This window comes from Kitasatospora sp. NPDC058046, assembly GCF_042885595.1.
Classification (GTDB): domain Bacteria; phylum Actinomycetota; class Actinomycetes; order Streptomycetales; family Streptomycetaceae; genus Kitasatospora.
Genome location: NZ_JBHVRS010000013.1, coordinates 1 through 57671, shown reverse-complemented (window position 1 = coordinate 57671; position 57671 = coordinate 1). Strand labels below are relative to the sequence as shown.

Sequence of the window (57671 nt, the reverse complement as noted above, 5' to 3'; positions counted from 1 at the left end):
GGAGGCAGGACCACGGTGGCTGATGGCACCAAGGCGGTCGTCGACACGTCAGCAGCTGACGCGGCGACGGACGAGGCCGCGCTGGCCGCGGCGATCGACGAGCTCGCGGGCTCGGACGACGCCGGCGAGAGCACCTCCGCGGACGCCCGCGAGGGAGCCCCCGCCGCCCCCACCGCTGCCGCCGCCCCCGGGCGCCCCGACGCGGACGAGAACACCGACCAGGACGGGGAGAAGGGCCGGGGCAAGAAGCGGGACCGCGACGACACGTCGGCCGCGGGCCCGGAGCCCGCCGCCGGCGAGGAGACCTCGGAGATCACCGCCCCGCTCTCGGTCCAGGAGCTGCGCGCCGAACTGGCCGCCGGGTCCCCCCGGAAGAAGCCCGCCCCCGAGCCCACCCGCCCCGCGCGCCGCCCCACCGACCCGCAGCCCACGGTCGACCCGCGCGACACCGCCACCCTCCCGCGCACCCTCCCCGCCCCGCAGCGCCGCAGCGGGGACATGATCGGCCACCGGTACCGGCTGGAGGAGTGCATCTCCCAGACCGAGACCTTCAGCAGCTGGCGCGCCGTCGACGAGAAGCTGCGCCGGGCGGTCGGCGTCCACCTGATGGCCTCCGGCCACCAGCGGGCCCGCAAGGTGCTGGCCGCGGCCAAGTCCGCCGCCCTGCTCGGCGATCCGCGCTTCGTCCAGGTGCTGGACGCCGTCCACGAGGGCGAGCTGGTCTACGTCGTGCGGGAGTGGCTGCCGCACTCCTCCGACCTGGCCAGGCTGCTCGCCAGCGGCCCGATGGAGCCGCACGAGGCGTACCAGATGGTCCGCCAGGTCGCCGACGCCGTCGCGGCCGCCCACCGGCGCGGCCAGGCCCACCTGCGGCTCACCCCGCGCTGCGTGCTGCGCACCGACAGCGGCCAGTACCGGATCAACGGCATCGCGGTGGACGCCGCCCTGCGCGGGCTGCCCGCCGAGGACGCCGAGGACGCCCAGCGGGCCGACACCCGCGCGATCGGCGCACTGCTGTTCGCCGCGCTCACCCACCGCTGGCCGTACCCGGAGGACCGCTACGACCTCCAGGGCCTGCCCAAGGGCCTCCAGAACGCCGCGCCGGACCAGGTCCGCGCCGGGGTCCACAAGGGCCTGTCCGAGCTCGCCGCGCGGGCCCTGTTCGACCAGCCGCCGCACCACGCCCAGCCGATCACCACCCCGGAGGAACTGGTCCGGGCGATCGCCAAGCTGCCCAAGATCCGCCAGCCCGCGCCGGAGCTGCCCGCCTTCCCGGCCCCTCCCCGGCACAACACCCACGCGCTGCCCACCGCGCCCAACCCGACCCGGGTCGCCGACACCACCGTCTCCCCGCTGCCGGCCTCCTCCCGCCCGGCCCCCTCCCGGCGCACCCGCACCCGGCGGCGGCTGCGCCGGGTGGTCAAGGCCACCGCGTGGACGGTCGCGCTGGGCGCGATCGGCGTCGCCTCCTGGCAGTTCGTCGACAGCCTGCGCCACACCGGGGCGGCCACCGCGTCCCCGCTGACCTCGGCCAGCAGCACCGCGCCGAGCCCCCAGGCGAGCACCCACAACCCGGTGTCGATCGCCATCAAGGAGGCGCAGTCGTACAACCCGCTGGGCGACGGGCCCGAGGGCACCGAGAGCATCGGGAAGGCGATCGACAACGACGCGAACACCTCCTGGACCACCGGCTGGTACGTCGACCAGCTCGGGCCCAAGCCGCCCGCGCTCAAGTCCGGCACCGGTCTGCTGATCGACCTCGGCTCACCGCAGCCGGTCTCCTCGGTGAGCGTCCTGTTCTCCGGCGGTGAGCAGTCCGCGGAGCTGCGGGTGCCCACCGCGGCCGCCGCCGGCAACCCGCTGCAGGCCAAGCCGGACGCCTTCACCGTCGTGGGCAAGAAGACCGGGACCAATGTCGAGTACACCCTCGACTCCCCGACCACCACGCGGTACCTCTTGATCTGGCTGACCGGTCTGGCGAAGGATGCCGACGGCAAGTACCGGGGCCACGTCGCCGAGGTCAAGGTCTCCGGCTGACCCGGGGCGGACGGCCCCGGCACGACGGCACGACGGCAGAGGGGGGTCACGGTGGCGGACGACGACGCGGCGCTGCTCGCCCGGCACGTCGCCGGCGACCCGGCGGCCTTCGGCCTGCTGGTGGACCGCCACCGCGACCGGCTCTGGGCGGTCGCCCTGCGCACCCTGGGCGACCGCGAGGAGGCCGCCGACGCGCTCCAGGACGCCCTGGTCTCCGCCTTCCGCGCCGCCGCCGGCTTCCAGGGCCGCTCGGCGGTCACCACCTGGCTGCACCGGATCGTGGTCAACGCCTGCCTGGACCGCGCCCGGCGCAGCGCCACCCGGCGCACCACCCCGCTCGACGAGGACCCGCAGCGGCTGGACACCCTGGTCGGCGCCGCCGAGCCGGCCGACTCCCCGGTGGTCCGGGCCGAGCTGCACCGGGAGCTGACCGCGGCGCTCGCCGAACTGCCCGCCGAACAGCGGGCCGCCCTGGTGCTGGTCGACATGCAGGGCTACCCGGTGGCCGAGGCCGCCGAGCTGCTGGGCGTCCCGGTGGGAACCGTGAAGAGCCGCTGCGCGCGCGGCCGGGCCCGGCTCCTCCCCCTGGTCCGGCACCTGCGCGAGCCCGATGTTTCACGTGAAACACCGCCCGCCCCCGGCTCGGCCCCGCCGCGCCGGGACGCCCCGGGGAACCCGAAGCGCCCCGGCTCCGTCACAGGGACGGGGCCGAGCACCGGCACAGGGACGGGGCAGAGCACCGGTCGGACGATGCTGGAAGGAGACGTGAGCACCCGATGAACGCCCATCCCTCCTTCCCCGACCCCGCCGACGACCACCCCCCGGTCGAGCAGCTGGCCGACCTCGCCGAGGGGCTGGTCGACTCCCCTTCCACCGTCGAGGCGCTGCGGCGGCACCTGGACGGCTGCGCCGAGTGCCGGGAGACCGTCGACGCGCTCGCCGAGGTCCGAGCCCTGCTCGGCGACGTCGAGACCCCGCCGATGCCGGCCGACGTCGCCGCCCGGCTGGACGCGGCACTCGCCGCGGCCGTCGCCGAAGCCACCGAAGCCGCCGGGAGCCCCGGCGAGGCCGTCGAGCGGCCGCAGGGGGCCCCCGCGGCCGACCGTCGACCCGAGGCCCCGGCCCGACCCGTACGCACCGCCACGGCGCCCCTCACGCCGTCCTCCGCCCCGCTCTCCAGGCCCGCGGGGCGTCCCGCCGGCCGGTCCGGCCCGGCCACCGGCCCCGGCCGCCCCCGGCGGCGGCGGTTCGCCCTGCTGGTCGGCACGGCCGCCGCCCTGGCCGCCCTCGGACTCGGCGGGGCGCTGCTGCTGCAGCCCGACGACCGGTCCGGCACGGTGACGGCGAGCGCGGGCGGCGCCCCGACCGCCACCGCCGACAGCCACGACGCCCGGGCCCCGCACACGGCCGCCGGCACCGACTACCGCGAGGACGAACTCGCCACCCAGGTCCAGCGGTTGCTGGCCCGCTCGGAGAACGTCCCGGGGCTGCGGGCCACCGGGCCCGCCATGTCCGAGGGCGCCCTGCCCGCCGCCGGCGGCCGGCCGGAGTCCGACCCGCCCTCCCCCGCGGGCTCCCCCACCGGCTCCCCCACCGCGCCGGGCTGCCCGGCCCCGGCCTCCGGCACCCCGCTGGCCACCGACCGGGGCACCTTCCAGGGCGCCCCGGTGGACGTCCTGGTCTACCCGCTGCCCGGCCGGCCCGGTTTCGTCGACGTCTACCTGCGCTCCCCCGACTGCGGCCCGACCGTCCTGCACCAGGCCGTTCCCAGCCACTGACCGGCGGTTTCCATGCGATCCACGCCAACTCCGCCACGCCGCTTCCGGACTTCGGGCGGCTGGTACTGATCCGCCTGGGAATGCGAGACACTGGTCAGTCGTTGTCCCGGGCGGCGGAGCAGGACCGCCCTCCCCGCAGCAAACGCGGGTCGCGATGCGAACCAGGAGAAGCAGTGAGCGACGTCCGTAACGTGATCATCATCGGTTCCGGCCCGGCCGGGTACACGGCCGCGCTCTACACGGCCCGTGCCTCCCTCAAGCCGCTGGTCTTCGAGGGGGCCGTCACCGCCGGTGGCGCGCTCATGAACACCACCGAGGTCGAGAACTTCCCGGGCTTCCGGGACGGCGTCATGGGCCCCGAGCTGATGGACAACATGCGCGCCCAGGCCGAGAAGTTCGGCGCCGAGCTGATCCCCGACGACATCGTCGCGGTCGACCTCACCGGTGACGTCAAGACCGTCACCGACTCCGAGGGCAACGTGCACAAGGCACGCGCCGTGATCGTCACCACCGGCTCCCAGCACCGCAAGCTCGGCCTGCCGAACGAGGACAAGCTCTCCGGCCGCGGCGTCTCCTGGTGCGCGACCTGCGACGGCTTCTTCTTCCGCGACCAGGACATCGCGGTGGTCGGCGGCGGCGACACCGCGCTGGAGGAGGCGACCTTCCTCTCCCGCTTCGCCAAGAGCGTCACGATCATCCACCGCCGGGACTCCCTGCGCGCCTCCAAGGCGATGCAGGAGCGCGCCTTCGCCGACCCGAAGATCCGCTTCGAGTGGGACAGCGCGGTCGAGGCCATCCACGGCGACCCGAAGCTGACCGGCGTCACCCTGCGCGACACCACCACCGGCGAGACCCGCGAGCTGGCCGTCACCGGCCTGTTCATCGCGATCGGCCACGACCCGCGCACCGAGCTCTTCAAGGGCCAGCTGGACCTCGACGCCGAGGGCTACCTCAAGGTCGACGCCCCCTCGACCCGTACCAACGTCGACGGCGTGTTCGGTGCCGGTGACGTCGTCGACCACACCTACCGCCAGGCCATCACCGCCGCCGGCACCGGCTGCTCCTCCGCCCTGGACGCCGAGCGCTACCTGGCCGCGCTGGACGACCTGGAGGCCAAGGCCGCCGCCGTCGCGGTCTGAGCCCTTCCCGCTCCACCCGCGGGGGTGTTCCACGTGAAACACCCCCGCCCCGGCCGGGCAGAAACAGAACGGGCCCACCCGTTGTTCTCCTGGCAGCAGCCCCCTCCGTCCGAACCCCGAGGAGTTCCCGTGGCCGGCGCCACCACCACAGTCACCGACGCGACGTTCGAGAAGGACGTCCTCGAGAGCGAGAAGCCCGTACTGGTCGACTTCTGGGCCACCTGGTGCGGCCCGTGCCGCCAGGTCGCCCCGGTCCTGGAGGACATCGCGGCCGAGCACGGCGACAAGCTGACCATCGCCAAGCTCGACGTGGACGCCAACCAGGCGACCGCCGCCAAGTACGGCGTCATCTCGATCCCGACCCTGATCGTCTACCAGGGCGGCGAGCCGGTGAAGTCCATCACCGGTGCCCGTCCGAAGGCCGCGCTGCTGCGCGAGCTGGCCGACTTCATCTAGGTCTTCCGGTCGTCGACCGCGCGGAGGCGGGGCTCCCCTCGGGGGGAGCCCCGCCTCCGTCGTTCCCGGCCCCTCGAAGGGCGTCTCCGGCCCCTTGAAGGGCGTCTCCGGGCCCTAGAAGGGCAGCACCGGCTCCTTGCGCCCGCCGCCCAGCAGCCGCTCCAGCGCCCCTTCCACGTCGCCCCGCCAGGAGAGCGTGGTCCGCGCCTCCAGCCGCAGCCGCGGGTAGCGCGAGTGCGGGCGGACGGTCCTGAAGCCGACCGCGAGCAGGTGGTCGGCCGGCAGCACGCAACTGGTCGGCGCCCGCCCGGAGGAGCCGAAGGCCTCGATCGCCCGCACCCCGCGCCCGATCAGGTCCTTGGCCACGGTCTGCACCAGCACCCGGCCGATCCCCTGGCGCTGGTATCCCGGCAGCACCCGGCTGACCATCAGCTGGACGGCGTCGGGCGAGACCGGGCTGGTCGGGAAGGACTGCGAGCGGGGGACGTAGGCGGGCGGCGCGTACAGCACGAACCCGGCGGGCCGGTCGTCCACGTAGACGATCCGGCCGCAGGAGCCCCACTCCAGCAGCACCGTGGAGATCCACCCCTCCTTCTCCAGCTCCGGCTTGCCCGACTCCACCGCTTCCTTCGCACTGACCGGGTCCAGCTCCCAGAACACGCAGGAGCGGCAGCCGGCCGGCAGGTCCCCGAGGTTGTCCAGCGTCAGCGGAACGATCCGCCGTCCCATGGCCGCACCTCCTCCTCCCTCTCACGGTCGAGCATTCCCCCACGAACGCCGATGGGTGCATGTTTCACGTGAAACAGCGCTCACGTGGAACACGCACCCATCGGGTCGTCGCCCTCGGCCGGCCGGGCCGGCTCAGCCCTGCGACAGCCGCAGACCGTCCTCCCCCGGGGCCATGCTGTCCAGGATCCGGTTCAGGTCCTCGACCGAGCCGAACTCCAGCACCACCTTGCCCTTGCCCAGCCTGCCGCCGCGCTGCGACACCTCGACCTTGACCCGGGTGTCGAAGCGGTCGGACAGCCGGCTCGCCAGGTCGTTGAAGGCCGGGGAGTTCAGCTTGCCCGCCTTCGGCGCCTGGCGCCTGGGCTGCTCCGGCTCCTCCGAACGCATCAGCACGACGAGCTCCTCGACGTTGCGCACCGTGAGGCCCTCGGCGATCACCCGCGCGGCCAGCCGCTCCTGCTGCTCCGGGTCCGACAGGCCGAGCAGCGCCCGGGCGTGCCCGGCCATCAGCGTCCCGGCCACCAGCCGGGTCTGGACGGAGGGCGGGAGCTTCATCAGCCGCAGGGTGTTGGAGACGTGCGTCCGCGAGCGGCCGATCCGATCGGCCAGCTCCTCGTGGGTGCAGGAGAAGTCCCGCAGCAGCTGGTCGTAGGCGGCGGCCTCCTCCACCGGGTTCAGCTCGGCGCGGTGCAGGTTCTCCAGGAGGGCGTCCAGCAGCAGCTTGTCGTCCTCGGTGGCCCGGACGATCGCCGGGATTCGCTCCAGCCCGGCCTCCCGGGAGGCGCGCCAGCGGCGCTCGCCCATGATCAGCTCGAAGCTGTCCACGCCGACCTGGCGGACCACGATCGGCTGGAGCAGACCGACCTCCTTGATGGAGGTGACCAGCTCGGCCAGCTTGTCCTCGTCGAAGACCTCGCGCGGCTGGCGCGGATTGGGGGTGATCGCGTCCAGCGGCAGCTCGGCGAAGTAGGCGCCGGCCGGCTGCGCCTGCTCGGCCCGCTTCTCGGCGGCCGCCCTGGCCGCCACCGTGCCGCGGACACTCGGCAGCGGCGTCACCGGGGCCGGTGCGGGCACGGCTGCCGCAGTCTTCGCCTCCACCCCGCCGTCCACCGGCGCGGCGGGGCGGATCAGCGCCTCCAGCCCTCGACCCAGACCAACCCTGCGAGCACTCACTGATGACCCTCCGTCGTACCGTGCTGTGCCACCGGGGCACCGTGCCCCTGCTGGCCGTCCCGCTGCTGACCCACCAGTGAGCCGCCCGGGCCCACCGCACGCTGCGCGAGCTCGCGGGCGGCCTCCAGGTAGGAGAGCGCCCCGGTCGACCCCGGGTCGTAGGTGAGCACCGTCTGCCCGTAACTGGGCGCCTCCGAGATGCGCACCGACCGCGGGATCGCCGTGCTCAGCACCTCTTGGTGGAAGTGGGTCCGGACCTCCTCGGCGACCTGGGCGGCCAGCCTCGTCCGGGCGTCGTACATGGTGAGCAGGATGGTCGACACGTGCAGTGCGGGGTTGAGGTGCGCGCGCACCAGCTCGACGTTGCGCAGCAGCTGACCGAGGCCCTCCAACGCGTAGTACTCGCACTGGATCGGGATCATCACCTCCTGGCCGGCGACCATGGCGTTGACCGTCAACAGGCCCAGCGAGGGCGGACAGTCGATCAGGATGTAGTCGAGCGGCTGCTCGTAGGCGGTGATGGCGCGCTGGAGCCGGCTCTCCCGGGCCACCAGGGAGACCAGCTCGATCTCGGCGCCGGCCAGGTCGATGGTGGCGGGGACGCAGAACAGCCCCTCGACGTCGTGCACCGGCTGCACCACGTCGGCCAGCGGCTTGCCCTCCACCAGGACGTCGTAGATGGACGGCACCTCGGCGTGGTGGTCGATGCCTAGCGCCGTGGAGGCGTTGCCCTGCGGGTCGAGGTCGACGACCAGGACGCGCAGGCCGTGCATGGCGAGGGAGGCGGCCATGTTCACGGTGGTGGTGGTCTTGCCCACCCCACCCTTCTGGTTGGCGACCACGATCACCCGGGTGGCGGCCGGCCGGGGCAGTCCCTCACCCGCTCGGCCGATCGCCCGGACCGCGGCCTGGGCGGCCCGCGCGATGGGCGTGTCATCGATCTGGTCGACGGTCTCCGAGTCCTGCATGGGGGTCAGTGTTTCACGTGAAACCGGAGCGGCAACAGTCGCCGCCCGGTCACGGCGGAGGATGCCCGAGAGCAAGGAGCGACGTTTCACGGGAAACACCATGCCCGCTATGCCGGAAATCTGACGTTGCGACACTCCGGTGTCCAGCCGTCGACCCCACCGACACCTGAACGACGACGGGCGGACGTTCCCCCCTCGCAGGAGGCCCGTCCGCCCGTGGTCGTCAGGTGCCCGACGTCACGCCCGATCAGCGTCCGCGGCGCCGTCCGCCCCGGCCGCGCTCGCCGTTCCGGACGCTCGCGGTGCGGCCCGCCCGGGCCGCCTTGGCGCGCCGGGTGGCCGCCTTCACCCCGCCGGGGCTCTCCCCCGCCTTCACCTGGACCACCCGGGTCGAGGTCTCCAGGGTGCCCTCGCCGACGGCGATGACGCTCCACTCGACCGCACCCAGCTTGGCCAGCCCGGCCCGCGAGTCGGCCAGCTCCTGCTCCGCGCTGTCCCCCTTGAGCGCCAGCATCTGCCCGTGCGGGCGCAGCAGCGGCATGCCCCAGCCGGCCAGCCGCTCCAGCGGCGCCACCGCCCGGGCGGTCACCACGTCCACCGCGAGCTTGCCGACCATCTCCTCGGCGCGGCCGCGCAGCACCGTGACGTTGTCCAGCCCCAGTTCCCGGACGACCTCCTCCAGGAAGGTGGTCCGGCGCAGCAGCGGCTCCAGCAGCGTCACCGAGACGTCCGGACGGGCCAGCGCCACCGGGATGCCCGGCAGGCCGGCCCCGGAGCCGACGTCGCACAGGGTGATGCCGGAGGGCAGCAGCTCGGCCAGCACCGCGCAGTTCAGCACGTGGCGGTCCCAGAGCCGGGGCACCTCGCGGGGCCCGATCAGCCCGCGCTGCACGCCCGCGGTGGCCAGCAGCTCGGTGTAGCGGACCGCGGCGTCGTAGCGCTCCCCGAAGACCTCCCGGGCGGCAGCCGGTGCCTCGCCAGGGTGCTCCAGCTCGGTGGCCGGCCCCTCAGCGGCCGGGTCCACGTCCGCCCCCGGCCGGCCGGCAGCCGCGTTCTCCGTGTCCATCTCGACCTCTCCGATCCCCGGATCCACCGACCCGCTCAACGCACTGTTTCACGTGAAACATCCCAGAAGGGACGACGACCCCGCCCGCACGAGGCGGACGGGGTCGCGTCCGGTGAAGCTCTCCGGCCGCCGCGGCGGCCGGTCGTCGACCTGTCGGCCTCAGACCGGCAGCACGACCACGAACCGCTGGGGCTCTTCGCCCTCGGACTCGCTGCGCAGGCCGGCCGCGGCGACCGCGTCGTGGACGACCTTGCGCTCGAAGGGAGTCATCGGCCGCAGCTTGACCTGCTCGCCACTGCTCTTGGCCTGCTCGGCGGCCTGGGCGCCGAGCACCGCCAGCTCCTCGCGCTTGCGGGCCCGGAAGCCGGCAATGTCCAGCATGAGGCGGCTGCGCTCGCCGGTCTCCCGGTGGACAGCCAACCGGGTCAGCTCCTGGAGGGCCTCCAGCACCTCGCCGTCCTGGCCGACCAGGCGCTGCAGCGCACGGTCGTTGCCGTCGCTGACGATGGAGACCAGGGCGCGGTCGCCCTCGACGTCCATGTCGATGTCACCGTCGAGGTCCGCGATGTCGAGCAGACCCTCCAGGTAGTCCGCCGCGATGTCGCCCTCCTGCTCCAGGCGGGAGATGAGGCTCTCGTCGGCGCTGGCGGCGGCCTCGGCCTCGACGGCGGAGGTGGTGCCTTCCGTCACTGATGGACTCCTTCGGAGATGGGCCCGTCTGTCGGGCCGGGGACGAAGCTCTTCGCGGCGGTCACAACGGGCTCGGGACCGGTCAGGACTTCTTCTTCGGCCGCTGGCCGCCACCGCGCTTCGGCTGCTGCCGGGTGCCCTGCTTGGTACCGGCGGGCTTCGCCGCGGCCTGCTTGGCGGCCGCCGGCTTGGCACCGGAGTCGGACGGCACGCTGTCGGACGGAGCCGTGTCGGCGGCTTCCTCCGCCTGGCTGTCCTTGTCCGGCTCGCCGGTCGGCTGTCCGACACCGGCCTGCTGGCGCTGGGCCTTGCTCTGCCGACGGGGCTGCTGGCGCCGCACCTGGACCGACTCCTCGACCACCGCGGCGGCGCTGGCCGCCTCGCTGACGGCCGCCTTGGACGGGGGCAGCATGCCCCAGAGCGCGCCCTTGATCTCCGTACCGTCCGGACGCAGCCGGCCGGCCTTCTTCAGACGGGCCTGACGCTCCTCGAAGGCCTTGCTGCCCGGGGTCGGGTTGTTGTGGATCACGACCAGCTGCTGGCCCATCGACCAGACGTTGGTGGTCAGCCAGTAGACCAGGACACCGACCGGGAAGTTGATGCCCATCACGGCGAACATGATCGGGAAGACGTACATCAGCATCTTCTGCTGCTGCATGAACGGCGTCTTCACCGAGAGGTCGACGTTCTTGGTCATCAGCTGGCGCTGGGTGACGAACTGCGACAGCGACATCAGGATGATCATCACGGCGGTGACGATCTTGACGCTGGTCTCGGGGCTGCCCACGAAGGTCGCGGAGAGCGGGGCACCGAAGATGTGCGCCTTGCCGGCGCTCACCAGCAGGTCACCGTGGATGACGCCGATGTCCTGGCCCTTGGCGACCTTGGCGAGCACCCCGTAGAGCGCGGTGAAGAACGGCGCCTGCACGATGATGGGAAGGCAGCTGGAGAACGGGTTGGTACCCGCCTCCTTGTACAGCTTCATCATCTCTTCGGACTGGCGCTGCCGGTCGTTCTTGTAGCGCTCCTGGATGGCCTTCATCTTCGGCTGGATCGCCTGCATGGCCCGGGTCGCCTTGATCTGCTTCACGAAGAGCGGGATCAGGCAGATCCGGATGACGACCACCATCGAGGCGATGGCAAGACCCCAGGCCCAGCCACCGTCCGGGTTGAAGATGTGGCTGTACAGCGAGTGGAACTGGACGATGATCCAGGACACCGCTGTGTACAGGGGATTCAGGAAGGAGAAGGTCACCGGTCAGGCTCCTTGGACAGGTGGATTGGCCGCACAGGGCCAATGGTCGCCGGGCCCTCGGGGTCCGGACCGGCGGGGGTGGCGGTCACCGGGTCTCCGGTGGCGGACCGGCTCTTCAGCCAGTCTCGCAACCGCCGGTGCCACACCGGATGCTTGCGCGGCGGGACATGATCGACCCCACCGGGCGTCCACGGATTGCAGCGCAGGATGCGCCACACGGTCAGCCCGCCGCCCTTGACCGCTCCGTGCACCTTCACGGCCTCGTAGCCGTAGTGCGAGCAGGAGGGGTAGTAACGGCAGACCGGACCGAGCAGTGGGCTGATGGTCCACTGGTAGACCCTGATCAGACCCATCAGCAGGTACTTCATCGACCTGCTCCCGTCGGCGCCGTGGCGGCGGGCTCCGTCCTCAGCAACCGCTTCAGTGCCGCGTCCAGGTCACGTTCGAGGTCCTGGTACGAGGCGGTCGCGGCCTGGGGCAGCGCACGCACCACTATCAGGCTACCGGCGGGCAGCCTGGAGAGACGATCACGAACGAGATGGCGCAACCGGCGCTTGACCAGGTTGCGAACGACCGCCGGGCCAACGGCCTTGCTCACGACGAAACCCGCACGCGCCGAAGGAGTCCCCTCGGCGACGTGCGGGCGGGAGTCGCTGGTCCGGTCGGTCTGCCCCTGCGGGTCACCGTCTCTGCTGAGATGGACGACCAGAAGGGGCCGGCCGGCCCGGCGACCGCGTTTCACCGCGGTCGCGAAGTCCTGGCGCCGCCGCAGCCGATTCTCGGAGGGCAGCACAACAGACTCTGGCGCGGATCAGGCGGACAGGCTGCTGCGGCCCTTGCCACGGCGGGCGGCCAGGATGGCGCGGCCGGCGCGGGTACGCATACGCAGCCGGAAGCCGTGGGTCTTCGCGCGACGACGGTTGTTCGGCTGGAAGGTGCGCTTGCTCACTCGGGGGCTCCTGAGGTGAATCGTAGGATGACGGGGAATCGCTTGGCCGTCACCGTGCGTCCGCGTGATCTCCCCTGATTCGGAAATCCGGCCCATCGCCCCAGTTCGGCTGGGGTTTGAGGCAATCCACGGCGCCCGTGCTGCGCGCCTTATGGAGCGGGTGGACCCGCGGACATGCGGCAGCGGCCATCGACAACTCGACCTGGTTACGGTACGCGGGACGGGGCACGGGGGTCAAACCAGCCGTCTCCCGCCCGTCTTACCCACAGCCTGTGGACAACGACTTGATCCGTCCCTGTTCGCTGACTACCGTTGCAGAACTTGTCTGGTTTGTTCTTGGAAAGCGTGCACCAGTGGCTGATGTCAACAGCGACCTCGTCCCGGTCTGGGCCAGGGTCGTCGAGCGGCTGGTCGCCGACCCCGATGTCGGGGAGATGGACAAACAGTGGGTGCAGCGCACCCAGCCGATGTGGATGATGCACGACACCGCCCTGCTGGCGACCCCGAACGAGCGGGCCAAGCAGGTGCTGGAGGGCCGGCTGCTGCCGCAGCTGACCGAGGCCCTCAGCCGTGAGCTCAGCCGCCCGGTCCGGATCGCCGTGATGGTCGACGCCAACGCGGTGCCGACCACCCCCGCGCCCGCCCCCCAGGCCCCCGCCGAGCCCTACCCGGGCCCGGCCGAGGACGACGACACCCCCGGCTACGGCGGCCAGGGCTACCAGCAGCCGTACGAGCACGGCCAGCCCTACGAGCAGCCGCAGCCGTACGAGCAGGGCCAGGGGTACGAGCAGGACTACGAGCGCCCCCGCTACGACACCGGCGGCTACGAGCAGCGCCAGGCCCCGTACGGCGGCCCCGGCGGCGGGCCCGGCTGGCAGGGCTACCAGGAGCAGCCGCCCGGCTACCGCGACGCGGCGGAGCCCGCGTCCCGTCCGGCGCCGCGGCCCGTCCCCGGCCCGCCCGCGACCACCCAGGGCGACCTCTTCGGCGGCGCCTACGGCCCCGGCCCGAACGAGCAGCCCCGCACCGGCGCCGGCCGTCGGGCCGGCGGCTCCCGCCCCACCGGCGGCCGCCCGGCCGAGAAGGCCGCCCCGGAGCGCTCCGCCGAGCGTCCCGGCGTCCCCGGCGTGCCCGCCCCGCCCGGCGCTCCCCCGGCCGGCGGCTCCCGCAAGGACGAGCCGGCCGCCCGGCTGAACCCCAAGTACCTGTTCGACACCTTCGTCATCGGCGCCAGCAACCGCTTCGCGCACGCGGCGGCGGTGGCGGTCGCCGAGGCCCCGGCCAAGGCGTACAACCCGCTCTTCATCTACGGCGAGTCCGGGCTGGGCAAGACCCACCTGCTGCACGCCATCGGGCACTACTCGCGCAGTCTCTTCCCGGGCACCCGGGTGCGCTACGTGTCCTCGGAGGAGTTCACCAACGAGTTCATCAACTCGATCCGGGACGGCAAGGCGGACACCTTCCGCCGCCGCTACCGGGACATGGACATCCTGCTCGTGGACGACATCCAGTTCCTCGCGAGCAAGGAGTCCACGCAGGAGGAGTTCTTCCACACCTTCAACACCCTGCACAACGCGAACAAGCAGATCGTCCTCTCCTCGGACCGGCCGCCCAAGCTGCTGACCACGCTGGAGGACCGGCTGCGCAACCGCTTCGAGTGGGGTCTGATCACCGACGTCACCCCGCCGGAGCTGGAGACCCGGATCGCGATCCTGCGCAAGAAGGCGATCCAGGAGCAACTCAACGCTCCCGCCGACGTGTTGGAGTTCATCGCCTCCCGGATCACCCGCAACATCCGGGAGTTGGAGGGCGCGCTGATCCGGGTGACCGCCTTCGCCAACCTCAACCGGGCCCCGGTGGACCTGGAGTTGGCCGGGATCGTCCTCAAGGACCTGATCCCGGGCGGGGACGAGGACGCCGGCCCGGAGATCACCGCGCAGGTCATCATGCAGCAGACCGCCGCCTACTTCGGCCTGGGCGTGGACGACCTCTGCGGGTCCTCGCGCAGCCGGGTGCTGGTGACGGCCCGGCAGATCGCGATGTACCTCTGCCGCGAGCTCACCGACCTCTCGCTGCCGAAGATCGGCGCGCAGTTCGGCGGCCGCGACCACACCACGGTGATGCACGCGGACCGCAAGATCCGCTCGCTGATGGCCGAGCGGCGCTCGATCTACAACCAGGTCACCGAACTCACCAACCGCATCAAGAGCTAGCCGGAGCAGGCACGGCGGGGCCCCGGGTCCGAAGACGGGCCCCCAAGGGCGTCAGGAGCGAATCCTGACGCCCTTTCTCGTGTCCACAGGTGTGCGTCGCGCGCCAGCTGGGCAGGGATGCCCTCGACGGACGGTCCGCCAGTCCACAGCCCGCGCCGAACAACTGACCGGTGATTCGAAACCCGGGGGCGCGCAAGGCCGTTGTCCACAGGACGGGCCCCTCCGCCGCCGTCCACAGGGTGGGGAGTGCGGAGTTATCCAGAATTCGTCCACAGGCCCGTCGCCGCTACGCTCTTCCGCGCAGGTCAGGTGCCTGTGGACTTGTGCACAACGGTTATCCACAGGGTGTGGACAATTGACGGGTCCACAGTGGGCCGTCCGGGTTATCCACCGGTTGTCCCCAGGGGAGGGCCGGTTATCCCCAGGTTGTCCACAGCGGCGTCCACAGTTCGACAACCGTGGGCTGGCGTTCATACCCTGGTGTGAAAGGCGTCACGTAAAGTTGACCGGCGCCCGTGGATAACCGGGCCCGGATCTGGGGACAGCCCTGGGGATAACCTGTGGATACCCTGCGTGCCCTGTGGGTAACGCTCGGCTGTCCACAGCGCGGCCTGCCCGTCCACAGCCGCCGTCCACACCCGCTGTGGACAAAATTCGGGCTCTGACCTGCGGAAACGGGGTTATCCACGGTTTCCACAGGCCCTACTACTACCACTACACATTTAGACCCCGGACTTGCTTTCAAAGTGGGTGGGCCCCGAATCTGTGGACAACCGGGCCCCGACAACAGTTCGGGTCGCTTCCGCCCGTCTGCCCCGTCTGTCGGCGGAGTACGTCAGACTGTCCTTGCGACTGGAAGCGGAGTGACCGAGCTCGGTGGACAGCCGAACCGACGATCAAGATCAGACGAACCAGAGTGCGAGCGGGAGCGCTCGATCCAGGAGGCGGTTACCGGTGAAGTTCCGGGTGGAGCGTGACGTCCTCGCGGAGGCGGTGGCCTGGGCTGCCCGCAGCCTCCCGGCACGGCCGCCGGTGCCGGTGCTGGCCGGCCTGCTGCTGACCGCGCAGGAGGGCAGCCTGGCGCTGTCCGGCTTCGACTACGAGGTCTCGGCCCGGGTCGAGCTGGAGGCGGACGTCGAGGAGGCCGGCACCGTCCTGGTCTCCGGCCGGCTGCTGAACGACATCTCCCGCAACCTCCCCAACCGGCCGGTGGAGATCTCCACCGACGGCCAGCGGGTCAGCGTGGTCTGCGGCAGCTCCCGGTTCACCCTCCCCACCCTCCCGGTGGACGAGTACCCGGCGCTGCCCCAGATGCCGACCGCCACCGGCACCGTCTCCGGTGACGTCTTCGCCTCGGCTGTCAGCCAGGCCGCGGTCGCCGCCGGCCGGGACGACACCCTCCCGGTGCTCACCGGTGTCCGGGTCGAGATCGAGGGCGACCGGATCACCCTGGCCGCCACCGACCGCTACCGCTTCGCCGTCCGCGAGCTGCTGTGGAAGCCCGAGCAGTCGGACATCTCCGCCGTCGCGCTGGTTCCGGCCAAGACCCTCCAGGACATCGCCAAGTCCCTGGGCAGCGGCGACACCGTCTCCATCGCGCTCTCCTCGGGCGGCGCGGGCGAGGGCCTGATCGGTTTCGAGGGCGCTGGCCGCCGGACGACCACCCGGCTGCTGGAGGGCGAGTTCCCCAAGTTCCGCAGCCTCTTCCCGACCGAGTTCAACGCGATCGCCGCGATCCAGACCCAGCCCTTCCTGGAGGCGCTCAAGCGCGTCTCGCTGGTCGCCGAGCGCAACACCCCGGTCCGCCTCAACTTCGAGGAGGGCGTGCTGACGCTGGAGGCCGGTTCGGGCGACGACGCCCAGGCCACCGAGCGGATCGAGGCCTCCCTGGAGGGCGACGCCATCTCGATCGCGTTCAACCCGGGCTACCTGGAGGAGGGCCTCAAGGCCATCGACTCCCCCTTCGCCCAGCTCAGCTTCACCACCCCGACCAAGCCCGCGCTGCTCAGCGGCAAGGTCTCGGTGGACGCCGAGGAGGACAAGGCCTACCAGTACCTGATCATGCCGGTCCGCCTCTCCGGCTGATCCCGCCCGTCCTTCGTCCACAGGCTGTGCACACCCGCTGTGCACAGCCTGTGGCCGTCTCCCCCGGCCGGCCCCGACCGCAGCCGGGCGGGGCCGCTCCAGCGCGTAGGCTCAAGGAGTGCGGCAACGGCGCCGCCGGCAGGCACGTCACCACAGGTAAGGACTTGGTCATGGAGCTCGGCCTCATCGGTCTCGGCAAGATGGGCGGCAACATGCGCGAGCGGATCCGCCGCGCCGGCCACACCGTCATCGGCTACGACCGCAACCCTGACATCTCCGACGTCGAGAGCCTCCAGGAGCTCGTCAGCAAGCTCCAGGGCCCGCGCGTGGTCTGGGTCATGGTCCCGGCGGGCGCCGCCACCCAGGCGACCGTCGACGAGCTCGCCGAGCTGCTCTCCCCCGGCGACGTGGTGGTCGACGGCGGCAACTCCCGCTGGACCGACGACGTCAAGCACGCCGAGGCGCTGGCCGCCAAGGGCATCGGCTTCGTGGACTGCGGCGTCTCCGGCGGCGTCTGGGGCCTGGAGAACGGCTACGCGCTGATGTACGGCGGCGACGCCGAGCACGTCGCGAAGGCCCAGCCGGTCTTCGACGCCCTCAAGCCCGAGGGCGAGTTCGGCTCGGTGCACGCGGGCGCGGTGGGCGCCGGCCACTTCGCCAAGATGGTCCACAACGGCATCGAGTACGCGATGATGCAGGCCTTCGCCGAGGGCTGGGAGCTGCTGGAGGCCGCCCCCGAGGTCACCGACGTGCGCGACGTCTTCCGCAGCTGGCAGGAGGGCACCGTCATCCGCTCCTGGCTGCTGGACCTGGCCGTCCGCGCCCTGGACGAGGACGAGCACCTGGACAAGCTGCGCGGCTGGGCCGCCGACTCCGGCGAGGGCCGCTGGACCGTCGAGGCCGCGATCGACCACGCCGTGCCGCTGCCGGCGATCACCGCCTCGCTGTTCGCCCGCTTCGCCTCCCGCCAGGAGGACTCGCCGCAGATGAAGATGATCGCCGCGCTGCGCAACCAGTTCGGCGGCCACGCGGTCGAGTCCAAGTAACCAGCAGGTCCTCCCCAAGAAGGCGGGCGCAGTCCACAGCCATGCACGTCGCGCACCTGTCGCTCGCCGACTTCCGGTCGTACGCCCGGGCCGAGGTTCCCCTCGACCCGGGCGTGACCGCCTTCGTGGGGCCCAACGGCCAGGGCAAGACCAACCTGGTCGAGGCGATCGGCTACGTGGCCACCCTGGGCAGCCACCGGGTCGCCACCGACGCCCCGCTGATCCGGCTGGGCGCCGAGCGGGCGGTGGTCCGCACGTCGGTGGTGGACCGCGGCCGGTCCACCCTGATCGAGCTGGAGCTCACCCCGGGCAAGGCCAACCGGGCCCGGATCAACCGCTCCGACAACGTCCGCCCGCGGGACGTCCTGGGCCTGCTGCGCACCGTGCTGTTCGCCCCCGAGGACCTCAGCCTGGTCAAGGGCGACCCGGGTGAGCGGCGGCGCTTCCTGGACGAGCTGCTGACCGCCCGGGCACCCCGGCTGGCCGGGGTGCGGCAGGACTACGAGCGGGTGCTCAAGCAGCGCAACGCCCTGCTGAAGACCGCCGCGATGGCCCGCCGGGCCGGCGGCGGCAAGGGCGCGGACCTGTCCACCCTGGAGGTCTGGGACGGCCATCTGGCCCGCGCCGGCGCCGAGTTGACGGCCTTCCGGATCCAGCTGGTGGCCGCCCTGCAGCCCCTGGTGGCGGCCGCGTACGGGCAGCTGGCCCCCGGCGGCGGCGAGACCGCCCTGGAGTACCGCAGCTCCTTCGAGGGCGAGCTGCCGACCAGTCGCGAGCAGGCCGAGGAGCAGCTGCTGAACGCGCTGCAGGCGGTCCGCAAGCAGGAGGTCGAGCGCGGTGTCACCCTGGTCGGCCCGCACCGCGACGAGCTGGGGCTCAAGCTCGGCCCGCTGCCCGCCAAGGGCTACGCCAGCCACGGCGAGTCCTGGTCGTTCGCGCTGGCGCTGCGGCTGGCCTCGTACGAGCTGCTGCGCGCCGACGGCGGCGAGCCGGTGCTGATCCTGGACGACGTGTTCGCCGAGCTGGACGCCGCCCGCCGGGACCGGCTGGCCGAGCTGGTGGCCGGCGGCGAGCAGGTGCTGGTGACCGCGGCGGTCGCCGAGGACGTGCCGAAGGCGCTGGCCGGCGCCCGGTTCGCGGTCTCCGACGGCGCGGTGCGCCGGGTCGACGCCTGACCGCGCCCCCGCGTCCGCACCGCTTCACACCCCTCCACCCGCACCACCACACCGCCGTCACCGGACCGCGACCGCTTCCGCGCACCGCGCGCCCCCGCCCCGGCCCGAGGGGCCCGGCGGCTCCCGTAGGCTGGACGGCTCGGCGGGCGCGCGACCGCGACCGTTGTCCACAGGCTGGGGAAAGGAGATCGCCGTGAGCGAGCCGGCGGAGCACTCCCCCGAGCCAGGTGCCCCGGCGCCGACCGGTGCCGACCTCGCCCGCTCCGCGCTGCGCGCGGCCCGGGCCCAGGCCCGTCAGCGCGGCGAGCAGGTCCGGGAGAAGCGCGAGGCGAAGCGGCACGGCCTGCGCAGCGGCGCCCGCTCGGACGGCCGCGACCCGGTCCCGCTGGGCGCGGCGCTCAACCGGCTGCTGACCGAGCGCGGCTGGGAGTCCTCGGCCGCCGTCGGCGGGGTGATGGGCCGCTGGCCGCAGATCGTCGGCCCGGACATCGCCGCGCACTGCCACCCCTCCTCCTACGACGAGGCCGCCGCGGTGCTCACCGTGCAGTGCGACTCCACCGCCTGGGCCACCCAACTTCGCTGGCTGGCACGGCAGTTGGTGGCCCGTCTGAACCACGAGCTGGGCCACGGGACGGTCCGGACCATCAAGGTGCTCGGCCCCGCGGCGCCCGCCCGCGGCTACGGCCGGCTGCGCGCGCCCGGGAGCAAGGGGCCGGGCGACACCTGGGGCTGACCGGGACCTCGGACGGCCGGCGGGGGCGCGGATCGGATGGCGATCTTCCGGAACCCCTGACAGCCCTTCCAGGCGCCCTGGGCCCCCCGGGCGAGTATCGGGACATGTCCCGAGGGGATTCAGGGCGGCATATCTGCCCTCAAGGGCTGCCAAACGCCCATCTCTGTCAGTCGTACCGGTAGACTGAAAGCCAAACACTGTTGCTAGTGGCAACCGAGTCGAAACGCTGTGGTCGCACGCCCGCCCGTACGGGGTGGGCATGCGACCCGTGCTGTGCCAGAGAGGGCGCTTCGTGGCCGATTCCGGCAACCCCAGCCAGACCCCAGACCAGTCCGAGCAGGCTTCCTACACCGGTAGCAACATCCAGGTGCTGGAAGGCCTCGACGCCGTCCGCAAGCGCCCCGGCATGTACATCGGTTCGACGGGCGAGCGCGGCCTGCACCACCTGGTGCAGGAGGTCGTGGACAACTCCGTCGACGAGGCGATGGCCGGGCACGCCGACACCATCGACGTCACGATCATGGCCGACGGCGCCATCCGCTGCGTCGACAACGGCCGCGGCATCCCGGTGGACATCGTCCCCGGCCAGGACAAGCCCGCCGTCGAGGTCGTGCTCACCGTCCTGCACGCCGGCGGCAAGTTCGGCGGCGGCGGCTACGCCGTCTCCGGCGGTCTGCACGGCGTGGGCGTCTCCGTGGTGAACGCGCTGTCCACCCGGCTCTCGGTGGAGATCCACCGGGACGGCCACATCTGGACCCAGGACTACAAGATGGGCGCGCCGACCGCCCCCCTGGTCAAGGGCGCGGAGACCGACCGCACCGGCACCACGGTGACCTTCTGGGCCGACGGCGACATCTTCGAGACCACCGTCTACTCCTTCGAGACGCTCTCCCGGCGCTTCCAGGAGATGGCCTTCCTCAACAAGGGCCTGTCGATCTCGCTGACCGACGAGCGCCCCGAGCACGCGGACGAGGAGGGCAAGCCGCTCACCGTCACGTACAAGTACGACGGCGGCATCGCCGACTTCGTCGCCCACCTCAACTCCCGCAAGGGTGAGGTCGTCCACCCCTCGGTGATCGACTTCGAGGCGGAGGACAAGGACAAGGCGATCTCGGTGGAGATCGCGATGCAGTGGAACTCCTCCTACACCGAGGGGGTCTACAGCTTCGCCAACACCATCCACACCCACGGCGGCGGCACCCACGAGGAGGGCTTCCGCGCCGCGCTGACCGGCCTGGTCAACCGCTACGCGCGGGACAAGAAGCTGCTCCGCGAGAAGGACGACAACCTCTCCGGCGAGGACATCCGCGAGGGTCTGACCGCGATCATCTCGGTCAAGCTCGGCGAGCCCCAGTTCGAGGGCCAGACCAAGGACAAGCTCGGCAACACCGAGGCCAAGACCTTCGTCCAGAAGGTCGTCCACGAGCACCTCAACGACTGGCTGGACCGCAACCCCAACGAGGCCGCGGACATCATCCGCAAGTCCATCCAGGCCGCCACCGCGCGCGTCGCCGCCCGCAAGGCCCGCGACCTGACCCGCCGCAAGGGCCTGCTGGAGTCCGCCTCGCTGCCGGGCAAGCTCTCGGACTGCCAGTCCAAGGACCCGTCCGAGTGCGAGATCTTCATCGTCGAGGGTGACTCCGCCGGCGGCTCGGCCAAGCAGGGCCGCGACCCGCGCACCCAGGCCATCCTGCCGATCCGCGGCAAGATCCTGAACGTCGAGAAGGCCCGGATCGACAAGGTCCTCCAGAACACCGAGGTCCAGGCGCTCATCTCGGCCTTCGGCTGCGGCATCCAGGAGGACTACGACGAGTCCAAGCTGCGGTACCACAAGATCGTCCTGATGGCCGACGCCGACGTCGACGGACAGCACATCCGCACCCTGCTGCTCACCCTGCTGTTCCGCTTCATGCGGCCGCTGGTCGAGTCCGGGTACGTCTACCTCGCCATGCCGCCGCTGTACAAGATCAAGTGGGGCAAGGACGACTTCGAGTACGCCTACTCCGACCGCGAGCGCGACGCGCTGATCGCGGCCGGGGTGGAGGCCGGGCGCCGGCTGCCCAAGGACGACGCGATCCAGCGCTTCAAGGGTCTCGGCGAGATGAACGCCGAGGAGCTCCGGGTCACCACCATGGACGCCGAGCACCGCCTGCTGCTCCAGGTCACCCTGGAGGACGCCGCCCGTGCCGACGAGCTGTTCTCCGTGCTGATGGGCGAGGACGTCGAGGCGCGCCGCTCCTTCATCCAGCGCAACGCCAAGGACGTTCGCTTCCTGGACGTGTGACGCCTGCACCGCAGGCCCCGCACGTTCCAGTCCGCGTGAAAGGAAACTGACCACCAGTGGTCGACGACAACCGTCCCGAAGGCGAACAGCCCGAGACCCCCGCAGCCGAGGGCACCGCCCAGGTGACCATGCGGATCGAGCCGGTCGAGCTCGAGACCGAGATGCAGCGCTCCTACCTCGACTACGCGATGAGCGTGATCGTCAGCCGGGCGCTCCCCGAGGTCCGCGACGGCCTCAAGCCGGTGCACCGCCGCGTGCTCTACGCGATGTACGACGGCGGGTACCGGCCCGAGAAGGGCTACTACAAGTGCGCCCGCGTCGTCGGCGACGTCATGGGCAACTACCACCCGCACGGTGACACCTCGATCTACGACACCGTGGTCCGCCTGGCCCAGCCGTGGTCGCTGCGGATGCCGCTGGTGGACGGCAACGGCAACTTCGGCTCCCCGGGCAACGACCCGGCGGCGGCGATGCGCTACACCGAGTGCAAGCTGATGCCGCTGGCCATGGAGATGATGCGCGACATCGACGAGGAGACCGTCGACTTCGCGCCCAACTACGACGGCCGCTCGCAGGAGCCGACCGTCCTGCCCGCGCGCATCCCCAACCTGCTGGTCAACGGTGCCACCGGCATCGCGGTCGGCATGGCCACCAACATCCCGCCGCACAACCTCCGCGAGGTCGCCTCCGGCGCGCTCTGGTACCTGGAGAACCCGGAGGCCTCCGCCGAGGAGCTGCTGGACGCCCTGGTCGAGCGGATCAAGGGCCCCGACTTCCCGACCGGCGCGCTGATCGTCGGCCGCCGCGGGATCGACGACTACTACCGCACCGGCCGCGGCTCGGTCACCATGCGGGCCGTGGTCGAGGTCGAGGAGATCCAGGGCCGCCAGTGCCTGGTGATCACCGAGCTGCCGTACCAGGTCAACCCGGACAACCTCGCGCTGAAGATCGCCGACCTGGTCAAGGACGGCAAGATCGCCGGCATCGCCGACGTCCGGGACGAGTCCTCGTCCCGCACCGGCACCCGCCTGGTGGTCGTGCTCAAGCGCGACGCGGTCGCCAAGGTCGTGCTGAACAACCTGTACAAGCACACCGAGCTGCAGACCAACTTCGGCGCCAACATGCTGGCCCTGGTCGACGGCGTGCCGCGCACGCTGTCGCTCGACGCCTTCATCCGGCACTGGGTCAACCACCAGGTCGAGGTCATCGTCCGGCGCACCACCTTCCGGCTGCGCAAGGCCGAGGAGCGCGCCCACATCCTGCGCGCCCTGCTGAAGGCCCTGGACCTGATCGACGAGGTCATCGCGCTGATCCGGGCCTCGGCCAGCGCCGACGCCGCCCGCACCGGCCTGATGGGCCTGCTCGACATCGACGAGCTCCAGGCCAACGCGATCCTGGAGATGCAGCTGCGCCGGCTGGCCGCCCTCGAGCGCCAGCGGATCATGGACGAGCACGACGAGCTCCAGCGCAAGATCGACGAGTACAACGCGATCCTGGCCTCGCCGGTCCGCCAGCGGGAGATCATCTCCGAGGAGCTCACCGCGATCGTCGACAAGTACGGCGACGAGCGGCGCTCCACCCTCATCCCCTCCGACGGCGACCTCTCCATCGAGGACCTCATCGCCGAGGAGGACATCGTCGTCACGATCACCCGTGGCGGCTACGTCAAGCGGACCCGCTCCGACCTCTACCGCTCGCAGAAGCGCGGCGGCAAGGGCGTGCGCGGGGCCCAGCTGAAGCAGGACGACATCGTCGACCACTTCTTCGTGACGACGACCCACAACTGGATCCTGTTCTTCACCAACAAGGGCCGGGTCTACCGCGCCAAGGGCTACGAGCTGCCGGACGCCGGGCGCGACGCCCGCGGCCAGCACGTCGCCAACCTGCTGGCCTTCCAGCCGGACGAGCACATCGCCCAGGTGATGGCCGTGCGGACGTACGAGGACAAGCCGTACCTGGTCCTCGCCACCCGGGCCGGCCTGGTGAAGAAGTCCGCGCTCAAGGACTACGACTCGCCGCGCTCCGGCGGCCTGATCGCGATCAACCTGCGCCAGGACGAGGAGGGCCAGGACGACGAGCTGATCGGCGCCGAGCTGGTCTCCGCCGAGGACGACCTGCTGCTGGTCTCCAAGAAGGCCCAGTCGATCCGCTTCACCGCGACCGACGACGCCCTGCGCCCGACCGGCCGCGCCACCTCCGGCGTCAAGGGCATGGCCTTCCGCGAGGACGACGAACTGCTCTCGATGAACGTCGTCCGTCCGGGCACCTACGTCTTCACCGCCACGGACGGCGGCTACGCCAAGCGCACCGGGGTGGACGAGTACCGTGTCCAGGGACGCGGCGGCTACGGCACCAAGGCGGCGAAGATCGTCGAGGGCCGGGGCTCGCTGGTCGGCGCGCTCGTGGTCGACGAATCCGACGAGATCATGGCGATCACCCTCTCGGGTGGGGTGATCCGCACGAGGGTTTCCGAGGTTCGTGAAACCGGACGTGACACCATGGGCGTCCAACTGATCAACCTCGGAAAGCGCGACGCGGTCGTGGGCATGGCCCGCAACGCGGAGGCCGAGGACGAGGAGACGGCGGAGGACGAGGTGGCGGGTACCGAGTCCACCGAGACGGCCGAGGGAGCGGAGACGGCGGTCGACGGAGACGTCGAGGCCTGAACCGAACCGCAGACCGGTGCCGCCGCGTCCAGAGTATGGATGCGGCGGCACCGGACGCCGACCAGTTCCGGGCAATCCCGCCGGGCGCTGGATGACGAGTGACGAAGCAGGGCGGCGCCGCCGTCCTGGTGGGAAGTGCGGGAGGACCAGGTGAGTGGAGCCACGGGTGCTGCGGGAGGAACCTCCGGCGGCCGTCCGGGCGCGCAGGGCGGGGGTGCGTACGGCGTTCCGCAGCCGCCGACCGAGCACTCGGCCGCGTCCACCTCGCTGATGCCGCCGGCCGGTGGAGCGGGCCAGAGCGGTGCGACCTACGGGGGGCAGACGCCCGCGCCGCCGAGCGGCCAGGCCGGCTTCTCGCAGCCGACCACGTACGCCAAGGGGCAGCCGACCCCGGCCCGGGGCACCCGGAGCCCGGGCCACACCCCGGCGGGCGGGACCCCGGTCGGGGCGACCCCGGCCGGCGGCACCCCCACCGGGGCGGCGCGCCGCCCCGCCGGTGCCCCCGCGGCCGCGACCGGGGGGGCCGGCCTCGGCCGGACCCGCAAGGCCCGGCTGCGGGTGACCAAGGTGGACCCGTGGTCGGTGATGAAGGTCAGCTTCCTGCTGTCGCTGGCCGTCGGCATCATCATCATCGTGGCCGCGGCCGTGCTGTGGATGACGCTGGACTCGCTCGGCGTCTTCGACTCGCTGACCAAGACCCTCAAGGACGTCACCGGCTCGGACAGCAGCGGCGGCCTCAACCTGATGGACTACGTCGGCTTCGGCAAGGTGATGACCTTCACCACGCTGATCGCCGTGGTCGACGTCGTCCTGCTGACCGCCCTGTCCACGCTCTCCGCGTTCATCTACAACGCGGCGGCCGGCTTCACCGGCGGCGTCGAGCTCACCCTGGCCGAGGAGGACTGATCCCGGCCGGATCCTGACGCTCGCTCAGCTCCCCGTCCGCGGACGGAATGCACGGGCCCCACCCGCTGTTGCAGCGGGTGGGGCCCGTCGGCATTTCGGGTGACAGCCGGCCGCCCGCGGCGTGCCACCCGGAAACCGGGCGGCCGCGGTGGGACAAGCTGGGTGCCGCCCGTCCCGCGCCTGGGAGTGCCGCAGGCCGCCCCCGGTCCGCCCGACCGGGTCAGCTGAGGTTCCGCAGGACGACTGGACGGAGGCGCGCGGTGGCGAAGCTCGCAGGTCAACTGGTCGAAGCCCTCGAAGGGCTGTTGGGGGTCCCGGTACCGCTGCGGGTACAGGCCTGGGACGGCAGCACCGCCGGGCCGCCGGGCGCGCCCACCGTGGTCCTGCGCAACCGCCGGGCGCTGCGCCGGCTGGTCTGGCAGCCGGGTGAGCTGGGCCTGGCCCGGGCCTACGTCGCGGGGGACCTGGAACTCGCCCCCGGCACCGACCTGTACGAGACGCTCTCCGCCGTCGCCCGCTTCGCCGAGCGGCCGGAGGTCCGCACCCTGGCCCTCGGGCCGCGCGAGGCGCTCGGCCCCAAGGGCCGCCGGGTGCTCGCCGCCGCGCTGCGGGCCGGGGCGGTCGGCCTCGAGCCCGAGCCGCCCCGCGAGGAGGTCCGCAGGGCCCCCGGGCGGCTGCACAGCCGCAGCCGCGACCGCGCGGCCATCAGCCACCACTACGACGTCGGGAACGACTTCTACCGGATCGTGCTGGGCTCCTCGATGGTCTACTCGTGCGCCTACTGGGCGCCCGAGGCGAAGAGCCTGGAGGCGGCCCAGGAGGCCAAGCTCGACCTGATCTGCCGCAAGCTCGGCCTGCGCCCCGGGATGCGCCTGCTGGACGTCGGCTGCGGCTGGGGCTCGCTGCTGCTGCACGCGGCGAAGCACTACGGGGTCACCGCGGTCGGCGTCTCCATCTCCACGGAGCAGGTCGCGCTGGCCCGCGCCAGGGTCGAGGAGGCCGGGCTGTCCGACCGGGTCGAGGTCCGGCTCCAGGACTACCGGGAGATCACCGACGGGCCCTTCGACGCGATCTCCAGCGTCGGGATGGCCGAGCACGTCGGCTCCGAGCAGTACCGGGTCTACGCCGAGGGCCTGTACCGGCTGCTGGTGCCCGGCGGCCGGCTGCTCAACCACCAGATCGCCCGCCGCCCCGACATCCCCGGGGTGCCGCACCGCACCAGCCCCTTCATCGACCGCTACGTCTTCCCGGACGGCGAGCTCTCCCCCGTCGGGTCCACGGTGGCCCGGCTGGAGGAGGCCGGCTTCGAGGTCCGGGACGTCGAGTCGCTGCGGGAGCACTACGGGCTGACCCTGCGCGAGTGGGTGGCCAACCTGGAAGCGCACTGGACGGAGGCGGTCCGGCTGGTCGGCCGCGGCCGGGCCCGGGTCTGGCGGCTGTACATGGCGGCTTCCGCGCTCGCCTTCGAGCAGAACCGGATCGGGATCAACCAGGTCCTCGCCGTCCGCAGCACCGAGGAGGGCGCGGCGGGCCTGCCGCCGACCCGCGAGGAGTGGCTGCTGCGCCCCTCCGTGGGTGCGCCGCAGCTGGTCGCGGGGGGTGCCGCCGCAGCCCCGGCCGACCCGGATTTGGGAGATCGGCCGTCGGTCCGCTAATCTTTCAGTGCGGCAAGGGCCTATAGCTCAGACGGTTAGAGCGCTTCCCTGATAAGGAAGAGGCCACAGGTTCAAGTCCTGTTAGGCCCACCACCGCGAAGGGCCCGGAGTGATCCACTCCGGGCCCTTCGGCGTTTTCGCGGATCGGCCGGCATCCGGTACGATCTCTCATCGGTGAGGGCCTATAGCTCAGACGGTTAGAGCGCTTCCCTGATAAGGAAGAGGCCACAGGTTCAAGTCCTGTTAGGCCCACCTCCCCGAAGGGCCCGGAGTGATCCACTCCGGGCCCTTCGACGTTTCCCGCCGCGCTGCCTCCGCGCGTCCCGCCGCGTGCCCGCCGCGTTCCCGCCGCCGGACCGGGAACCGCGCGCCCCTCCCGACGGTTCTCGGGGGAGGGACGGTGGAGGGTTGGTGACGGCATGGCGGTGTTCTGGGCGATGAGCATCCCCGGACTGGTCTGCGCCCTGGTGGTGCTGGCCGCGCTCGATCAACTGGCACTGCGGGCGCGCCGCGCCCGCTGGGTGCCCTGGCGGGGGACGGGCCGGGAGGGGCAGATCTCGGCCACCGGGTTCGAGCAGCTGCACGCGCAGTTCGCCGCGGGCAAGCAGCACGAGCTGGACGAACGTCGCAGCACTCTGATGCTGCGGGACGAGGAGGGCGAGGGGGCGCCGCCGCGGACCAGGGTGGACCTGGCGAACGGCACCGCCGTGGTGGTGGCACCGGGCCGCCCGGCGGACGGGACGGCGGGCGGACCCGCGGACGGCTCGGCGGGCCGGGTCTGATCCGCGGGCGCGCGGGACGGTCCGGGCACGGTCGGACCGCCCGCCAGGAGGTGCGGCGTCAATCCTGGGACCGGACCGCCGGGTTGGCCGCACCGGTGGCTGGTCACGATTGGGACACCGGTGTGTATCATCGGCCGCAAGGGCAGTCTGGCACCCGGCCGCCCGTTCGCGCTCGAAACACAACTGGACTCGTCGGCCCGGTCAGTCCGGCCGGATCCGGCTCTTGAGTCCACCAACGCAAGAAGGACGAGGTCCCGCGGTGAAGAAGCTTCTCCTGGTCGCCCTGGTCGCCCTCGGCGGCTTCTTTGTCTACCGTCAGGTCCAGGCGGACCGCGCCGAGCAGGACCTGTGGACCGAGGCCACCGACCCGGTCCCGGCCGGTCGCTGAGCCCCCGGCGATCTGACGATCGACGAACTCCGGAGGCGCCCGTCGGCGCCTCCCGGGCCGGCCGGCCCGGTCGACGAACCGGACCGGCCGACCCCTTGGAACGGCACCGTTCCGGGGGGACGGCGCTGGGAATCGCGCCGGAAACCGGTACGCTAGTGCCCGTTGGCACGCGCGCGGTGCCGTCGAGGGGCATTAGCTCAGTTGGTAGAGCGCTGCCTTTGCAAGGCAGATGTCAGGAGTTCGAGTCTCCTATGCTCCACAGCCCACAGCAGTAGCCGATCGGCCGCCGACCAGGATCCTGGTCGGCGGCCGATCGGCGTTTGCGGGCGTTCGCCCGTACGGTCAGCGCGACCCGGGGCCGTCCTCGGCGGCGGGGCCGTCCTTCCCGGCGGTCGGGGACCCGTCCGTCGACTCGGCGACGGCCTCCGGGCCGGAGCCGTTCACCGGCGTGGAGGCGGCGTGCGCCCCGGCCGGCCGGGGCTCCTGCGGGGCCGGGGGCTCGACCAGCCACTCCGGGTTGCTGTGCCGGCGCCACCACTGCCAGGCCACGATGCCGCCGCCGATCGCCAGCAGGCCGGCCACGGCGAGGCCGGTGGCCAGGCGGTTGCACTGCTCCTTCCTGGCGTTCCGGGCGGCCAGCTCGCTGATCTCGGCCGAGCTGACGTTGCCCTGGAGGGCGGTCAGCGCGGCGGCGCCGCGGGCCTGGGCCTCGTGGGCGACCGGGCCGACGGTGGCGCGGGCCTCCTCGACCGCCTGGGCGACCCTGGGGCCGACGGTGGCGCGCGCCTGGTCCGCGGCCCGGGCGGCGGACAGGCGGGCCGCCAGAGCGGCCTCCTGGGCCCGGTGGAGGGCCTTCAGGGTGTTCTGCTGGGCCTCCGGCGGCAGGTTGGCGAAGGCCTGGCCGAACTGGGGGGCGAGGTGCCGGTCGTACTGGCAGCGGAGGTGGTGGGCGGCCTGTGCGGCCTTCGGACCGAAGGCGTCCAAGGCGGGGCCGAGGCGCTGCTTGGCGCCGTCCGCGAACTGTGCGGCGGTGTCCCGGGTCCTGGTGGCCGTCTCACGGGCCGAATCCGAAAAGCTCACGAGTCTCTCCTCCTGGGTGGTGTCCTTTATGCACATATCCACCTGAATGCTGATCATGCATGCTGATTTGTCCGGAGGCATGTCGGGGTGGGCCGTACGCGGGGCCCCTGCCGGGGCGGGCCGGACGGGGCGGGCGTGAGGACAGCGCCCCCGGCGGGGCGGAGAAAGCCGGGTCCGGCTGTGGGGGAGCCGGTCCGGGGGCGGGGGCGCGGCAGTAGGCTGGCGGTTTCGGAGGTCGTGTACGGGAAGGGGACCCGCTGATGCTCCCGGACGAGCCGAGGCCGTCGGTCGACCGGTCCCCGGAGGCCGGACCGCCCGACTGCTACCGGCACCCGCAGACCCCCACCGGGGTCTCCTGCACCCGCTGCGAGCGGCCGATCTGCCCGCAGTGCATGGTGACCGCCTCGGTGGGCTTCCAGTGCCCCGAGTGCGTCGGCAACGGCCACACCGGGTCGCGGCAGGCGACCACCCGGTTCGGCGGGGCCCTGGCCGCCGACGGCGGGCTGGTCACCCGGGTGCTGATCGGGCTCAACATCGTGGTCTGGGTGCTGGCCGCCTTCGTGCTCACCCCGCGGCTGGGCCAGACCTGGTCGCTGTTCAGCGCCGGGCGGGACATCCTCGGCGGCCCGGCGGGCATCGCCGACGGCCCGGACCAGTGGTACCGGCTGCTGACCGCCACCTTCCTGCACCTGGAGTGGTGGCACGTCGGGATGAACATGCTGGTGCTGTACTGGCTCGGCCCGCCGCTGGAGGAGGCGCTCGGCCGGCTCCGCTTCCTGGCCCTCTACCTGGTTTCCGGCCTGGGCGGCAGCACCTTCGCCTTCCTGGTGGCCGGCGGCTGGATGAACTCGGTGGGCGCCTCCGGGGCGGTCTTCGGGCTGATCGGCGCCACGATCGTGCTGCAGCTGCGGAACAGGGGCCCGCTCGGCCCGGCGATGGCGTTCCTGGTCTTCAACCTGGTGGTCACCTTCTCCCGCCCGGGCGTCGACTGGCGGGCGCACGTCGGCGGCCTGCTGCTCGGCTCGCTGACGGCGGTCGGCCTGATGTACGCCCCGCGCGAGCGCCGTGGCCTGGTGCAGGGGCTGACGGTGGCGGGCGCGGTGGCGGTCGAGGCGGGGATGCTGCTGGCCGGGACGGCCCTCTACGGGGCCTGACCCCTCGGACGTTTGTCCACAGCGGGTGCGGGGTTGTGCACAGGCTGTGCGACCACCGGGGTGTGGACTGTTGTTCTACGCGTGTCCTGCTGTGCGGTTCTCCCGTTCCCGGGGAATTGTGCACAGCTGTGGACGGGCCCACCGGGGAAAGTTATCCACAGGCCCGGGGGACTTTTCCCCAGTGTGGATAACCATGTGGATAAGCCCGACAGTCCGATGGTGGGGATAACCGACCGGATTCCGGTGCGCTCCCGCCCGGCTCCGGGCACGCCTGACCGCCGCCCCGGGACGAGCGATCCGGAGCGGCGGGAAACGGCTCGAAGCCGAGCCTCAGGACGGGCGGAGCGTCACTTCCACTGGGTGGAGACGCCGAAGCCGGCGGCGATGAAGCCGAAGCCGACCAGGATGTTCCAGTTGCGCCAGCTCTCGACCGGGTAGGTGCCGCTGGTCACGTAGTAGGTGACGATCCACACCAGGCCGATCAGGAACAGCGCGAGCATCAGCGGCGCGACCCAACCACGGCCCGAACTGATCTTCACCGCGGCCGTGGTCGGCGGGGTGTAGTCGGACTTCTTGCGGAGTCGAGACTTCGGCACGAGGAGCTCTCCTGTCGATGCGCTGTGAGACCGCGCAGGGTGCAGCGGGTGGAATCGGCCGCGGTCGGCTGTGGAGAAACGTCCTGGGGACCGCTCCGCCACATGCCACCGGCGTCCGTTAGCGTAGTGGCTCGGCGGGTCTAGAGGAGATAAGGGTACGGTGACTAATTTGTCGATTCCCCCTGAGCCGGCCCGTACCCGCCGTTCCGGCACCCGAATTGTCGGACGTGCCCTGACCTGCGCCGTCTTCGCGCTCGCCGGACTGCTCTTCTACATCAGCGCGCAGACCGCCCGCGGCACCGACCTGCGGACCGACAACTCGTTGCTCAGCCTCGGCGACGTGGTCCGCCAGCGCAGCGCCCAGAACCAGCAGGCGCAGTCCCAGCTCGCCGACCTCCAGGCCCGCGCCCAGCAGCTCACCGAGCAGCAGGGCCACGACCCCGCCAACGCCGCGCAGCTGGGCGGCCTGCGCTCCGGCGCGGCCCTGGAGCCGCTCCAGGGCGGCGGCCTGACCGTCACCCTCAACGACGCCCCGCCGAACGCCACCGCGCGCATCCCGGGGGTGCCCGAGCCCGGCGTCAACGACCTGGTCATCCACCAGCAGGACATCCAGGCCGTCGTCAACGCGCTGTGGCGGGGCGGCGCCGAAGGGGTGCAGGTGATGGACCAGCGGCTGATCTCCACCAGCGCCGTCCGCTGCGTCGGCAACACCCTGCTGCTCCAGGGCCGGGTCTACTCCCCGCCGTACGTGGTCAGGGCGGTCGGGCGGACGGACACCCTGCGCTCGGCCGTCGAGGCGGACCCGACGGTCCGCAACTACCTCCAGTACGTCCAGGCGTACGGGCTGGGCTGGAAGGTCCAGGAGAGCGGCGAGCTGAGCCTGCCCGGCTACTCCGGCACCACCGAGCTGCGTTCGGCGGGCGGCCAGCAGTAGCGGACCGGCCCCGCGGGCGCGCACGGCGGGTCTACTCTTTAACCCAGTCCGCTACGTCGAGGGAGCACCATGTACGGCTGGATCTGGCGTCACCTCCCGGGGAACACCCTGGTCCGGGCCGTCATTTCGCTGCTCCTCGTGCTGGGGATCGTCTACCTCCTCTTCACCTACGTCTTCCCGTGGGCGGAACCGCTGCTCCCCTTCGGCGACGTCACAGTGGACGGCGGCGACGGCGCCGCGACCGGCTGAGCCGGCGGGCCCGGCACTCCCTTCCCGCACCGCACCCCACGGAGACCACGCGCGCATGACGACCCGGCCGACCACTCCGCCCCGCATCCTGGTGGTGGACAACTACGACAGCTTCGTCTTCAACCTGGTCCAGTACCTGTACCAGCTCGGCGCCACCTGCGAGGTGGTGCGCAACGACGAGGTGACCGTCGAGCACGCCGTCCGCCGCTCCGGCGACGAGGGCTTCGACGGGGTGCTGCTCTCCCCCGGGCCCGGCGCCCCGGAGGAGGCCGGGGTCTGCATCGAGATGGTGCACCACTGCGCGCGGATCGGGCTGCCGGTGTTCGGCGTCTGCCTGGGCCTCCAGTCGATCGCGGCCGCGTACGGCGCCGTGGTCGGCCGGGCGCCCGAGCTGCTGCACGGCAAGACCTCGCCGGTCGAGCACGAGGACGGCGGCGTCTTCGAGGGCCTGCCCTCGCCGCTGACCGCGACCCGCTATCACTCGCTCGCGGTCGAGCCGGCCACCGTGCCGGCCGAACTGGTGGTCACCGCGCGCACCGGGAGCGGCGTGATCATGGGGCTCAGGCATCGTGAACTGCCGGTCGAGGGCGTGCAGTTCCACCCCGAGTCGGTGCTCACCGAGGGCGGGCACCGGATGCTCGCCAACTGGCTCGCGGAGTGCGGCTTCCCGCAGGCGGTCGACCGGTCGGCCGGGCTCGCCCCGGTGATCGGCCGGGGCTGACCGGCGTGACCTCGCTGCGTCCGGAGGGGCGTTTCCAGCCGGAGGCGGACCCGTACGGCACCGCGCAGCAGTACGGCGGGCCCCGGTACCCGGGCCAGGACGACGGCACCGGCGGTGCGCCGTACCGGCAGGGGATCCCGGTGCAGACCGTGCCCGAGGACGCCTGGGGCGTGTACGAGCAGGCCCAGGAGCCCATCGTGGACGGGCCCGAGTACCCCTGGCTGCCCGACCAGACCCTCCAGCTGCGGCTGCCCCTGGACCTCGGCGCGCCGGCCGCCGAACCGGCCCCCACCGGTGGCCGGGCCGAGCGCCGCCGCGCCGCCCAGGGCCGTACCTCGCTGCGCTCCGGCAGCGGCCGGCGCCGGTCGAACGGCCGCGGCGCCGGGCGGGTGCGCCCCCGGGAGTCCGTGCTCGTGGTGGCCGCCCGGAGCGTCGGCGAGCTGTGCATCACGCTCGGCGTGGTGATGCTGCTCTTCGTCGCGTACCAGCTCTGGTGGACCAACGTGCAGGCCGACGCGGCCGCCGACGGGGCCCGCAACCAGCTGGAGCAGCAGTTCAACGCGGCCGTCGCGCCCGTCCAGCCGGGGCAGCCGGCCCCGGCGCCGGACAAGCCCGAGGTGTTCGAGCCCGGCAAGGGCTTCGCCATCATCTACCTGCCCAAGCTGGGGCTGAAGTTCCCGATCGCCGAGGGCACCTCCAAGTCGGGGGTGCTCGACAACGGCCTGGTCGGCCACTACACGGGAACCGGGATGCCGGGCGACAAGGCGGGCAACTTCGCGCTGGCCGCCCACCGCAACACCCACGGCGAGCCGTTCCGGTACATCAACCAGCTCGGCAAGGGCGACAAGATCGTGGTGGAGACCGCCGCCGGCTACTACACCTACGAGGTCACCGGGGGCATCCCGGAGACCTCCCCCAACAACGTGAGCGTGATCAAGCCGGTGCCGAACGGCGCGGGGTACGCCGGTCCGGGCCGCTACATCACCCTGACCACCTGCACGCCGGAGTTCACCTCCAAGTTCCGCCTCATCGTCTTTGGCAAGATGATCGAGGAACGGCCGCGTGCCCAGGGCAAGCCGGCCGCGATCACGGGCGGGTAGCCGCCCGGCCGCCCGGCCCGGAGGGGGAGCACCGCAGATGCAGGACGAGAGCGCGCGATCGGCCGAACCGGCGCAGGAGGCCTTCGCCCCGCCCGAGCCGCGGGCCGGGCGGGGCCGGAGCCGGGCGCTGGCCGCGCTCGGGGTCTTCGGCGAGCTGCTGATCACCATGGGCCTGGTGCTCGGCCTGTTCGTGGGCTACTCGCTCTGGTGGACCAACGTGCAGGCGGACCGCTCGGCCTCGGCGGCCGCCGACCGGCTGCGCGGCAGCTGGGCCGCGGGCCCGCGCCCCGGCCCCGGGGCGCCGCCCGGCGCCGCCCCGGCCCCCGGCGCGTCCGCTGCTCCCGGCGCCCCCGGTGCCGAGGCCGGGTCCGTGCCGAAGCAGTTCGCGGCCGGGGACGACGTCGGCTTCCTGCACGTCCCGGCGATGGGCCGGGACTACCAGGTGCTGATCCGGATGGGCACCTCCACCGAGGTCCTGGACGACGGCGTCGCGGGCGTCTACGAGCAGCCGTACCGGGCCGCGATGCCGTGGGACCAGCAGGGCAACTTCGCGCTGGCCGCCCACCGGGACGGCCACGGCGCCAAGTTCCACGACCTGGACGCCGTCCACCGGGGCGACGCCGTCGTGGTCGAGACCCGGGACAAGTGGTACGTCTACAAGGTCGACAGCACCCTGGCGGAGACGTCCAAGTACGACACCGGCATCGTGGCGCCCGTCCCGGCCCGCTCCGGCTACGAGGGCCCCGGCCGCTACATCACCCTGACCACCTGCACGCCGGTGTACACCTCGCGCTACCGGATGGCCGTCTGGGGGAGCCTGGTGCGGGTGGACGACATGGACGCCAAGCGCACCCCGCCGCCGGAGCTGCGGCACTCCTGAAGCCGCCCACGGGCCTCCTGGAGCCCGTACGGAACGCCCGAGGGCCCGCCGCGTTCGTCGCGGCGGGCCCTCGGGCGTGCTCCGTGCTGCTCGTTCCCCGGCTCAGCCGAACCAGGGGAATACCGGAGGCCTAGTGGTCCCCTTTGGGGGGTGTGGTGGTGGGGTCGCTCCCTTTCGGGGGCTCGGCCGCCTTGGTGTACAGCTGGATCTGGGTGTTCGGGTCGACCTGGGTGCCGGCCGGCGGGTTGCTCTGGAGGATCGTCGCGTTCGGGTCCGGGGGACCGCTGACCACGACGTAGGTCAGGCCGAGCGCCTTCAGCTGGTCCGCGGCGGCGCCCAGCTTGACGTTCGCCAGCGGCGGGACCTGGGGCTTGTCCTGCGCCTTGAAGATCGTCAGCGAGATCTTGCTGTTGGCCGGGGCCTTGGTGTTGGCCGGGATCGACTGCGAGGCGACGGTGTTGACCTTGCTCGGGTCGGGGGCCGGGGCGGTCTTCGAGACGTCCACCTGGAAGCCGAGGCCCTGGAGGGTCGCCTGCGCGTCCTCCTTCTGGGCCCCGGCCACGTTCGGGACGGTCACCTTGGCCTTGCCCTGCGACACGGTCAGCTTGATCGGGGCGCTCGGGTCGACGGCCGCGTTGGGCGCCGGGTCCTGGGCGGTGACGGTGTCCTGCGCGGCGGTGTCGTCGTCCTTGTACTCGGTGGTCACGTTGGTGAAGCCGAGGTCGGCGAGCGCCTTGGTGGCCTGGTCCTTGGGCTTGCCGACCACACCGGGGACCTGCGCCTTGGCCGGGCCCGAGGAGACCTGCACCGTGATGGTGGAGGTCTCGGCGACCTGGGTGCCGGACTGCGGGGTCTGGGTGCAGACCTGGTCCTTCTTGATGTTGGTGTCCGGGCAGGCGATCTTGTCGCCCTCGGTCACCACGAGCTTGGCACCGGCCGCGGCGGCGGCCGTCTTGGCCTCCGCCAGGGTCTTGCCGACCAGGTTCGGCGCGGTGATCTTCGCGGTCTCCTTGGTGCCCTTGTCGGCGAACATCGCCTGGGCGACGAAGAAGGTGCCGACCAGGACCAGCACGGCGGCCACCGCCAGCACGATCCAGGAGGTGTTGCTCTTCTTCGGCGGGTCCTCGCCCCGCCAGCCCCCGCCGCGGCCGTAGCCGTCGTCGTAGCCGTCGTTGCCGCCCGCCTGGCCGGCGTAGGTCTGGCCGTAGCCGTCGTCCTGGTAGCCGCCCTGCTGCCCGTAGCCGGGCTGCCCGGAGGCCTGCGGCAGGACGGTGGTCGGGCCGCCGGGCTGCTGCGGCAGCACGTTGGTCTGGCCGTACGGGTCGTGCTGCTGCGGGTAGCCGTTCTGGTCGTAGCCGTAGCCGCCCGGGCCCATGCCGTACGCGGCCTGCTGGGCGGCGGCCACCGGCAGGCCGTCGAGGAAGCGCTCGATGTCGTCGCGCATCTCGTCGGCGCTCTGGTAGCGGTAGTCGCGGTCCTTGGCGAGCGCCTTCAGCACGATCGCGTCGACCTCGGGGCGCACCTCGGGGTCGAAGACCGACGGCGGCTGCGGCTCCTCCCGGACGTGCTGGTAGGCCACCGCGACGGGCGAGTCGCCGACGAACGGCGGGCGCACGGTCAGCAGCTCGTAGAGCAGGCAGCCGGTGGAGTAGAGGTCGGAGCGGGCGTCGACCTGCTCGCCCTTGGCCTGCTCGGGGGAGAGGTACTGGGCGGTGCCGATGACGGCCGAGGTCTGCGTCATGGTCATCCCGGCGTCACCCATCGCACGGGCGATGCCGAAGTCCATGACCTTGACGTTGCCCTGCCGGGTCAGCATCACGTTGGCCGGCTTGATGTCGCGGTGCACGATGCCGGCCCGGTGCGAGTACTCCAGGGCCTGGAGGATGCCGATGGTCATCTCCAGCGCGCGCTCGGGCAGCAGCCGGCGGCCGGAGTGCAGCAGCTCGCGCAGCGTGGACCCCTCGACGTACTCCATCACGATGTACGGGATGGAGATGCCGTCGATGTAGTCCTCGCCGGTGTCGTACACGGCGACGATGGCGGGGTGGTTCAGGGACGCCGCCGACTGCGCCTCGCGGCGGAACCGGGCCTGGAACGACGGATCCCGGGCCATGTCGGCCCGGAGCGTCTTCACAGCGACGGAGCGGCCGAGTCGGGTGTCATGGGCGAGGTACACCTCGGCCATGCCGCCGCGTCCGAGGACGCCGCCGAGCTCGTACCTGCCGCCGAGGCGACGAGGCTCTTCCATAGTTCCGACCCTCTCCCTCACCCGCCGGTGAGGTTGTGACGTAGGTGTCCCCGCACGCTCTGGGTGACGCCGCGCGGTCCGCGACCGGTTCTCCGGCCGGGCCGTGCGGTGCCTCGCGGGCGGCAACGGGCACACCCGCTGCTGGCGGATACGCTACCGGTCGGACCGCAGCGGACCGGAGTCAGCCGTCGGCCGATACCAGACCGGTATCCGGACGGGGCTGCCCATCGTGACATTCCCCTCACCCCGGACCCGCGCTCCTACTTGCCGAGTGCGGCCTGCATCACCGCCTTGGCGATCGGGGCGGCGAGGCGGCCGCCGCTGATGCCGTCGCGGTTCTGGGAGCCGTCCTCGACCACCACCGCGACCGCGACCGACTGGCCGTCCGGGGTCTTCGCCCAGGAGGTGAACCAGGCGAACGGGAGCCCGGCGTTGTCCTCGCCGTGCTGCGCGGTGCCGGTCTTGCCGCCGACCTGCAGGCCGGGGATCTTGGCGTTGGTGCCGGTGCCGTTCTCGACCACCGAGACCATCAGGTCCTGCATCTTCTGCGCGGTGGCCGGGCTCATCGCCTGGGAGAACTGCTTCTCGGTGTGCTTGGAGACGGTGGTCAGCGTGGCCGAGCGCTCCTGGTCGACCAGGTACGGCTGCATCAGGCTGCCGTTGTTGGCGATCGCGGCGGAGACCATGGCCATCTGGAGCGGGGTGGCGCGGGTGTCGTGCTGGCCGATCGAGTCCTGGGCGGTGCCGTCCGGGCTCGAGCTGTCCGGGAAGACGCTCTTCTCGGAGCGGACCGGGGTGTCGATCGTGCTGTTGAAGCCGAACTTCTCGGCCTGCGCCCGCATCCGCTCCTTGCCCAGGTCCGCGCCCATCTTGGCGAAGACCGTGTTGCAGGACTGGTCCATCCCGGACTTGATCGTGGCGTTCTCGCAGCGCTCGTTCGGGCTCTCGTTCTTCAGCTGGGTGGTCGTGCCGGGCAGGACGTACGGCTCCGGGGTGTCCGTGGCGTCGTCGATGCTCTGGTAGCGGCCGTTCTCGAACGCCGCGGTCGCGGTGACCAGCTTGAAGGTCGAGCCGGGCGGATAGGTCTCCTTCAGCGCCCGGTTGAGCGTCGGCTTGTTCGGGTCCGCGTCGAGGGCCTTCCAGGCGTTCTGGTCGGCCGTCTCGCCGCCGGCGAAGGTGCCCGGGTCGTAGGACGGGGTGGAGACCAGGCCCAGGATCGCGCCGGTCTTCGGGTCGAGCGCGACCACCGCGCCCTTCTTGTTGCCCATCGCGTCGAAGGCGGCCTTCTGCACCTTGGCGTTGATGGTGGTGACGACGTCGCCGCCGCGCTTCTGCTCGCCCGTCAGCATGTCCAGGGTGTTGCGGAAGAACAGCCGGTCGTCGGTGCCGGAGAGGATGCCGTCCTCCAGGTTCTCCAGCTGGCTGGAGCCGTAGGCCTGGGAGGAGTAGCCGGTCACCGGGGCGTACATCGGGCCGTCGACCCAGGAGCGCTTGTACTTGTAGCGCAGGCCGTTGACGAAGTCGGACTTCGTGACCGGCTGGCCGCTGACGATGATGTTGCCGCGCGGGTGGGCGTACCGGTCGTACAGCTGGCGCTTGTTGTTCTTGTTGGTGGCCCAGGACTCGGCCTGGACGCCCTGCACCCAGTTGGTGCGCACCATCAGGGCCAGGATCAGGACGAGGCAGAAGATCGATACCCGGCGGATCGGCTTGTTCATCGGGCTGGTCCCTCCTGGCCCTCGGTGGCCGGGGCCGGTTCGGCCCCCGGTCGGCGGGCGCTGTCGCTGATCTTCAGCAGGATCGCGACCAGCGCCCAGTTGGCGACCACGGACGAACCGCCCTGCGCGAGGAACGGCATGGTCATACCGGTGAGCGGGATCAGCCCGGTGACACCGCCGGCCACGACGAACACCTGGATCGCCATCGCCGAGGAGAGGCCGACGGCGAACAGCTTGCCGAACGGGTCGCGGGCGGCGAGCGCGGTGCGCAGGCCGCGCTGCACCAGCAGGGCGTACAGCAGGAAGATCGCCATCAGGCCGGTCAGCCCGAGCTCCTCGCCGAACGAGCCCAGGATGAAGTCGCTCTTGGCGGCGAAGGCGATCAGCCAGGAGCGGCCCTGGCCTAGGCCGGAGCCGGTGACCCCGCCGGAGCCGAGCGCCATCAGCGACTGGCCGATCTGCTCGGTGGCGCCCTTCGGCGGGTTGGCGCCGAAGGCGGCCATCGGGTCGAGCCAGGCGTCGATGCGGACCTTCACGTGGCTCGCGGTCGAGGCGACCGCGACCGCGCCGCCGACCGACATCAGCAGGCCGAACAGGATCCAGCTGGTCCGCTCGGTGGCGACGTAGAGCATCACCACGAACAGGCCGAAGAACAGGAAGGACGTGCCCAGGTCGTTCTCGAAGATCAGGATCAGCAGGCTGAGCAGCCAGATCACGATGATCGGGCCGAGGTCGCGGCCGCGCGGCAGGTACAGGCCCATGAACCGGCGGCTGGCCAGCGCCAGGGCGTCCCGCTTGACCATCAGGTAGCCGGCGAAGAACACGGTCAGGACGATCTTGGCGAACTCGCCCGGCTGGATGGAGAAGCTGCCCATCCGGATCCAGATCTTGGCGCCGAAGTCCTCCGCCCGGGACGGGAAGAAGGCCGGCGCCGCGAGCAGGACCAGGGCCACCACCATCGAGATGTAGGTGTAGCGCTGGAGCACCCGGTGGTCCTTCAGCAGCACCATCACCCCGATGAAGCCGGCGATCCCGAGGGCCGACCACATCAGCTGGTTCTCGGCCGCCGGGTAGTTGCCCCGGAGCAGCTTGCCCGCCTTGTCCAGCCGCCAGATCATCACCACCCCGAGGCCGTTGAGCAGGGTGGCGATCGGCAGCATCAGCGGGTCCGCGTACGGCGCGAAGCGGCGCACCAGCAGGTGCGCGACCAGTGCCAGGGCGCCCATGCCGAGCCCGTAGCCGAGCATGCCCGCAGGCAGCTTGGCGTCCATCGCGAGGCCGACGTTGGCGTACGCGAGGACTGGCAGCAGCACCGCGAAGACCAGCAGGGCCAGCTCGGTGTTGCGCCGGTTCGGCGCCTCCTGCGGGGAGATCGTGGTGTTGCCCCGCCGACGGGGGATCGTGCGTTCGGCCGCCGCCCGGCGTCGGCCGGACCGGGTGGTTTCCTGGCTCAGGTCGTAGCTGCTCACGTGGTGACCGCTCCCTGACGGCCGGCAAACCCGCTCGGGGCGGTCCTATGTCGGATCACGGACGTCACTGCTTCGGGCAGGAGTTGGCCCGGCTGAGTTCCTCTTCGGTCAGTGGGGGGGCCTGGTCGCCCTGCGCTCCGGTGGCCGGAGGGGTCGCGTTCGGCGCCGGGGCGGGTGCCGTCGGGGCGGTCGGCGAGGCCGGGGGCGCGGTGGTCGGCGTCGTGGCGGCCGGACCGCGGTTCTTCTCGGTCGGGGTGGGCGTGGCGGCCAGGTACGCGGCCTGCGTCGCCTGGGTGGCGGGCGGTGCGGCCGGGGCGGTCGCCTTGGCGGCCTTCTGGCAGAGCTGGACCCAGCCGTCGAGCTCGTTGACCGTCGACTGGGCGTCCTTCATGCTGCCGACCGAGATGGTCTTCTTCACGTGGACCTGCTGGTCCTCGGGCAGCCACTTCAGCTGGATCCTGCTGTACGAGGAGTGCACCGAGGACAGGCTCACCCCGGCCAGGTTCTGGTTGATGCCCTGGTAGATCGCGACGTGGTCGTCCTGGGTGCCGACGTAGTACTGGTCCTGGGTCCACTGGTAGCCGAAGTAGCCGGCGCCGCCGAGCAGGCCCAGCGTGACCAGGGCGGCCAGCGAGACCGTCAGGCCCTTGCGCTTGCGCCTCGAGGGCCGCTCCTCGTCGAAGTCCTCGGTGCCGTACACCGAGGGCTCGCCGGAGCCGGGGCCGTACTCGCCCTCGTAGCCCTCGGCGGGACCGAAGCCGTTCTGCGCGGGGCCGAAGCCCTCCGCGTAGCCCTCGGCCGGGCCGAAGGCGCCCTGCGGGCCGCGGCCGAGGCCGGCGGCGCGGCCGGCCGGGGTGTCCGCGATCGAGCGGTCGGCGGCGGCCGAGGACGGCGGAGCGTCGGCGACCGCGCCGACCACCACCGGGACGTCGTTGAACTGGCCGCTCATGGTGTCCGTGGCGCCGACGTCGATGACGTCCGCCACGATGCAGGTGATGTTGTCCGGACCGCCGCCGCGCAGCGCGAGCTGGATCAGCTCCTGCACGGTCTGCTCGGGCGCGTAGTAGCTGCCGAGGGTGTCCTGGAGGGTCTGGTGGCTGACCGGGCCGGAGAGGCCGTCGGAGCAGATCAGGTAGCGGTCGCCGGCCCGGACCTCGCGGATCGACAGGTCGGGCTCGACCTGGCCGCGGCCGTCCAGCGCCCGCATCAGCAGCGAGCGCTGCGGGTGGGTCTCGGCCTCCTCGGGCGTGATCCGGCCCTCGTCGACCAGGCGCTGCACCCAGGTGTGGTCCTGGGTGATCTGCACCAGGGAACCGTCGCGCAGCAGGTAGGCGCGGGAGTCGCCGACGTGCACCATGCCCATCCGCTGGCCCGTCCACAGCATGGCGGTGAGCGTGCAGCCCATGCCCTCCAGCTGCGGGTCCTCCTCGACCATCTGCCGGAGCCGGTCGTTGGCGCCCTGGACGGCGTCGCCCAGCAGGGTCAGCAGGTCGGGGCCGGGCACGTCCTCGTCCAGCCGGACGATCGAGCCGAGCACCTCGGAGGAAGCGACCTCGCCGGCCGCGGCGCCGCCCATGCCGTCGGCCACGGCCAGCAGCCGCGGCCCGGCGTAGCCGGAGTCCTCGTTCCCCTCCCGGATCAGTCCCTTGTGGGAGCCGGCGGCGAAGCGCAGCACCAGGGTCATGCGACCTGTGCCCCCCTCTGGGTCATGGACGGGATGCTGTCCCTCATGCGCTACTACTTCCGCAGTTCGATGACGGTCCTGCCGATACGGATCGGCATGCCCGGCTGGAGCGGAGTGGGCGCGGTCAGGCGCTGCCGGTCCAGATAGGTGCCGTTGGTGGAGCCTAGATCCTCGACCGTCCACTGCCCAGTCTGATCCGGATAGATCCTGGCATGCCGGGAGGACGCGTAGTCGTCGTCCAGCACGATGGTGGAGTCGTGCGCGCGGCCGAGCGTGATGGTCTGGCCCTGGAGCGCCACCGTGGTGCCGGCCAGCGAGCCCTGCACCACGACGAGCTGGGTCGGACCGCCGCGGCGGCGCCCGCCGCCGCCCTGGGTCTGGGCCGCCGCGGGGCCGGCCTGGGTCGGCGCCGCGGCGCGTGCGGCGGTCGAGGTGGCCGCGCCGCCGCCGGTCGTGGCGCTCGCGCCCCGACGGGAGGAGCGCGGGTTCACCTTGGTGCCGAACAGGTCGCTGCGGATCACCTGGATCGCGACGATGACGAACAGCCACAACACGGCCAGGAAGCCCAGCCGCATGACCGTGAGGGTCAGTTCTGACATGACCGTCCCGCCAGTCGGTGAGCGAGGCGCGCGAACAATTCGGACACTACCCTTCGACCTGCCGGTAGACGATGGTGGTGGAGCCCACGACGATTCGCGAGCCGTCGCGGAGCGTAGCGCGCTGGGTGTGCTGTCCGTCCACCACGATGCCGTTGGTGGACCCCAGGTCGAGCACCATCGAAGGGGTGCCGGGCCGGATCTCGGCGTGCTTGCGGGAGACCCCGGGGTCGTCGATCCGCACGTCCGCCTCGGTCGAGCGGCCGAGCACGCAGGCCGAGCCGGTGATCTGATGGCGGGCGCCGTTCACCTCGATCCAGCGGCGCGTCCCGGCGCCGCCGTGGCCCGCGCCGGGGAACGCCCGGACGTTGCCGCCCGCGGGCGCCGGCTGACCGGGGGGCATCGCGGGGGGCGCGGCCGGTGGCGGGGGCGCGTTGTACTGGCCGGCGCCGGGCTGCTGCCACGGTGCGCCGGGGGCCGGGGCGGCCGGCGCACGGTCGTAGCCGGGCTGCGGCGGCGCGTACTGCTGCTGCTGCTGCGGGGGCTCCTCGGCGGCGAGGGTGCGGCTGCGCACCCGGTACAGCCCGGTGTCCAGGTCGTCGGCCTTCTCCAGGTTCACCTGGAGCGGGCCCATGAAGGTGTACCGCTGGGCCTCCGCGTACTCGCGGACCATGCCGGCCAGTTCGGTGCCGAGCTGCCCGGAGTAGGGGCTCAGCCGCTCGTGGTCGTGCGGGCTCAGTTCGACGATGAAGTCGTTCGGCACGACGGTGCGGTCGCGGTTCCAGATGCTCGCGTTGTTGTCGCACTCGCGCTGCAGCGCTCCGGCGATCTCCACGGGCTGGACCTCGGACTTGAACACCTTGGCGAAGGTGCCGTTGACGAGACCCTCGAGCCGCTGCTCGAACTTCTTCAGCACTCCCATGGGGCACCCCCTTCCAGGGTTCGTTCGCCTGCCTGCCGGCCGGATCCCGCCCGGGACCCGGTCGCGCCTCCTACTTGCGGTACTTCCGTACTGATCGTATCCACGCCGGGCCCTTCCGTACGGTTCCCGGACCGTGTGGTGCCCGGGGGTGGGCTCGGACACACAGGGTGACGCATGTCGGGTACGGCACGCCAGGTGTGCCCGTCGGAGCACCCTTCCGGCAGTCGCACGGGCGTGCGTCGGGCATCGGTTCGGGTGCCGTGGGCCTCCCCGGACAACGGATTCGGAGCAGCCCCCCAGGTCGTGCTAATGTTTTCCACGTCGGAAGGGCCGCCCGAAAGGGAGGCCGGTCCAGGAAGCGCGAAGTACCGATGGTACCGAGTGGTTCGGAAGACCGGTCGGCAACGAGGACAACACCCATGCGCGGGTGGCGGAATAGGCAGACGCGCTGGATTCAGGTTCCAGTGCCCGAAAGGGCGTGGGGGTTCAACTCCCCCCTCGCGCACAGCGAAGCCCCGCAGATCTACGGATCTGCGGGGCTTTTTTGTCGTCCGCTCCCCGGTGGCGTGGATTCGGTGGCGGGCGGGATCAGCCGCGGCTGGCCGGGAGTTCGGCGCGGACCTCGAAGCCGCCGTCCGCGGTCGGCCCGGCGGTGAGGGTGCCGCCCAGCAACTGGGCGCGCTCGCGCAGGCCGACCAGGCCGTGGCCGCCGCCCGGCAGGGTCTCGGCCGGACGCACCGGCGGGGCCTCGTTGCGGACCTCGACCCGCAGCCGGCGGCCCTTCGCCCGGACCCGGACGTGCACCGCCGCCTCCGGGGCGTACTTGGTGATGTTGGTGAGCGCCTCCTGGACGGTGCGGTAGGCAGCCCGCTCGACCGCCTCCGGCCACGGGCGGTCGCCGGGGACCAGCTCGGTGTCCGCGGCCAGGCCGCTCTGCTCGATCAGCCGGGGCAGGTCGGCCAGCCGGGGCTGCGGGGCGAGCGGGGCGTCCGGCAGTCCGCCGGTGCCGCGCAGCACCCCGACCATCTGCCGCAGCTCGTCCAGGGTCCGTACGGACAGTTCCCGGATGGTGCGGGCGGCGGTCACCGCGGCCGGGTCGGGGCTGCTCACCTGGAGCGCGCCCGCCTGGATGCTGATCAGGCTGACCTGGTGCGAGACCACGTCGTGCATCTCCCGGGCCAGCCGGCCGCGCTCGCTGATCAGCACCCGCTCGGCCAGCAGCCGGCTCTCCCGCTCCTGGCCGCGGGTCAGCTCGTCCAGCCGGGCGGCCAGCTCCCGCCGGGTGCGGGCGAGCAGACCGGTGGCGGCCGGGCCGGCCGCCAGCATCACGGCCTGGATGGCGTCCAGCGCGGTGGCGCGGCTGAGGTCGAGGACGTCCTGGGGCAGCGGCCAGTGGAAGAACTCGACCAGCGCGAACAGGACGCCGCAGGGGATCACGACCCGGGGGCGGGGGCGCTCGGCGGCCACCGAGTAGACGGCCGTGATCGGGGCCAGCCAGATCTCGTCCACCCAGCTGCCCGGCATGGTGAGGAGCAGTGCCACCACAGGGAAGCGGCGGCGCCAGAACAGGGCGACGGCGGCCAGCGTGGACAGCGCCACCTGCCACCAGGCGGCCTCCCGGGCCACCAGGGCGGCGTCCAGCAGGCCGTACAGGACGGGCAGCAGCAGCATCAGCCAGGGGGCGGTGCACCAGGCCGGCAGCCGTCGGGACGGCAGTTGGTCGGCGGTCGTCATGCCCCGTCGCCGGGCTTGGGCCGGACCAGACCGGCCCGGTGGGCCAGGACGGCGGCCTGGACCCGGTTGGCGGCGCCGAGCTTGCCGAGGATCGCGCTGATGTGGTCCTTGACCGTGCCGGTGCCGAGGAACAGCCGGTCGGCGATCTCGGCGTTGGACAGGCCCTCGCCGAGCAGCGACAGCACGTCCAGCTCGCGGCCGGTCAGGGTGCGGGCGAGCGCGGTGGCCTCGGCGTCCGGGCCGCCGCCGTCCACGTAGCCGCCGATCACGGTGCGGGTGACGGTCGGGGAGAGGATGTTGCCGCCGGCCGCGAGCACCCGGACGGCGTGCACCAGCTGGTCGGGGGCGGTGTCCTTGAGCAGGAAGCCGGCCGCGCCGGCCCGCAGCGCGGTGCCGATGTACTCGTCGGTGTCGAAGGTGGTGAGCATCGCCACGGCGGGCGGGTCGGGCAGGGCGCGCAGGCGGCGCAGCACCGAGATGCCGTCGAGGTCGGGCATCCGGATGTCGAGCAGCACCACGTGCGGGCGCAGCCGCTGGACGTGCTCCTCGGCCTGCCCGCCGGAGCAGTCGCCGACCACCTCCAGGTCGGCGGCGGAGCCGACGATCAGCCCCAGGCCGGAGCGGACCAGGATCTCGTCGTCGACGATCAGCACGCGGGTGGTGGTGATGGTGCCTCCTCGGTTCGGGCGGCCGGGTCGGGGCGGTCCGCGTGGGTCGTTTCGAGGGTAGGGGTAGGCGGGGCGGGGTGCCGAACGTGCGGCGGGCGCCCACCCCCGCCGTTCGGCGGGGGTGGGAATCCGCTACCCGGTTCACGCAATTCTCAGGCTGGGTGGGGAAACATGGAGTTGGCTGACTCTTTTCCGGCCGCTTCTCCATTTCGGGCGGTCGGCCGGGCGAGGTCGCCGGTCAGTCCGTCGGGCCCGAGCGGGCGCCCGGCGCCGGGCCGTTCGCGGATGCGCCCCACCATCTGATCGTTTGGAATTGAGCTGTGTCGTCCACTGTGAAGTCGGAGCCGTCCGCCACGTCCCCCGGGCCCCGGCCCGTCGACGAGCCCGGGCGCTGGCGTCCGAGGGCCGCCGCGGCCTCCGTCTGGTACCTGCGGCTGATCGCGCTGCTGAACGTGGCGACGGTCCTGCTGGTGCCCTTCCGGAACCAGGTCAGCGAGCACAACGAGGGTGAGTACTTCACCCCGTACCTGATGACCTCCGGGCTGGCCAGCGCGGTGCTGTCGGTCTTCCTCGCGATCGCGATGCGGCGGCGCAAGCGGGCCGCGTGGATCTTCAACACGGCGCTCGGCGGTCTCTTCGCGCTGCTCTACCTGGCGTTCATGCTGGTGCCGGACGAGCGCTTCAACAGGCACCCGCTCAACTACTTCTCCACCGTCCTGACCTGCCTGTTCGTCCTGGCGCTGCTGGTCGGGCGGAAGGAGTTCACGTCCAAGGGCGACAGCTCCAACCCGAAGACCGCGGCGGCCACCTTCGTCGGCGGGCTGGCGTTCGGCGGCGGGGTCGGGGCGCTGCTGGTCTGGATGACCAACGAGCTCTCCGGCGCCGGCTTCTGGGACCTGTTCCGGTACTCGGTCGGCCGGATGATCACGATCACCCCGACCGAGCACCTGCGCTCGGTGATCGCCGCGCCGACCTGGGTGAACGCCGCGATCAACGCGATGGGCGCGGTGCTCTTCATGCTGGTGCTGTACGTCGCCTTCCGCAGCCCGCGCGGCAAGGAGCTGCTCACCGCCGAGGACGAGGCCAGGCTGCGCGGCCTGCTGGACAAGCAGGGCGAGCGGGACTCGCTCGGCTACTTCGCGCTGCGCCGGGACAAGGCGGTGGTCTTCTCCCCCAGCGGCAAGGCGGCGGTCACCTACCGGGTCATCGGCGGCGTCTCGCTCGCCTCGGGCGACCCGATCGGGGACCCGGAGGCCTGGCCGGGCGCGATCGACGCCTGGCTGTCCGAGGCCCGCGAGCACGCCTGGGCGCCGGCCGTGATGGGCGCCTCCGAGGAGGCCGGGGTGATCTACGCCCGGCACGGGCTGGACGCGCTGGAGCTGGGCGACGAGGCGATCGTCGAGCTGGACGAGTTCTCGCTGGACGGCCGCGCGATGCGGGTGGTCCGGCAGGCCTACAACCGGGTCAAGCGGGCCGGGTACACGGTGCGGATCCGCCGGCACGAGGCCATCTCCGAGGCGGAGATGGCCGAGCTGGTGGCCAAGGCCGACGAGTGGCGCGACGGGGCGACCGAGCGCGGCTTCTCGATGGCGCTCGGCCGGCTCGGCGACCCGGGCGACGGCCGCTGCGTGATGCTGGAGTGCCACGACGGGGACGGCGAGCTCAAGGCGCTGCTGAGCTTCGTGCCGTGGGGCCCGGACGGGCTCTCGCTGGACCTGATGCGCCGGGCCCGGGACACCGAGAACGGCCTGATGGAGTTCATGGTCATCGAGCTGCTGCAGCGCGCCGACGAGGTCGGGCTGAAGCGGGTGTCGCTGAACTTCGCGATGTTCCGTTCCGTCTTCGAGCGCGGTTCGCGCCTCGGCGCCGGCCCGGTGTTGCGGCTGTGGCGCTCGATCCTGGGATTCTTCTCGCGCTGGTGGCAGATCGAGTCGCTGTACCGCGCCAATGCCAAGTACCGCCCGATCTGGGAACCGCGTTACCTGCTCTTCGAGAAGAGCAGCGAGATTCCGCGGATCGGTATCGCGAGCGCGCGCGCCGAGGGTTTCATCGTCGCGCCGAGCCTGCCCGCCCTGTTCCGCCGCCGGCACGCCCGGGCCGCCGTGGTGGCGCCGCGGGTCCCGGTGGCGGCCCGGGACGGGAAGGGGTAGCCCTCCGTCGGGGGGCGGAGGGGACCGGCCGGTCGAATTGGGGGGCTGATGGGGGGATTGCCTCCCCCCAGAGGATGACCCGACTCCCCATCCGTGCCGATGTGGCTTTGTTAACTGGCTTCTAATGTTGGAGTAGTAGAGCGTTCGGGGATTCGGAGAAACTGTTGTGATGCACAGGACCCACGCGGGGGGCGTGCGAAAGGGGCCGCTGGCAATCGCCGGAGCGGCCGCTGTCGCCGAGTGGGGAACGCTGTTCGCGACGGTCCGGGACGCGGTGGTGCGAAAGAAGTTCGCCGCCGTTCCCCTGGCCACCGTCGCGACGTTTCTGATCCTGCTGTTCAGCGTCGTCCAGCACCTGCCGGGCGGCGAGCGTTTCGTGAACAACATCGGGGTGGTGCGGGCGGCGCTGCCGCTGGACGTCTCGCTGCTGCGGACCCCGCTCTCCCTGTACGTGCCGGCGCTGGACCTTCCGGTCTGGGGGGCGCTGGCCCAGGTGTTCGTGGTCTTCTCGATCGCCGAGATCGTGCTCGGCCGGCGGATGACCCTGGTGGTCGCCTACACCTGCACCCTGGCGGGCACGCTGTTCGCCCGGGTCGGCGTGGCGATCGGGCCGCACCACCTGTTCGGCTTCCCGAAGTGGGTCGCCTACGTGCGGGACACCGGGCCCTCGGCCGCGGTGGTGGCGCTGGCGATCTGCATCGCGTTCCGCTGCCGGGCCTGGCTCACCGCCGGCCTGGTGGTGGCGGTGATGATCGGCGAGGCGGTCGTGCTGCCGAACCTGGCCGGTCTGGAGCACGTGGTCGCCGTGATCACCGCGCTGCTGATCGCCGTCTCGGTCGAGGTCTTCGGGGACTTCTGGCCGCGGGTGCTGGCCGGGGTCGGCGCCGCCGCCTCGGTGGCCGCGGCCGCCTCGCGGGAGGTCGCGGTGGAGGCCCGGCGGCGCACCTCGGCGGGGGCCGTCATCCCCTGACGGGCGCCGACCGCGCTCAAGCCGGCCGCGTACGGGTGCCCGTACGCGGCCGTTCGGTGTCCGGGGCCCGTCGGTGCGGCCGTCAGGCGTGCGGGAGCGGGAGCTCGAACCAGACGACCTTGCCCACCGCCTTGCGGGCGGTGCCCCAGCGCTCGGCGAGCTTGGTGACCAGGGTGAGGCCGCGGCCGGTCTCGCCGAGCTGCTCGGCCGGCTCCAGCGAGGGCAGGTTGTGGTTGTCGTCGCTGACCTCGACCAGCAGTTTGTCCACCCGGATCAGCTGGAGCTTCACGGTGTCCCGGGCGACCCGGACGGCGTTCGTCACCAGCTCGCTGACCAGCAGCTCGGTGGTGTCGCTGAGCGCCTCCAGGTGCCAGCCGGCCAGCTGCTCGCGGACCAGCGAGCGGGCCCGGCCGACCTCGCGGTGGTCCACGGTGAGGTCCCAGGTGGCCACCTCGGACGGGGCGACCCCGTCGAAGCGGGCCACCAGCAGGGCGACGTCGTCCTTGCGGTCGTCCGAGTGCAGCCGGCGCAGCACCACGTCGCAGGCCTGCTCGGGGCTCTGCCGGGGGTCGATCAGGTTGCCGCAGAGCGCGGCCAGGCCGGCTCCTATGTCCCCGCCCCGGACCTCGACCAGGCCGTCGGTGCAGAGCACCAGCATCGAGCCGTCCGAGACGTCGATGGTCTTGGCGACGAACGGCACCCCGCCGACGCCGATCGGCGCGCCGGCCGGGATCTCCAGCAGCTCGCCGGTGCCGTCCGGGTGCACCAGGACGGGCGGGACGTGGCCGGCGCTGGCCAGCTCGCAGGTCCGGTTGATCGGGTCGTAGACCGCGTACAGGCAGGTCGCGAGGTGGTCGTCGCCGAGCTTGTGGGCCAGGTTGTCCAGGTGGCGCAGCAGCTGGCCGGGCGGCAGGTCCAGGGCGGCGAGGGTCTGCATCGCGGTGCGGAAGCGGCCCATCGCGGCGGCCGAGTGGATGCCGTGGCCCATCACGTCGCCGACCACCAGGGCGACCCGGCTGCCGGGCAGCTGGATGGCGTCGAACCAGTCGCCGCCGACCTCGGCCTTGGGGTCGCCGGGCAGGTAGCGGTGGGCGATCTGCACGCCGGGGATCTGCGGCGGGCGGGTCGGGATCATCGAGCGCTGCAGGGTGGTGGCGACCCTGGCCTCGGCGCGGTGCAGCCGGGCGTTGTCCAGCGACAGCGCGGCGCGGACGGCCAGCTCCTTGAGCGTCGCGGCGTCGCTCTCGTCGAAGGGCGCGCGGTCCGGCAGCCGGAGCAGCTTGAGGATGCCCAGCACGGTGCCGCGGGCGGAGAGCGGGACGACCAGCATCGAGCGGCCGGTGACCACCGGGGTCAGCCGGGCGTCGCCGAGCGCGATCGCGTAGTCGACCGCGACGTCCGGGCTGACCACCGGGACCAGCACCGGCTGGTTCAGCTGGAGGGCCATCCCGGGCGGGGTGCGGCGGGGCATGCTGACCAGCGAGCCCTCGGAGAGCACGTGGTCCCAGACGCCGCCGGTCTCGTTGTAGACCAGGGCGACCCGGCGCAGCATGGTGTCGTCGTCCGGGCGGGCGGCCGGCAGCTCGGAGTCCGAGATCAGCCCGTCCACCAGGTCCACGCAGGCGAAGTCGGCGACCCGGGGGACCAGCACCTGGCAGAGCTCGTGGGCGGTGAAGCCGAGGTCCAGCGTGGTGCCGACCTTGCCGCCGACCTCGTTCAGCAGGGCCAGCTGCTCGCCGGCCTGCCCGTTGGTGAGGAACGGGCCGAGCCGGCCGCCGGTCGGGCCCTCGCCGCCCGCGGGGGCGGGGACCGGGACGGTGGCGGGCGGGGCCTGGTCGGTGCGCAGCGGCGGACGGCCGGTGGCGGACGGCTCGACGGTGGCGTGCTCGATGGCTGCGGCTCCTGCGGTGGGCGGGGGCACCTCCCGGCCGGAGGCGGGGGAAGGGACGGACGGGCCGGCGCCCGCCGAGCCGCCGCCGACGGCGGCCACCGGCCGGACGGCGGAGGGGGCCGCGGGCTGGGCGGCGGGGCGGTCCGGGGTCTCGCGCTGGACGGGCAGCGGGCCGGGCGGACGGCGGCCGGGCGCGCCCTGCTCGGGCTGCGGCGGCGGGCCGACCCGGGCGACCCGCTGCTGGGGCGTCGGGTAGCGGCGGCCGAGGCCGGCGGCCGCCTGCGCCCTGCCGGTCTGGGCGTCGGCGGGCAGCACCGGCAGCACGGTGGCCGGGTCCAGCCGCAGGGCGGGCAGTCCGCCCCGTTCCAGCGCGGCCAGCAGCGCCGCGCGGTGGGCGGCGGGCAGCAGCCGGACCAGCGGCTCGGGCACCGGCAGGCCGGCCGGGGTGAGCGCCGCGGCCAGGGCGTGGAAGCCGCCCCGGACGCCGGGCGCGGCGGCGAAGGGGAGCAGCCGCTCGCCGAGCGCGAGCCGCGGCCCGGTGGCGCGCAGCGGGCGGGCGTCGGCGGCCAGCGCCAGCAGCCCGCCGACCGGGCCGGGCAGCGGGTACGCCCACCAGAGCACGTCGCGCTGGTGCTCCTCGCGGTCGGTGACGGTCAGCCTTCCGATCCAGGGGCGGCCGTCGGCGGTCCGCTCGGCGAGGGTGTCGAACGCGTCGCAGGGGCGGCGGACGGAGCAGCGTTCGAGCACCCGCGACTCCAGGGCGGGCAGCAGGCCGGAGGCCGGGCGGTCGTGGGCGACGTCGGCGCGGTGGCCGAAGAGCTCCTCGGCGGCCCGCCCCCACTGCGCGATCCGGCCGGACCGGTCGACCAGGACGGGGGCGAGCCGGACCAGGGCGGCCACCCCCGTCGGGTGGTCGCCCGGCGCGGTTCCGTCGCCCGCCGGCCGCGGTGTGGAGTTGGACTCGGCCACCATGGATTCGCTCTGCTCCCGCCTGGCCGCCGCGCCCGGGGCGGCCGTCTCTCCGGAGGAAGGCACGCTGTGCGGATACCAGCGAAGCACGGACCGGGCCGGGCTCGACACCGAAACGGGGAGATTCCTCAGGATCGGTTGCGTGTCGCGCGCCGCGCGCCGGTCCGTACCCCCGGTTCACCCGGACGGGGCCCGCGATCACGGCGGTAGGGTGGCAGGCCGGACCGCCCGTACGAGTGGTCCGCAGGACGCCGCCGGCCGGACGAGACAGAGGCGAGAAGTTGAGCGCGCAGAGCCCCGCCCGCTGGACCGACCCGGAGCAGCAGGCACTGGAGGAGCGGGTCGCCGCCGCCGAGCTGGCCTGGCTCAGCATGGACGTGGACGTCCAGACGCTGCGGGTCGAGATCGACAACTTCGCGCTGATCCACCACCAGCTGCTCGGCCCGCTCTACGCCCGGCTGGACGAGCTGGACGCGCTGGTCGCCGAGGCCGTGGCGGCCCGCACCGGCCTGCCGGAGGACCTGCGCCGGGCCGCCGAGGCGCGCCGGCAGGTCGACGAACTGCCCGACCTGGACGCGCTGTTCGACTCGGTGCGGGAGCAGTCCGGCCAGGACGGCGAGCCGGCCCCGCCGCCGCCCGCCGCGCCGGAGCGGGTGCGGCCCGGCAAGGAGGCCCAGCGGATCTACCGCGAGCTGGTCCGCCGCGCCCACCCCGACCTGACCACCGACCCGGGCGAGCAGCAGCGCCGGGCCGCCTTCCTGGTCCGGGTCAACGAGGCCTACGCGTACGGGGACGCGGGCGCGCTGGGGGCCCTGGCCGCCGAGTGGTCCACCGCGCCGGAGGCCGCGCCCGCCGTCGACTCCCCCGACCGCTCGGACTGGCTGCGCCGCCGGCTGGACTGGCTGACCGCCAAGATCGCCGAGACCGCCGCCGAGCAGGTCCGGCTGGAGCAGACCCCGATGGGGCAGCTGCTCGCCCTCGCCCCGCAGGACCCGGACCGGCTGCTGGAACAGCTCGCCGAGGAGCTGCTGGCCAAGGCCGCCGGGCAGCAGGCCGAGCTGGCGCGGCTGCTCGGCGGCCCGGCCCCGGCGGACGGCCCGTCCTCCGGCGCCCACGGCACGGCGCCGGTGGGCGACAATGGCACGCACCCGACCCAATCCCAGGAGAGCCACACGATGTTCCCGCAGATCCCCTCCGCCGACGCCGCCGCCGTGCCCGCCGACGCCGCCCTGCTGGACGTGCGCGAGCAGGACGAGTGGGACGCCGGCCACGTGGACGGCGCCCTGCACATCCCGATCGGCGAGGTGATCGCCCGGCTCGGCGAGCTGCCGGACGAGAAGCTGTACGTGCTCTGCCGGGTCGGCGGCCGCTCCGCGCAGGTCGTCCAGTACCTGGTGCAGCAGGGCCGGGAGGCCGTGAACGTGGACGGCGGGATGTACGCCTGGCAGGGTGCGGGCCGTCCGATGGTGAGCAGCACCGGCCAGGAGGCCTTCGTCCTCTGACGGCCCCCGCCCCACGGCCCTTAGGGCAGGATGGGCGCGCGCGAGCGCGCCGGCACCGGGTCGGCGGTGCCCGCCGACCGGTCGGGGGAGGCCATGACCGAGACGACGGACCGGCCGGCTGCCGGACGGGCCTGGTCCAGGCCCGCGCAGCTGGTCCTCGGCTTCGCCGGGGCGGTGCTGGCCGGCGGCACCGGGCTGTTCCTCGCCGCGGTCTTCCTGCACGTCGCGCCCGCCAACTCGGTGTCCCGGCAGTACCGGGACGAGGTCGACGGCCTGGTGTACCCGGAGTTCGAGCAGAACTGGAAGCTGTTCGCGCCCAACCCGCTCCAGCAGAACGTGAGCGTGGACGCCCGGGTCCGCACCGCCGCGCCCGCCGGGGCCACCCGTACCGGGGACTGGATCGGGCTGACCGCGCAGGACATCGCCGCGATACGGGGCAACCCGGCGCCCAGCCACGTCGACCAGAACCTGCTGCGCCGGGCCTGGGACTTCTACGACGGCACGCACAACCCGCAGGACGAGAGCCCGGCCTCCCCGCGCGGCCGGCTCGCCGAGCAGTACCTCAAGCGGATCGCCCTGCAGCGGATCGGCCGGGAGACGGACGGCGAACGGGTCCTGGAGATCCAGTTCCGCTCGACCGCGGTCACCGTCCCGCCGCCGTCCTGGAGCGGCGAGCCCGCGCCGGCGGCGCCCCGGGTGCGGGAGCTGCCGTGGTGGCCGGTGGCGGACGAGGACTACCGGGGGCTGCTCGGATGAACGAGGCGACGGTACGGCCCGACCGGCCCGACGGGGCGCTGCCGCCGGGTGCGGCGGTGCCGTCCGGCGGTGTGCCGCGGCAGGCCGGGGCCGGGCGGGCGGCGGAGCCCGGTGCGGTGCGGGAGACGCGGCAGGCGCGCGGGCCGCGGGCGCCGCTCGGACGGGCGGCGGAGGCCTTCACCGGGAGGGTGCTCGGCCGCCACCAGGCCGCGGTGGTGCGGATCGGCTTCGGGCTGGTCTGGCTGGCCTACCTGCTGCGCGAGTGGCCCCACCGGCGGGTGCTGTACGGCGACCGGTCCCCCTGGTCGACGGAGCTGGCCCAGCGGCTGCTGGCCGACAACGGGGCGCTCACCGTGCTGCCCTGGTTCGGCGGGCGGCTCTGGTTCGAGCTGGTCTACCACCTGGCGGTGCTGGCCGCCCTGGCCGTGCTGCTGGGCTGGCGGACCAGGGCCAGTACGGTGCTGTTCCTGGTCACCGTGCTGTCCCTGCAGAACCGCGACGTCTTCCTCGGCGACGGCGGCGACAACGTGGTCCACCTGATGGCGGTCTACCTGGTCTTCACCCGCTGCGCCGAGGTCTGGTCGCTGGACGCCCGAAGGCCCCGGCCGGGGCGGACCGGGGTGGTGCTCTGGGCGGTGCTCGGAGCCGTCCTGGCGGCCTGTCAGTTCGGCGGCTTCGCGGGCGACACCCTGACCTGGACCGACCGGGCCTTCCCGTACCTCGGCTGGTCGCCGCTGTTCTGGGGGCTCTGGGCGGTGGCCGGGCTCTGGTGGACGCTCGGCCGGCTGCGGCCGGACGGCGAGCCGCGGGCGGTGCTCGACGCGCTGGCGACCATGGTGCACAACTGCGCGATGCTGGTGATCGCCGTCGAGGTGGTGCTGATCTACGCCACGGCCGGCTGGTACAAGGTGCAGGGCTCGCGCTGGCAGGACGGCACCGCGCTGTACTACCCGCTGCACCTGGACTACTTCGCCCCCTGGCCGGGGCTGTCCGCGCTGGTCGGCTCGGCGCTGCTGCCGGTCTTCCTGGTCTCGTACGGCACCGTGGTCCTCCAGGTGGCGTTCCCGTTCACGCTGGTCAACCGGCGGGTCAAGAACGTCCTGCTGGCCGTCATGGTGCTGGAGCACGCGGGGATCGCGGTGGTGCTCGGGCTGCCGGTGTTCTCGCTCGCGATGATCGCGGCGGACGCGGTCTTCCTGCCGACCGGGGCCCTGCTGTGGGTGGCGGCGCGGCTCCGCCGGAGGTCGGGCCCGGCCCCGGAGATCACGCCCTAGGATGGCGCTATGTCCTGGTTCGCCGCACTTCGTGACACCGCGCGGACCGGGCTCACCCTGGACCGGGCGCTCACCGACCCCAAGCGGGCGGTGCGCGGGGCGGTCGCGGTGGCGCTGGTGCTCTTCCCGACCCTCGCGCTCGGCGGGGTCGCGCTCGCCACCTCGGCCGCGATGGGCGCGTTCATCGCCGGCTCGGCGACCTTCCAGCGCAGCTTCCGGCCCCGGGCCAGCCTCGCCGTCGCGGCCGGGGCCGGACTCGGCATCAGCACCTTCCTCGGCTACCTGGCCGCCGGCGTCCCCGGACTGTTCCCGGTACTGCTCGCGGTGTGGGCCTTCGGCGCCGGGCTGGCCTGGGCGATCGGGCCCACCGCCGGGGTGGTCGCCACCAACACCGTCTCGGTGATGCTGATCGTCGTCCAGCTCCCCGTCAGCACCGTCACCGCGCTCAGCCACGGGCTGGTCGCCGCCCTCGGCGGGGTCGTCCAGGCCACCGTCATCACCGTCTGGCCGATCGGCAGCTGGACCGCCCAGCGGCAGGCCCTCGCCGACACCTACGCCGAACTCGCCGACTACGCCCGGCGGTTGCGGCAGGACCCGACCGCGCACGTGGACCCGGAACCGTTCATGACGGCCCGCCACGCGGCCGCCCTCACCCCCTGGCAGGACCGCCACCGGCCGCCCGAGCTGCGCGGCCTGCGCGGCATCGCCGAGCGCATCCGGCCCACCCTCGCCGCACTCGCCGACCCCAAGGTGGGCGCCCCCGAGGAAGGGCCCGAACGGGACCGGGCCCGGGAGGTGCTGGCGGCCGCCGCCGAGGTCATGGACGCCCTCGCCCGGGCGATCCGCACCGGCGACCCGGTCCGGCTCCCCCGCTCCGCGCCCTCGCTCACCCTGGTCGGCTCCGACGACGGGCCGCGGCTCCAGGGCGCGGCCCGGCGCTCCGCCCGGCGGCTCGGCGGGCTGCTGCGCAAGGCCGCGGACACCCTGGACCGCAACGACGAGGACACCATCACCACGCCCGTGGTCGGGGCCGGCGGGGCGCTGCGCAAGCCCACCATCGCGCGGATGCTGCCGGTCGCGGCGCGGGCCGTCCGGCGGCAGCTGCACCCGCGCTCGGCGATCTTCCAGCACGCCGTCCGGCTCGCCGGAGTGGTCACCGTCGCCTACCTGCTGGCCCGGCTCGTCGGGTTCCACCACGGGTACTGGGCGCCGATGACCGCCGCGATGGTGATGCGGCCGGACTTCGCGCAGACCTACAGCCGGGGCGTCGCCCGGCTGGCCGGGACGGTGGTCGGAGTCGCCGTCTCGACGCTCGTGGTGCAGCTGCTCCACCCCGGGGAATGGGTGCTGGCCGCGCTGGCGGTGGTCTGCATCGGCGGGGCGTACCTCGCGTTCCGCACCGGGTACGCGCTCACCACCGTCGGGATCTCCACGTACGTGGTGTTCCTGCTCGGGCTGCAGGAGGGCAACCCGCTGGTGACGGCCTTCGAACGGGTCGGGCTCACCCTGCTCGGCGGGTCGATCGCGCTCGTCACGTACGCGCTGTTCCCGACCTGGCAGACCGCCCGGCTCGGCGAACGGCTCGCCGAGTGGCTGGCGGCCGCCGGACGGTACGCGGGAGCGGTGATCGCCTGCTACGAGAAGCCGGCGGCGCCGCGCGGGCGGGTCGTGCGGAGCGCGCTGCTGGACTCGCGGGAGGCGCGGTCCGAACTGATCCAGGCGATGCAGCGGGCCGACGCCGAACCGGGACGGCACGAGACCGGGCTGGCCGGGGTCAGCCGGCGCCAGATCGACCGGGCCCGGGCGGCGGTCGGGGCCCTCGGGCGGGCGGCCGTCCTGCTGGAGGCCCACCTGCCGGCGGCGGACGCGGAGCCCGTGCCGGGGACCGGGGAGTACGCGGAGGAGCTGCGGCTGGCGACGGCGCTCGCGGCGGCGGCGCTGCTGACGGGGCAGGCGGTGGAGTTCGGGGCGGTGCGGGATGCGCAGGCGCGGTTGGAGGAGGGGTTGGCGGGGGCGCCGGCGGGGGTGCAGCGGGATGTGGTGCGGGCGGGGGTTCGGTTGGTGGGGCAGGCTCTGCGGGACTTGGAGCGGGCTCTGCGGGGGTCTTCTGTGGGGGAGGGCTCTCGGGAGGGTGGGGGGCCGGGGGCGGCTCCGGGGGTGGCCGCTCCGGGGGCTGGGTGATTTTCAGACTGCCAACCCTGGAGGTGGGGCGTTCAGACCGTTGGCAGTCTGA

Annotated in this window: 48 protein-coding genes and 4 tRNA genes; 32 read left to right on the top strand and 20 right to left on the bottom strand. The window is 72.8% G+C overall.

Annotated features, from left to right (window positions below; genetic code table 11):
* Positions 1–15 precede the first annotated feature (15 nt).
* From ACFVU7_RS24930 to trxA, 5 genes are all read left to right on the top strand, one after another.
* Positions 16–2037: a serine/threonine protein kinase gene (locus ACFVU7_RS24930; protein WP_388047246.1), complete on the top strand. Its 2022-nt coding sequence runs from the start codon at positions 16–18 to the stop codon at positions 2035–2037.
* A 51-nt stretch (positions 2038–2088) separates the two neighbouring features.
* Entirely contained in the window at positions 2089–2817 is a 729-nt protein-coding gene (gene sigM, locus ACFVU7_RS24925; protein ID WP_388047244.1) for an RNA polymerase sigma factor SigM, read from the top strand.
* On the top strand, positions 2814–3815 hold the full coding sequence (locus ACFVU7_RS24920) for a hypothetical protein (RefSeq protein WP_388047242.1): 1002 nt from the start codon (positions 2814–2816) through the stop codon (positions 3813–3815). Before sigM ends, ACFVU7_RS24920 begins: the two co-directional genes overlap by 4 nt.
* Before the next feature lie 173 nt (positions 3816–3988).
* On the top strand, positions 3989–4954 hold the full coding sequence (trxB, locus tag ACFVU7_RS24915) for a thioredoxin-disulfide reductase (protein WP_388047240.1): 966 nt from the start codon (positions 3989–3991) through the stop codon (positions 4952–4954).
* Between the two features lie 129 nt (positions 4955–5083).
* Positions 5084–5410 carry a thioredoxin gene (gene trxA, locus ACFVU7_RS24910; protein ID WP_049655857.1) on the top strand — a complete coding sequence of 109 codons (327 nt, stop codon included), beginning with the start codon at positions 5084–5086 and terminating at the stop codon, positions 5408–5410.
* Between the two features lie 114 nt (positions 5411–5524).
* Here the strand turns inward: trxA and ACFVU7_RS24905 are convergent, their stop codons facing one another.
* The 9 genes from ACFVU7_RS24905 to rpmH form a co-directional block, all read right to left on the bottom strand.
* Positions 5525–6139: a GNAT family N-acetyltransferase gene (locus ACFVU7_RS24905; protein ID WP_049655856.1), complete on the bottom strand. Its 615-nt coding sequence runs from the start codon at positions 6137–6139 to the stop codon at positions 5525–5527.
* Between the two features lie 132 nt (positions 6140–6271).
* The gene (locus ACFVU7_RS24900; protein ID WP_074001897.1) at positions 6272–7312 is read right to left on the bottom strand and encodes a ParB/RepB/Spo0J family partition protein; all 1041 of its coding nucleotides are present in this window, start codon (positions 7310–7312) and stop codon (positions 6272–6274) included.
* Positions 7309–8280 (bottom strand): ParA family protein, encoded by a 972-nt coding sequence (locus ACFVU7_RS24895; protein ID WP_234348544.1) that lies wholly within the window; start codon positions 8278–8280, stop codon positions 7309–7311. Before ACFVU7_RS24895 ends, ACFVU7_RS24900 begins: the two co-directional genes overlap by 4 nt.
* Before the next feature lie 247 nt (positions 8281–8527).
* Complete coding sequence (gene rsmG, locus ACFVU7_RS24890; protein ID WP_079271995.1) at positions 8528–9346, bottom strand: 16S rRNA (guanine(527)-N(7))-methyltransferase RsmG; 819 nt, start codon at positions 9344–9346, stop codon at positions 8528–8530.
* Between the two features lie 159 nt (positions 9347–9505).
* On the bottom strand, positions 9506–10036 hold the full coding sequence (locus tag ACFVU7_RS24885) for a R3H domain-containing nucleic acid-binding protein (protein WP_049655854.1): 531 nt from the start codon (positions 10034–10036) through the stop codon (positions 9506–9508).
* An 82-nt stretch (positions 10037–10118) separates the two neighbouring features.
* On the bottom strand, positions 10119–11291 hold the full coding sequence (gene yidC, locus ACFVU7_RS24880) for a membrane protein insertase YidC (protein WP_049655853.1): 1173 nt from the start codon (positions 11289–11291) through the stop codon (positions 10119–10121).
* Complete coding sequence (yidD, locus tag ACFVU7_RS24875; protein ID WP_049655851.1) at positions 11288–11659, bottom strand: membrane protein insertion efficiency factor YidD; 372 nt, start codon at positions 11657–11659, stop codon at positions 11288–11290. The genes yidC and yidD overlap by 4 nt, the downstream gene beginning before the upstream one ends.
* Positions 11656–12084, bottom strand: a complete 429-nt coding sequence (gene rnpA, locus ACFVU7_RS24870; RefSeq protein ID WP_049655849.1) for a ribonuclease P protein component — start codon at positions 12082–12084, stop codon at positions 11656–11658. The genes yidD and rnpA overlap by 4 nt, the downstream gene beginning before the upstream one ends.
* A gap of 18 nt (positions 12085–12102) precedes the next feature.
* Entirely contained in the window at positions 12103–12240 is a 138-nt protein-coding gene (gene rpmH / locus ACFVU7_RS24865) for a 50S ribosomal protein L34 (RefSeq protein WP_030305394.1), read from the bottom strand.
* A gap of 353 nt (positions 12241–12593) precedes the next feature.
* Here rpmH and dnaA point away from each other — a divergent pair, with 353 nt between their 5' ends.
* From dnaA to ACFVU7_RS24795, 14 genes are all read left to right on the top strand, one after another.
* Positions 12594–14453: a chromosomal replication initiator protein DnaA gene (gene dnaA, locus ACFVU7_RS24860; RefSeq protein ID WP_388047238.1), complete on the top strand. Its 1860-nt coding sequence runs from the start codon at positions 12594–12596 to the stop codon at positions 14451–14453.
* 954 nt (positions 14454–15407) lie between these two features.
* Complete coding sequence (dnaN, locus tag ACFVU7_RS24855; protein WP_049654624.1) at positions 15408–16538, top strand: DNA polymerase III subunit beta; 1131 nt, start codon at positions 15408–15410, stop codon at positions 16536–16538.
* A gap of 170 nt (positions 16539–16708) precedes the next feature.
* On the top strand, positions 16709–17584 hold the full coding sequence (gnd, locus tag ACFVU7_RS24850; RefSeq protein ID WP_049654622.1) for a phosphogluconate dehydrogenase (NAD(+)-dependent, decarboxylating): 876 nt from the start codon (positions 16709–16711) through the stop codon (positions 17582–17584).
* Between the two features lie 41 nt (positions 17585–17625).
* A complete protein-coding gene (recF, locus tag ACFVU7_RS24845) occupies positions 17626–18759 on the top strand; it encodes a DNA replication/repair protein RecF (RefSeq protein WP_049654621.1) in 1134 nt (377 codons plus the stop codon).
* A gap of 193 nt (positions 18760–18952) precedes the next feature.
* Positions 18953–19492 carry a DUF721 domain-containing protein gene (locus tag ACFVU7_RS24840; RefSeq protein ID WP_049654619.1) on the top strand — a complete coding sequence of 180 codons (540 nt, stop codon included), beginning with the start codon at positions 18953–18955 and terminating at the stop codon, positions 19490–19492.
* A 259-nt stretch (positions 19493–19751) separates the two neighbouring features.
* The gene (gyrB, locus tag ACFVU7_RS24835; RefSeq protein ID WP_369808323.1) at positions 19752–21776 is read left to right on the top strand and encodes a DNA topoisomerase (ATP-hydrolyzing) subunit B; all 2025 of its coding nucleotides are present in this window, start codon (positions 19752–19754) and stop codon (positions 21774–21776) included.
* A 56-nt stretch (positions 21777–21832) separates the two neighbouring features.
* Positions 21833–24442, top strand: a complete 2610-nt coding sequence (gyrA, locus tag ACFVU7_RS24830) for a DNA gyrase subunit A (protein WP_049654618.1) — start codon at positions 21833–21835, stop codon at positions 24440–24442.
* A 150-nt stretch (positions 24443–24592) separates the two neighbouring features.
* Positions 24593–25348, top strand: coding sequence for a DUF3566 domain-containing protein (locus ACFVU7_RS24825; RefSeq protein ID WP_074002160.1), 756 nt, complete (start codon positions 24593–24595; stop codon positions 25346–25348).
* A gap of 260 nt (positions 25349–25608) precedes the next feature.
* Positions 25609–27003, top strand: coding sequence for a cyclopropane-fatty-acyl-phospholipid synthase family protein (locus ACFVU7_RS24820; protein WP_074001901.1), 1395 nt, complete (start codon positions 25609–25611; stop codon positions 27001–27003).
* Positions 27004–27019: 16 nt separating this feature from the next.
* Positions 27020–27096 (top strand) — tRNA-Ile (locus ACFVU7_RS24815).
* A gap of 85 nt (positions 27097–27181) precedes the next feature.
* Positions 27182–27255 (top strand) — tRNA-Ile (locus ACFVU7_RS24810).
* A 167-nt stretch (positions 27256–27422) separates the two neighbouring features.
* Positions 27423–27785, top strand: coding sequence for a DUF6191 domain-containing protein (locus ACFVU7_RS24805; protein ID WP_117488751.1), 363 nt, complete (start codon positions 27423–27425; stop codon positions 27783–27785).
* 259 nt (positions 27786–28044) lie between these two features.
* Complete coding sequence (locus ACFVU7_RS24800) at positions 28045–28173, top strand: DLW-39 family protein (protein ID WP_014137031.1); 129 nt, start codon at positions 28045–28047, stop codon at positions 28171–28173.
* Positions 28174–28359: 186 nt separating this feature from the next.
* A tRNA-Ala gene (locus ACFVU7_RS24795) sits at positions 28360–28432 on the top strand.
* An 83-nt stretch (positions 28433–28515) separates the two neighbouring features.
* On the opposite strand, the gene ACFVU7_RS24790 is transcribed toward ACFVU7_RS24795, so the two are convergent.
* Positions 28516–29253: a DUF5324 family protein gene (locus tag ACFVU7_RS24790; protein ID WP_074001946.1), complete on the bottom strand. Its 738-nt coding sequence runs from the start codon at positions 29251–29253 to the stop codon at positions 28516–28518.
* 260 nt (positions 29254–29513) lie between these two features.
* Between ACFVU7_RS24790 and ACFVU7_RS24785 the strand changes: the two genes are divergently transcribed.
* Positions 29514–30407 (top strand): rhomboid family intramembrane serine protease, encoded by an 894-nt coding sequence (locus ACFVU7_RS24785; RefSeq protein WP_388047236.1) that lies wholly within the window; start codon positions 29514–29516, stop codon positions 30405–30407.
* Between the two features lie 347 nt (positions 30408–30754).
* On the opposite strand, the gene crgA is transcribed toward ACFVU7_RS24785, so the two are convergent.
* Positions 30755–31003, bottom strand: coding sequence for a cell division protein CrgA (gene crgA / locus ACFVU7_RS24780; protein ID WP_049656797.1), 249 nt, complete (start codon positions 31001–31003; stop codon positions 30755–30757).
* Positions 31004–31172: 169 nt separating this feature from the next.
* Between crgA and ACFVU7_RS24775 the strand changes: the two genes are divergently transcribed.
* The 5 genes from ACFVU7_RS24775 to ACFVU7_RS24755 all read left to right on the top strand — a co-directional run bounded on the left by ACFVU7_RS24775 (position 31173) and on the right by ACFVU7_RS24755 (position 34887).
* Positions 31173–31937 carry a DUF881 domain-containing protein gene (locus ACFVU7_RS24775; RefSeq protein WP_380745407.1) on the top strand — a complete coding sequence of 255 codons (765 nt, stop codon included), beginning with the start codon at positions 31173–31175 and terminating at the stop codon, positions 31935–31937.
* Between the two features lie 69 nt (positions 31938–32006).
* Complete coding sequence (locus ACFVU7_RS24770; protein WP_049656795.1) at positions 32007–32186, top strand: hypothetical protein; 180 nt, start codon at positions 32007–32009, stop codon at positions 32184–32186.
* Between the two features lie 55 nt (positions 32187–32241).
* The gene (locus tag ACFVU7_RS24765) at positions 32242–32907 is read left to right on the top strand and encodes an aminodeoxychorismate/anthranilate synthase component II (RefSeq protein WP_074002166.1); all 666 of its coding nucleotides are present in this window, start codon (positions 32242–32244) and stop codon (positions 32905–32907) included.
* Between the two features lie 5 nt (positions 32908–32912).
* Positions 32913–34007 carry a class E sortase gene (locus ACFVU7_RS24760; RefSeq protein WP_053112322.1) on the top strand — a complete coding sequence of 365 codons (1095 nt, stop codon included), beginning with the start codon at positions 32913–32915 and terminating at the stop codon, positions 34005–34007.
* 37 nt (positions 34008–34044) lie between these two features.
* On the top strand, positions 34045–34887 hold the full coding sequence (locus ACFVU7_RS24755; RefSeq protein WP_388047234.1) for a class E sortase: 843 nt from the start codon (positions 34045–34047) through the stop codon (positions 34885–34887).
* A 130-nt stretch (positions 34888–35017) separates the two neighbouring features.
* Here ACFVU7_RS24755 and pknB read toward each other — a convergent pair whose 3' ends face one another.
* From pknB to ACFVU7_RS24725, 6 genes are all read right to left on the bottom strand, one after another.
* Entirely contained in the window at positions 35018–37135 is a 2118-nt protein-coding gene (gene pknB / locus ACFVU7_RS24750) for a Stk1 family PASTA domain-containing Ser/Thr kinase (protein ID WP_388047232.1), read from the bottom strand.
* Positions 37136–37395: 260 nt separating this feature from the next.
* Positions 37396–38853: a peptidoglycan D,D-transpeptidase FtsI family protein gene (locus tag ACFVU7_RS24745; protein WP_380743150.1), complete on the bottom strand. Its 1458-nt coding sequence runs from the start codon at positions 38851–38853 to the stop codon at positions 37396–37398.
* Positions 38850–40253: an FtsW/RodA/SpoVE family cell cycle protein gene (locus ACFVU7_RS24740; RefSeq protein ID WP_074002167.1), complete on the bottom strand. Its 1404-nt coding sequence runs from the start codon at positions 40251–40253 to the stop codon at positions 38850–38852. The genes ACFVU7_RS24745 and ACFVU7_RS24740 overlap by 4 nt, the downstream gene beginning before the upstream one ends.
* A 133-nt stretch (positions 40254–40386) precedes the next feature.
* Positions 40387–42006 carry a PP2C family protein-serine/threonine phosphatase gene (locus ACFVU7_RS24735; protein ID WP_388047230.1) on the bottom strand — a complete coding sequence of 540 codons (1620 nt, stop codon included), beginning with the start codon at positions 42004–42006 and terminating at the stop codon, positions 40387–40389.
* A 53-nt stretch (positions 42007–42059) separates the two neighbouring features.
* Positions 42060–42605: an FHA domain-containing protein gene (locus tag ACFVU7_RS24730; protein WP_074001953.1), complete on the bottom strand. Its 546-nt coding sequence runs from the start codon at positions 42603–42605 to the stop codon at positions 42060–42062.
* Positions 42606–42651: 46 nt separating this feature from the next.
* Positions 42652–43524, bottom strand: coding sequence for an FhaA domain-containing protein (locus tag ACFVU7_RS24725; RefSeq protein ID WP_387970898.1), 873 nt, complete (start codon positions 43522–43524; stop codon positions 42652–42654).
* 421 nt (positions 43525–43945) lie between these two features.
* Here ACFVU7_RS24725 and ACFVU7_RS24720 point away from each other — a divergent pair.
* Positions 43946–44029, top strand: a tRNA-Leu gene (locus tag ACFVU7_RS24720).
* Between the two features lie 83 nt (positions 44030–44112).
* On the opposite strand, the gene ACFVU7_RS24715 is transcribed toward ACFVU7_RS24720, so the two are convergent.
* Together ACFVU7_RS24715 and ACFVU7_RS24710 are read right to left on the bottom strand one after the other, a co-directional pair.
* Complete coding sequence (locus ACFVU7_RS24715; protein ID WP_380743154.1) at positions 44113–45258, bottom strand: sensor histidine kinase; 1146 nt, start codon at positions 45256–45258, stop codon at positions 44113–44115.
* Positions 45255–45908: a response regulator transcription factor gene (locus ACFVU7_RS24710; RefSeq protein WP_234348583.1), complete on the bottom strand. Its 654-nt coding sequence runs from the start codon at positions 45906–45908 to the stop codon at positions 45255–45257. The genes ACFVU7_RS24715 and ACFVU7_RS24710 overlap by 4 nt, the downstream gene beginning before the upstream one ends.
* 338 nt (positions 45909–46246) lie before the next feature.
* Between ACFVU7_RS24710 and ACFVU7_RS24705 the strand changes: the two genes are divergently transcribed.
* Positions 46247–48076 (top strand): phosphatidylglycerol lysyltransferase domain-containing protein, encoded by a 1830-nt coding sequence (locus ACFVU7_RS24705; RefSeq protein WP_388047229.1) that lies wholly within the window; start codon positions 46247–46249, stop codon positions 48074–48076.
* Positions 48077–48245: 169 nt separating this feature from the next.
* Positions 48246–49046 carry a hypothetical protein gene (locus ACFVU7_RS24700; RefSeq protein WP_159028583.1) on the top strand — a complete coding sequence of 267 codons (801 nt, stop codon included), beginning with the start codon at positions 48246–48248 and terminating at the stop codon, positions 49044–49046.
* 82 nt (positions 49047–49128) lie between these two features.
* Here ACFVU7_RS24700 and ACFVU7_RS24695 read toward each other — a convergent pair whose 3' ends face one another.
* The gene (locus ACFVU7_RS24695; protein WP_388047228.1) at positions 49129–51972 is read right to left on the bottom strand and encodes a SpoIIE family protein phosphatase; all 2844 of its coding nucleotides are present in this window, start codon (positions 51970–51972) and stop codon (positions 49129–49131) included.
* A 215-nt stretch (positions 51973–52187) separates the two neighbouring features.
* Between ACFVU7_RS24695 and ACFVU7_RS24690 the strand changes: the two genes are divergently transcribed.
* From ACFVU7_RS24690 to ACFVU7_RS24675, 4 genes are all read left to right on the top strand, one after another.
* Complete coding sequence (locus ACFVU7_RS24690; protein ID WP_388047227.1) at positions 52188–53408, top strand: rhodanese-like domain-containing protein; 1221 nt, start codon at positions 52188–52190, stop codon at positions 53406–53408.
* Between the two features lie 93 nt (positions 53409–53501).
* Entirely contained in the window at positions 53502–54164 is a 663-nt protein-coding gene (locus ACFVU7_RS24685; protein WP_388047224.1) for a DUF5819 family protein, read from the top strand.
* On the top strand, positions 54161–55438 hold the full coding sequence (locus tag ACFVU7_RS24680; RefSeq protein WP_388047222.1) for an HTTM domain-containing protein: 1278 nt from the start codon (positions 54161–54163) through the stop codon (positions 55436–55438). Before ACFVU7_RS24685 ends, ACFVU7_RS24680 begins: the two co-directional genes overlap by 4 nt.
* A 9-nt stretch (positions 55439–55447) precedes the next feature.
* Complete coding sequence (locus tag ACFVU7_RS24675) at positions 55448–57619, top strand: FUSC family protein (protein WP_074001958.1); 2172 nt, start codon at positions 55448–55450, stop codon at positions 57617–57619.
* Positions 57620–57671 lie beyond the last annotated feature (52 nt).

Excerpts from the sequence above, each read along its gene's own strand:
- ACFVU7_RS24675 (WP_074001958.1), top strand. The coding sequence starts at position 55,448 with ATGTCCTGGTTCGCCGCACTTCGTGACACCGCGCGGACCGGGCTCACC.
- ACFVU7_RS24765 (WP_074002166.1), top strand. The coding sequence starts at position 32,242 with ATGACGACCCGGCCGACCACTCCGCCCCGCATCCTGGTGGTGGACAAC.
- ACFVU7_RS24745 (WP_380743150.1), bottom strand. The coding sequence starts at position 38,853 with ATGAACAAGCCGATCCGCCGGGTATCGATCTTCTGCCTCGTCCTGATC.
- ACFVU7_RS24735 (WP_388047230.1), bottom strand. The coding sequence starts at position 42,006 with ATGACCCTGGTGCTGCGCTTCGCCGCCGGCTCCCACAAGGGACTGATC.
- ACFVU7_RS24680 (WP_388047222.1), top strand. The coding sequence starts at position 54,161 with ATGAACGAGGCGACGGTACGGCCCGACCGGCCCGACGGGGCGCTGCCG.
- ACFVU7_RS24905 (WP_049655856.1), bottom strand. The coding sequence starts at position 6,139 with ATGGGACGGCGGATCGTTCCGCTGACGCTGGACAACCTCGGGGACCTG.
- recF (WP_049654621.1), top strand. The coding sequence starts at position 17,626 with ATGCACGTCGCGCACCTGTCGCTCGCCGACTTCCGGTCGTACGCCCGG.
- ACFVU7_RS24770 (WP_049656795.1), top strand. The coding sequence starts at position 32,007 with ATGTACGGCTGGATCTGGCGTCACCTCCCGGGGAACACCCTGGTCCGG.
- ACFVU7_RS24755 (WP_388047234.1), top strand. The coding sequence starts at position 34,045 with ATGCAGGACGAGAGCGCGCGATCGGCCGAACCGGCGCAGGAGGCCTTC.
- ACFVU7_RS24920 (WP_388047242.1), top strand. The coding sequence starts at position 2,814 with ATGAACGCCCATCCCTCCTTCCCCGACCCCGCCGACGACCACCCCCCG.
- gnd (WP_049654622.1), top strand. The coding sequence starts at position 16,709 with ATGGAGCTCGGCCTCATCGGTCTCGGCAAGATGGGCGGCAACATGCGC.
- pknB (WP_388047232.1), bottom strand. The coding sequence starts at position 37,135 with ATGGAAGAGCCTCGTCGCCTCGGCGGCAGGTACGAGCTCGGCGGCGTC.
- ACFVU7_RS24685 (WP_388047224.1), top strand. The coding sequence starts at position 53,502 with ATGACCGAGACGACGGACCGGCCGGCTGCCGGACGGGCCTGGTCCAGG.
- rsmG (WP_079271995.1), bottom strand. The coding sequence starts at position 9,346 with ATGGACACGGAGAACGCGGCTGCCGGCCGGCCGGGGGCGGACGTGGAC.
- ACFVU7_RS24700 (WP_159028583.1), top strand. The coding sequence starts at position 48,246 with ATGCACAGGACCCACGCGGGGGGCGTGCGAAAGGGGCCGCTGGCAATC.
- ACFVU7_RS24805 (WP_117488751.1), top strand. The coding sequence starts at position 27,423 with ATGGCGGTGTTCTGGGCGATGAGCATCCCCGGACTGGTCTGCGCCCTG.
- ACFVU7_RS24730 (WP_074001953.1), bottom strand. The coding sequence starts at position 42,605 with ATGTCAGAACTGACCCTCACGGTCATGCGGCTGGGCTTCCTGGCCGTG.
- ACFVU7_RS24725 (WP_387970898.1), bottom strand. The coding sequence starts at position 43,524 with ATGGGAGTGCTGAAGAAGTTCGAGCAGCGGCTCGAGGGTCTCGTCAAC.
- ACFVU7_RS24895 (WP_234348544.1), bottom strand. The coding sequence starts at position 8,280 with ATGCAGGACTCGGAGACCGTCGACCAGATCGATGACACGCCCATCGCG.
- ACFVU7_RS24715 (WP_380743154.1), bottom strand. The coding sequence starts at position 45,258 with ATGACGACCGCCGACCAACTGCCGTCCCGACGGCTGCCGGCCTGGTGC.
- ACFVU7_RS24785 (WP_388047236.1), top strand. The coding sequence starts at position 29,514 with ATGCTCCCGGACGAGCCGAGGCCGTCGGTCGACCGGTCCCCGGAGGCC.
- yidD (WP_049655851.1), bottom strand. The coding sequence starts at position 11,659 with ATGAAGTACCTGCTGATGGGTCTGATCAGGGTCTACCAGTGGACCATC.
- gyrB (WP_369808323.1), top strand. The coding sequence starts at position 19,752 with ATGCGACCCGTGCTGTGCCAGAGAGGGCGCTTCGTGGCCGATTCCGGC.